This window comes from Gelidibacter mesophilus DSM 14095, from assembly GCF_000423005.1.
In the GTDB taxonomy this organism is placed as follows: Bacteria; Bacteroidota; Bacteroidia; order Flavobacteriales; family Flavobacteriaceae; genus Gelidibacter; species Gelidibacter mesophilus.
The window spans coordinates 57672-115342 of the sequence record NZ_AUHD01000009.1 but is presented as its reverse complement, the minus strand read 5'-3'; the positions used below and the strand labels follow the sequence as shown (position 1 = coordinate 115342).

The window sequence follows — 57671 nt, the reverse complement described above, 5'->3', positions numbered from 1 at the left end:
CTTCCACCAGATTTTCCTTGTATTTCAATTTGCCGCTGTTGTACCAATCTGCCAACTGTTTTTTCGCCTCGTCAAATTCATCTTCAAAATCGAATACCACAAAACCTTCAATTTTTGCCGATTTTTTAATGAGCAGGTGCTGCGGCCTCGGTCCTTCTGGCTGGTCATCATCATTATATTCTGCTATCTGTCCACAAATAACCATCCGCGATTTGCGGTTGCTATTCGCAAACACCGCATCAAAAAGATCGCCTCCCACATTATCAAAAAACACATCCACCCCATCAGGACAAGCCTCTTTGATGGCACTTTCCATATTCACTGTTTTTTTATAGTTGATACCTTTGTCGATGCCCAGTTCATTTTCCAGATAATCAATCTTTGCTTTTGAACCTGCAATGCCGACAACCCTGCACCCTTTGATCTTGGCAATTTGGGCGACGGTACTTCCTACAGAACCGGCAGCTCCCGAGACCACCACCGTTTCCCCTTTTTTGGGCTTTCCGATTTTCAGTAATCCAAAATAAGCGGCCAGGCCTGTCACGCCCAATACACTTACAGAGGTTTGGAGGGGTGCCAGTTCCGGATCCACCTTTTCCAGCCCGTCTGTCGGTACGGCCTGAAATTTTTTCCACGCCAAACGGCCGTGCACGATATCATCTTTTTTAAAAGCGTCAGATTTGCTTTCTAAAACCTGGGCATCCGAACGGCTTGTAATGGCTTCATCCAATTGAAACTTTTTACCCGCAGCATTGTCCTCACCTTTATCCATAAAACCGCGCTTGCCCGGATCAACCGACACATAAATGGTTTTGAGCAGCAATTCCCCATCTTTGGGGCTGGGCAGGTCAATGTCGTTGATTTTAAACGTTTCTTTTGTAGGCACGCCCTTGGGGTGTTCGGCCAATACGATTTCTTTATTTTGTTCCTTGCTCATGGCTTTTTGTTCTAATCGTTCTTACTTTTACTAGTCGGAATTATTTTGGCCAATCCTGTCAGTCCAGCCAAAATACCTTCCATCAGTTTAAATCCTTTTGTACTTTCAAGGGTGGCAAATTCCATGGTCACCGTTCTGTCCATAGCTCCAAATCCAAACACTGCCTTGGCCGCTTGTTTGCCAGACATGGCGGCTTGTTCCATGGTCGGGATTTTCCATTTCCCCGGCACACTTACGACCTCGCCCGCCAGAAATACTCCGTCCATTGCTGTTTTTACCTGGATTTCCTCATCCTCTGCAGAACGCACGTAGATCTGCGCCAAATCAACCCAACGTTTTCCGTTATCCTGCAATATGCCCAAAGAGGTTGTTTCCAGTAAGGCGTAAGGTTCCCAGTCTTCGGTGTATTTTAAATAGACCGGATCAATCGCGGCATGGGCAACCAATCCTTCCCGTTCTGCCTCCGACGTAATTCCCAATTGGTACAAAATTTCGTGTTTTGCTTCTGTAGGCGTACATTCCATAAAACGCTTGCCATAAAGTAATCCTTTATTAAAAGGGGAACTACAGGTAGCCGACAGATTATAGGGATGAGATGTGGGAAACTCGACCTCTTTCCAAAATCCGTCTTGATGCTGGATCTGAAACACGATATTCCACGGCGCATCAAAACTTAAATTATAGGATTTTCCGGCAAAATCGGTTAAGGCTTCGGGCAAATGGTCCATGGCGAACTGTGTGCCAAAAGACCATTCATCGTTGAAAGTCTTCTTGACCTGGGGCATCAACCCCACGTTCCACATCACTTCATGCGGTACGGCCATGATACAGGCATCATAAGATGGTTTATCTAACGTATCAGACGCCATTTTTAATACAATTTTATCTGCACTGTCATCCCTCGTCACATTGGTCAAGCGCGTATCAAAAATAAATTTAACGCCCCGTTGCTTAAGTTTTTCCACCAGCAGCGCCACCACTTCCGAGGTTGGCCGGTTAAAACAATAGGACTTTGAATGTTTTCCTGCTGGCAAATGCGGACTCTCGCTCATGGGCATGAACATGAGCAAAAAACTGTCCATGATGTCCACGGCCTTACTTTCCATACGTGCGCCCGTCAAGATCCCGAACCAGTTGATGATGAATTGTTGGGTATGGGCATCAAAATCATCAATTTCAATAACCTCTCCTGCTTTCTGGAAAGCCATTTTCCCACGCTCCTCATTGGAAGCATTCACATGATGCAGGATTTTTTTGGCTAATCCCATCATGTCCGTTAGCGATAAATCAAAGGTTTTTACAAGAGCCTTGAACGTTTCCAAGGTCAAGTTGTCCGTACGGTCCACCGCTACTTTTTTACCCGATTTGCTTTCATAGAACATATAATTATCCACCGCAGTCAAGGTATCCAAAATGCCTGCCCGATAAAACACATCAAAAAGCGCAAAATAAGTGGAGCTCAATGCCCTAATGGAATGTTCTTCAAAACGTTGTTTGTCGGGATTGAAGTAGCCTTTCATTTTTCCGCCACAAGTGTCACTTGATTCGATAAGGGTAATGTTTAGAGAGGGATCTTCGCTGAGCTCAAAAGCTGAGACTAAACCTGAAATTCCACCTCCTACGATTGCTATGTCCATGATAATTAATTTTTTGCGCGTGTGATTTGCCGGCCTGGTAGGTCTTAAAACCTATTAGGTGTGTTTATATGATGTGATGGTGATTTTAAGGAAAAAATTGCTAGATGAATACGAAGATTCATCTACTTTTCAAAAAGCTGATTCAACGTAACGCTCCGTCTCATTTCCGTTTATAAATAGTCTTTCCTTCTTTTATCGTTTCTAAGACTTGAATATTTTTGATTTCCATGGGTTCTACTTTTAGCGGATTTTTGTCTAAAATCACGAAATCCGAAAGCTTACCTTTAGATAAGGAACCTTTCAAGTCCTCTTCAAAATATTCATAGGCGGCGTTGCTGGTAATGGCTTGAATTGCCAAATAAGGCGTTGTTCTCTCATCTTCGCCAATCACAGCTCCTGAACGTGATACACGATTTACCGCAGACCAAATTGTAAAAAGTGGATTGATTGGCGTAACAGTAGCATCCGAATGGTTGGTGGGTTTTAATCCCAATTGATGTGCAAAAACCATCGGACTTAAAAAATGTGCTCTTTCCTTACCCAAATTTTCTACGTGAACATCGCCCCAAAAGAACGCATGGTTGGTAAAAAATGAAGGTTCCATCTTGTATTTCACAAACATCTCCAATTGGTCAGGCCGTGAGAATTGCGCATGAATGATAATGGTTCTTCTATCTTTATCCAAAGGTTGACCTAATTGTTTACAGGCATTTTCATGTGCTTCAATGATCATATCCACTGTGGCATCACCGTTACAATGAATAAATAATTGATTGTCATTTTTATATGCTGTAAGAAATAATGTATTGATGGTTTCTTGAGATAAACTTGGCAAACCCCTACAATCGTTAGAACAACCAGGCACCTCAGTCAAAAAAGGCTTAGTAAAGAAAGCGGTCTTACCTTGAGGCGAACCATCGGCAACAATTTTTGTGCCTTGTACTTTAAATCCGTTGTTGTAGTTTTTAAATTGAAGAGTACTGTCTTTAATATTGCTATCCAATTCTGCGTACCCTGCCAGGGAAATGAGATCAATATTCAATTTTCCTGCATCGGCTTGCGATTGAAAGAAGCGAATGGTGTTTCTATCAGTCATTCCATCCTGAGCTGTAGTAATGCCATGAGATGCATAATATTCTTGTGTGGTATCAAAATATTTGGATTGATCTTTCGCCAGTATTTCCAACATATTTCCCACAAACGGATACATGGCAGTTTCTTGCACTAAACCTGTTGGTTCTTTAGTGTTTGGAAAACGTTCTATGTTTCCGCCTTCTGGATTCTTACTTTCGGCATTGACATTTAACTTCTCAAGTGCCATTGTATTTGCCACCCCCATATGCCCACTGGTATGTTGCAAATACACCGGATTGCTTGGCAACACCTTATCGATGTCTCTTTTGGTTGGATGGCGCTTTTCAGCCAATTCTCCGTCGTCGTAACCCCAACCAAAAATCCATTCGCCATCAGCTATATTGTGATTTTCTTTAAAGGCTTGTAATTTGTTCAGGATATCGTCAATATTGACCACCGTTCCTACCGGTTCTGGATTAAGGTCAACCTGCGCCATGGTATTGGAAACCATCCCAAAATGGCTATGCGGATCAATAAAACCAGGTAGCAAAGTGTTTCCATTGAGATTTATTTTGCTAGCATTTTCATATTCTGATTCGGCATCTTTCTGACTTCCAACAAAAACAATCCTGCCATTTTCCTCAACAAGTGCCTCCGCATACGCTACCTCATCAGAAGCCATGGTGATGATAGCTCCATTAAAATACAACTGCGCATTGTTGGTGGCCGTCTGCTCAATGCCATTTGTTTTCTCACTGTCCTTACAGCTAAAAAATAAGATCAGTATGATAATAATGACTATACTCTGTTTCATTTGTGCTGCTTTTAAGCATTAAATCTTAAGGTGATCAATTGCTTTTTCATCAACAACCGAGCTTCAAGATCATTATAATAATTATCATAAGTATTCACAGATTTAAAGCCAAGATCTTCATATATTTTTTTTGCTGAAGCATTATCGGGATGGACTGTTAGGCAAATTTCTGTACTCAAGTCGTTCTCCAGCAGTTCAATTAACTTTTCAGTGAGTAATCTTCCCATCTTTTTACCTCGGGCATCAGGATGAACGCCCAAAGACAGCAACCAAGCGCGACCATTGTTTTTATTGATGTTCCCAATGACATAACCCATGATTTTTTTGTCATCATCTTCCGCAACCAGAAAATACTCATGGGAAATATCGAACAACTGTCTTAAAACAAATGGCGGATAACTGTCATCTGCAAAACTTAAGGTTTCAATTTCATGAATAATTGTTAAATCTTCTAAGGTTGCGTTTCTTATGTTCATAATAAGTTTTTAAATGTTGTATGAGCGTTCAAGGTTAAAAATCCATCGTTCACCATGGCGCATTGAATTTAATTGACTAAAAAAGCCATCTCTATTCTTGACGCTCCATATTGAATTACGGCATCATTTCACCATTAAAAACAACTCTGGATACACCAGGTGAATTATTTATTTTCAGTTTAATTAAATATTAAGCGCCCCATTCTCTATCAATATCTCTCGATAATTCTTCATATCGCTTTCTTAATTCTGGCGATATTTTTTTAGATGATTTGTGAAGTTTTCTTAATTGAAACGCAAGAAGAATGCTGTAAAGACCTGCGAAAAAAAAGCTCAACGCAATCAAGACTACGATGCTCATACCTGCAAACAGCGGATTCCAAATCAATATAAAAGAAAAGATAGTTCCTAAAATTCCTAATACCAATAATAAGCCCCAATTCTTTTCACCATATCTTTTCATATCCATAGCAAAACCAATTGAAGATACGGATCGGAATAGGATAATGAAACCTATATAAAACGCCATCACACTAATGGATAATGCTGGATGAATCATAAGTGAAATTCCTACTAGAAATGTGATGGTTCCAAACGCCAAAGACCAACCCCAATTTTCCAATTGGTGTCTATTGACAATCGAAAAAACAGCTTCTGAAAGCCCACCAAATACAAATGAAATTGCAAAAAGAAAAGATAAGGTTAACAATGAAGCTCCTGGGGATGTGAACGACACGATACTTACAATAACAAAAAAGATGCCCACCAATAACGGAATATACCAATATTTTAATGCGCTTTTGATTGATTTTAAAAATGTTGCTTCCATATTTTTATTTATTTAAGTTGGTTCGTATTAAATATAGTAAAATGATTTGACAACTATTTTCTAATTGATAAGTTTTATAGTTAAGAATTCGTCTTTTACCAATGAAAATTTACAATCCTCATAAGTTGGCGCTGAAAACTTCGGTTTGATATTGTTAGAAAATCCGTAGCCTTCCTTAGGGATTCCAAGGAAATTAAGGTTGCACTCATCATCCGAATTTTCGTCGTGATACATTGAAATGGCGTAATCACCCTTTGGCAGATCCGTAATTACAATCTGCTTTGACTTGCCATCTACCTTAAAGGTATAGTTTTTTACTTCAGCTCCATCTTTCAAAAAATTCTTGCCAGAACTATAAACACCAATAACCACTTTGCCCTTAATGGATTCGATATTGGTAATATTGATGGTCAATTTCGGGTTATCATTGGCAAAGAACCCAGTTATTAGAGCTATATATAAAAATAAGGTCTTCATAATGTTATCTTCTGTGTTTAATTAAAGTAATGTGCCATTGCCTTTTGGTCGTTTTCTTTATAGACGTGATATGGTTCTGATTGTTTTAAGAGATACCATTTAATGGGCACCTTAAATATGGAGGCCGCGGCTTTCTTTACAACTGACACTTTCTCTGCTTCCATTTTAAAATAATCCTCCAAAGAATCTTGTCTAAAATGGACGATTTCTTCAAGAGCATCACCATCAGCATAAAACCCACAATGGAAATTTTTATCTGCGAAACTGTGCTCTGGAAAGCTCAATTTTCCTAATCCGAAGATTGCGAACGACCGCTCTAGAAAATGCTCATAACTTATTCTGCAACTTTCACCGCCACCTAAATTAAAAATCCGTTTTGAAAGTTCCAATTGTTTTTCAATCCCGTTCACAAAAGCTCTCGCCGTATCTCTGGGAGTCGCAATTTCTAAAGCCGTATTAAGAGGCTGATGAAACATTAATTTTGATATTTTATGATTGCCCATAATCGCAGCCAACCTAAAAATTGTCCAGTCGAGTTTACTTTCTTTCAAACTTCTTTCTGCTAAAATTTTAGTTTTGGCATAGGCATCTCCTTCACTCGGGATCAAGGCATCGCCAACTTCTATATAGGGATTCTCAATACGGTCGCCATAAACAGAAATGCTGGAACTGTACATGAAAAATGCATTGGGCGAGTGTTTTTCTAATTGGTGGATTAGATTTTGAGTGCCCTCTGTATTGACTTTTTGGGCCAATTCTGGGTGTTCATCCGCAAGCGGTGGAATAATGGCCGCCAAATGGATGACGGCATCGATATTTTTTAGGGACTCCAAATCTTTAGGATTTGAAATATCACCATATAAAAGAACCATTTGATGTGCCAACGGTTCTAACTTTTCTTCGGAAAGTTTCGTTTTTTTATCAAAAACAAAAACATTATAATTTTCCTTTTCAAGAAGTTGCTTTAAAACTTCAAAACCAACAGTACCGGAAGCACCGGTGACTAGAATGTTACTCTTTTGAATATGGTGTTCTGTGTTTTTATCCTTAATCATGTGTGATTTTTACATTTACATTTTAATGATAGGTCAGTTGTCCGTTTTCTAATTTCGCAGGTCTGGTAAACGGATGTTCCTGGTGTTGCTTTTGTCCTAGAATATGGATGACCTGCCAACCATTTGCTTTGAGCCGATCTGCAATCATTGAGCGATGGCAGCGCCACCAAACCGCTTCAGAACACATGATAGCACATCTATCTTCAGATGCTAAAGTTTCCAATATCTTAAAAACGTCATCAAATTCAGAGGTTTCCATATAATCAGCGTAACCTCTAAAGGACGGGTGATTCCAAACCGTATTTTTAGAATTCTCTAAAGCCTTGCGTCTGCCTCCCAATGCCTCTAGGTGTAAATATTCAATTCCGTTTGCCGACAATGTATCCTCTAAATTCTGAGTATTGAATTGGGGAAATTTCCGTGAGCCTGGAAAGCGCCTTACATCAATAAGTTGAGCGATCTGATCATTTTTTAGCAAGTCCAAAAACTCCTCAGAAGTTCTGGTGGAATGTCCAATGGTCCATATGGTTTTGCGTTTTTGCATTATGATAATGACACTGTTTTACACAAAATTGATTACATTTTTGCAATAACCTTGATCACGCCGCCATCTACCAAAATATCAGTTCCTGTAATAAAACTGGCCGCATCTGTTGTTAAAAACTGAACGACGCCAGCCACATCTTCCGGTTGGCCATTTCGTTTTAAAGGTGTTGCCTGTTTGATCATCTCCATTCTCTCAGGGTGTTCGGCGGCAGCTTTTAATGCCATAGGGGTTTCAATAACCCCAGGCGAGACAGTAACAATTCTTGCCCCTTTTTCTCCCCATTTGGTGGCGTTTTTATGACTTAGCAAATGAACACCGCGTTTTGCAAAATCATACATCTTATCCGAAGAACCGTTAACAAACTTGCTTACAATGTCAAACGAATCTCCTGCTTGCGGATTTGCAAGTGCTTTATCATATTCTGGATTTGCAGGAACGGTGTGCGCCATCATAGAAGAGAGCAATACCGCCACAGATCCTTTTTCGGCAAGTTTATAAAAAGCATCAATCAATAGCTCTGTTGCAACCAAATCAATGGTAAAGACTTTTTTCAGGTCTTTAACCGTTCCACTCACCCCTGCAGTGTGAATCATAGCTTTAAGCGCTCCTTTTTCAGAGACAAATTTAATAAGATTTTCAATGTCATTTTTATCCGTGATATCACAAGCAATCCCCGATACATCAAAACCTTCATTAGATAAGCTTTCAACAGTTTTGTTTACTTGATCTTGAGAATAATCTGTTATAATTATGGGTTGATTCCTAAAAGCTTGAGCACATGCTTGCCCTATGCCTCCGGCACCTCCAGTAATTACAATTAAGTTTTTTTTAGCACCCATGATGATAATATTTTTAGTTTGACAATTAGTAGAATTACTAAATAGCTCTTTAAATAATTATAGGCATTAGTTAAATTACTAATTTTTCAACTAATGCCTATTTTTAATTTTCAATTAATTTTAATAGCGTGTTACTGCACCAAAACCATTAAACTTGGCTAACTCTCCTTTAGGAAGGAATACAACGTCACCGCCATAATTCATATTTAACTCAATCATTTCATCATAAATGTCATCTATAACATCCTTATCGGTTCTATGGTCTTCTGAAACATAAACAACCTCATCATTTTCGAGTATTGCAGGCTGAAACAACCCTTGCTCTATGAAAAGAGTTTGAATTTTACCTTCAGAAAGAGCTCTCCAAATCTCATTAGTGTCACTTAAAAATTTATTCTCGGAGACTGCTTTTAACAATTCTGATTTTCTATCAGTATTTCTTTTAGTGTTGTGTGCTTCAATAATCTTGTAAGCTTCAGAAACAATGGCATGATCTTTCTCTTCCATTCGGTTCTTGTTTAAAAACGTATCGAAAATTGTCTGCTGCTCATCTGCCATTTTTAAATATTCCGCGAAATTCTCTTCAACAGTAGTAATTAAAACCGGTAGTGGATTCTGTTTTCTAATGACATTGACTTCTTTATCCACCCGATTAAAAAACTCACCTATCAAATTTGTTTGTCGCGATGCCGTAGCGGCTTCTGCTTTATTTCTAGTAAAAAATTCTTGGTTCTCAATAGGAAAAGGCGATTTAAATTCTTTGACCACTTGATCATTCAATGCCTCAATTAATCGTGCTTTGTCTTGACTTAAAACCAAAATATAATAATGGGATTCTGCGTGCATCGATCTTACCAAGTCCCTTGTGGCAAAGGTATTATCTATGACAACACGATCAACAACCTTTATTGGCAATCTGGTAAACTCCGCAATATCGTGATTTACAAAAAGAAATAAACTGTCTAAATTATGACTATGGTCTATACCTTTTGCCAGTGTCCGTAATTTATCTATTAATAGTGTTGCATCGCGTTTGGTCGTATCTGCAAGGAGTCTTGTCTCAACTTCTTTGATCAGGTTTTTAAGCGTCAATTCATCTTTAAGATAGTCCGGTTTCGTTCTGTGGGAATTCATAATTACTGTAACGCAATTTTCCGAAGTGATATCTTTTAATTGTTTTAAGGTGGTGTTCATTTTTCAAGTTTTAAATTGATTAATAAATACTTTACTCTAAATTATTTTTTTATAAACTCAAGTCTATTAAAAGACGGTAGTTAAAAATAAACGGCTTCAAATACGGCCAATGGCGCTCTTCTGCCCACATTTAAACTCAATACGTCATCCACGATAGTATAATTATCTGCAAGCTCAAAGACTTTTAAAAACTCAGACTCATTGATTGCCACATTAGGACACGCCTTTAAAGTAGTCAGCATACCCTTAAACCGAATGCGGTTGCCTTCTTCAAGAGTATATTCACCATTGATGGTATTACATCCAGCAAATCCTGTAACTCGGTTACCTTGAGATTTTAAAGTGAAAAATATCTCACGTTCTTGGTTGTCCGCCATTTTAACGTCCTTTCCTTGTAAGGTTTTCAACTTCCAATATTTTTCAACAATTGGTTCCTTATCCATAACTCCTTTTTTAAATTCTGCTAGAGGTGCTCTCTTAACTTTGTTTAACGCTAACTTCCCGTTTGAAATCGTAAAATTATCTGCAGTCTCAAAAATGCTTAAAATCTGCGATTCATTGATTTTGGTATCCGGGCAAGCCATACGCGTTGACGCCATTTGAGAAAATGAGATCAGATTGTCTTTTTCCAATTTGTAAGTCCCCATAAAGGAATTGCAACCTGAAAAACCGCTAACCCTATTATCTTTAGAATGCAACGTGAAGTGAATTATTTGACCATTTTTTTCTCTTTCTGACATATCCTGACCTTCCAAGGTGGTAATAATCCATTTGGTGTCTTCAATGGACTTTGACCCAGCCTCACCTACGCTTCCGGAATTCGGGCTCGAGGAAGCTCCAGTGTTTGTTTTTTTTACAGAATTACAACTCATCATCGTAAAAGCGATTAGTGCTAGTGTGGCAATTTTAAATTTCATGTTATTTTTTTTAGTTTTTATTTCTATGTTTTTGAATGAAGGATTCTTTTCAACAACCATACCTTTTTTAGATCATACAAAAATTCAATATTTATCTACACCTAAAACCTCACCGGAAACGCTGTATCTCAACATAATTTCTTCAACCCAATCTCTTTTTTGAAGCATGACCTTATAAGTGGTGATGTTGTTTTTAGTAATAGAATAAACGGATTCCAAAATAAAATCTGAATAATCTTTTTTAATTGCCTCAACAAGGGCTGCAGGCAATTCAGTTTTTACCATCTCTGCCTCAACTCTCACCCTATTGCCGGTCTTATTAAAATGGACTGTGCGATCTAGATCTCCTACTTTAAATTCTACTTTGTAATTATCATTGCTTCTTTCCCATTCTATATCTTCAGCATTGGGATAGACTTTTAAAAGACCTTCAGTAAAATTCTTTGGCACTTGAGTCTCAACGAGACTTTGTGCATTTATTGTTGCTGTTGCAAATATTGCAAGCAACGCTATTTTAAAGTTTTCATAGTGATAAATAATGGTTAACAACGAATATACGATTAGTTCATATCATTACGAACTAAATAAGTATAAACTATTGTTAAAGTTTAGTTTTAGGATAAAATGGAATGAATGGAAACTCTAAATTATTCTTCAGAAATTTGATGCGCTTTAATCTTTTCAACTGTAAGCGCTACTAAATCTTGAGTTTTAAGGAGGTAGTCCTTTGCGATATCCCCCAGTGATTTTTCATTTACAAATTTTTCTGGAAAATGAATCTTATTATAAGAGTTGATCTTTTCAACCAACTTAATCTCATTTTCCAAAGACTCGTGATACGCTTCTAGATTTGTTAATTGAAAATATTTAGAAGCTCTAAAATAGCGCTTTCTATCGCCGGATTTTGTGTAATATTCAATATGTTTCAACTGGGTAAGCACATTCAGGTTTACCGAGGTGGAACTTTTACTGGAACCAATGATTTCGCGAATCTCTTCAAATGTCAACCCTTCAAAAGAGGACAAGGTCAATAATGCATATATACGAGCTGCCAAAGGGGCAATACGTAGTTTTGTCTCCAAACGAAGACCTATCTCTTCAATAAGTTTTAGTTTTACTTTTGCAATGGCCATGACTAACTTTTTACCAAATATACACTTAGTTCATAACATAGCGAACTAATTTGTATTAAAGTTTTGTTACAGTGATTAATACCCAATTATTTCCAGAAGATTAGAACATAGGCATATAACCTTCCATTTGATAGCTTGGTATGGCCACTAAAGCTGAAGTGGTAATTTCAATATAAGGATTTAAATCATCCTCTGCCTCAATCTTGTGTTTTGCCAAAGCTTGACCGCAAACCAAAATCTTTACATCATGGTTCTTCAATTTACTTAACAAGTCCAAATTTGGATTGTCACGATGCGCCCTTAGTTGATGCGCTTTGTCCGTTAGCACAAAGGGCGTCGCAGTTCCGCTTACAATTGCCACAATTTTTAAATTTTCTTGAGGCACTTTATAACTCCCCATGAGATTAATAAGTCGCGCTATTTTCCAAAGACCTTCATTAACAGCTTCCCGTTCCTTACCTTCCTTAATATGAAATATGATTTTATATACTTTACTTGGGTCAGGCTTGTTTTGTGCATTATCGTAATGGACTATTTTTCCGTAGCCTTCAATAATTGGTGTTTCCCAGTTTTGTGCGTTCATAGTACTTTGAGTGAGTAATAGTATCAAAACGAAGTGTAGTGCTAGTGCGGTTTTCATAATTCTTTTATATTATTTTTTTCTTAAACATAATGTGCACAAGTACTATGGACACCGATAAGAGCATACCAAGCCAACTTACGCCCGTCCATCTCCAGTGTTGCCAAGCCATGGCACCTAGAGTGGTACCCAACGCGCCGCCAATAAAAAACCCTACCATATATATGGTGTTAACCCGATTGCGCGCTTCAGGATTTTTAGAAAAAATTATATTTTGGTTGGTGATATGCAAAGCCTGCAATCCTAAATCAACCAAAACAACTCCCACAATCAATCCGGTAATAGAATGCTCGGACAGCAAGAAAACTAACCAAGATAGAACTATCAAAATTGATGAATAAAGAATAATCTTATTTTTGTTGACTTTATCGTTAAGCTTACCCACTACAGTGGCGCCCAGTGCTCCGGCGATTCCGAATATTCCGAAAGCCCCAGTAATAGTACTTCCATACCCAAACGCATCTTCCATAAGAAAGACCAAAGTCGTCCAAAAAGCGCTGAGTCCTGCAAACGCAAGCGCTCCTCTTAATGCTGCTAATCGTAACGACGGCTCTGTCTTAAAATAATGCCAGAGCGACACCATTAAATCTCCATAGCTGCCAGGATAATTTGGGGTTAATTTAGGCAGCTTCCATCTTAAAACCGCAAAAAGGAGCACCATCAACACCGTTGCGGCATAATACATGACGCGCCACCCAAACGCTTCACCAATATAACCACTAATGATACGGCTTCCAAGAATCCCTATCAACAATCCACTCATGACAATCCCTATAGCACGGCCTCTCCCCTTTTCATCAGTCATTTGCGCAGCCATTGGCACAAAGAGCTGCGGAATTGCAGAGGTGAATCCGATAAAAAAACTGCTGACGATAAGCGCAAACAAGGTTTGAGAAATCCCCGCCGCAATAAGTGCAAGAATCATAAGAACAAAATCAATTTGAAGAATTTGATGGTTCGAGAGCTTGTCTCCCAAGGGAATAATAAACAACAAACCAAAAGCATACCCCAATTGGGTAGCAAGTGCCACATTGCTGACTGCAGCTTCAGTAACGCTAAAAGTCTCAGAGATAAGATTTAAAAGAGGTTGATTGTAATACAGGTTGGCCACGACAAGACCTGCAGAGAGGCTCATGAGGTACAAGATCGAGTTTGATAGTTTTTGTGTCATTAAATCCTTTGCTGGAATTTCGAGGTGTGAGTTTTTAATTTGGTATAAAAACTATTAAGGGGCTATAATGGGCTATTAAAGAAATGGTGTCCTTCTATATTTACAATTCCTGTGGTTTACTCCTCATCTGCAAAGATAAAAACCATGATTAACAAATTTGGTGATCTAGATTAAAACTTTGTTAAAGTGCCCTGTATTAGCTCTTGCTTTTGGGATGGTCCTGTTCTTTAAGACGGTCTTCTTCTTTTTTCATAAAAGTCTGATGTTCCACTTCTGCACTAAAGTTTTGTTTACGCTTAAAAACACTTTTTATCACCTCTGACTTGCCATAAACGGTAACCACATCTTTTGGCAAAATTACCGCGCTTCCACCTGGCGATCCTAAATAATCAATCCCATGCCTATCAATGCCCAAAACGGTAAGACCTTCTTCTCTTAAATTGAGATCTTTTAACGATTTATGTGCCATCCAATCCGCGTTACCAATCAACTTTTCGCTTACCTTAAAATCATCTTTTAAATGCAAAACTGCGGCAAAATCCTGTATTTCCATATCGGTATAACGTCTCAGCATTCTCACAATCAAGGCAGACAGCGCTCTGTCCACCCATTTGCTTTTTATAGCCCACCAGATTAAGCTCATCCCCACCACAACAACGGACAATCCGTAGAGTTTTGATACTAAGGTTTCTGGCAATATGAACGTCAATATCAAAGACGACATGACCGTTACAATCCCTGCATTTCCTATAATCATTAAATTAAAAACAATGCGCCTTCTAACGGGATGGCTCATAATTTTCTCAGATTCGGAGGTAGTAAATCCAACGCCAGTATAGGCAGAGCGCGCTTGAAACTTGGCGCTATCTGTAGAAAGCCCAGTATGGATTAAAGAAATAGTAGCAATTTTAGTTATTAATGCCGATAGTGAAACGACTAAAAAAAGTGTTATGGCTGCTATCATCGGTAATGGCGTTTAAATTCTGTAGAGTTAATTACCTGAGTAAGTTTGAAAAGGGTCATTAATATGCTCCAAAAGATAACTATTTTCAATTAAAATAAGTGTGTAAATCTTAGAAAATCACATCATTTTTTAGCGCCAATTTCGAATATTGAATTAAATTATGCAGAAATTGTTTTAAACTATTTCGTTTTAGTATGCAATCCAATTTTGTAGTAGTATATTTGTACTTTAAATCAATTTAAGAGATGAAAGTTCGCGAACAATTTATTTTAATTTCGGTTATCATAGTAGTAGCCATTGTTGGATTTGCATTTTTATGGAGCCCTATTTTATGGGCTTTTGTTTTAGTGCTTCCTTTAATAATGTTGGGTGTTTTTGACATCTTCCAAAAGAGTCATACCATCCGAAGAAACTTCCCGTTAATTGGTCGGGCAAGATACATTCTAGAATCCATCCGTCCAGAAATCATGCAATATTTTGTTGAGACTGATACAGAAGGAAGACCATTAAACCGGATTTTAAGATCGTTAATATATAGAAGGGCTAAAGGTCAAACTGATACTGAGCCTTTCGGAACCCAAATGGACCTCTATCATTCAGGATATGAATGGTTGGAACATTCGATGTATGCCAAACAAAACCCAAAAGAAATTGGAGAATTTCCTAGATTATTAATTGGAGGCAAGGAGTGTAAACAACCTTATTCTTCAAGCCTTTTGAATATTTCAGCCATGAGCTTTGGTTCATTGAGTAAAAATGCAGTATTGGCATTAAACAAAGGCGCCAAAATGGGTAATTTTGCCCATAATACAGGTGAAGGTGGAATAAGTGATTACCATCTTGAAAATGGCGGTGACCTCATCTGGCAAATTGGTACTGGGTATTTTGGATGTCGAAATGATGACGGTACTTTCAATGAAGTAACTTTTAAAGAAAACTCTTCAAGACCTCAGGTAAAGATGATTGAGATCAAATTATCCCAAGGTGCTAAACCTGGTCATGGAGGCATTTTACCAGCAGCAAAAAATACTGAAGAAATAGCCAGGATAAGACACGTAAAACCAGGAATCGCAGTGCACTCTCCCCCATCTCATACAGCCTTTGCAGATCCTATTGAGTTTATGTATTTTATTAAAAGACTTAGAGAATTGTCTGATGGCAAACCAATTGGTTTTAAATTATGCGTAGGAAGAAAACAAGAATTCATGGATTTTTGTGAGGCGATGGTTTATACAGGAATAAAACCTGATTTTATTACTATTGATGGTGGTGAAGGAGGAACAGGTGCATCACCCGTTGAGTTTTCAAATTCCATGGGAATGCCACTTCGCGAAGGCTTAATTTTTGTTCATGACACCTTAGTTGGCTTTAACTTGAGACAAGATATTAAAGTGATTGTGGCAGGTAAAATCATCACAGGATTTCACATGGCAAGAGCGTTGGCATTTGGTGCAGACGGCTGTAATAGTGCGCGTGCTATGATGTTAGCGGTTGGATGTATACAAGCTTTACAATGTAACTTAAACACGTGTCCGACTGGTGTGGCTACACAAAATGCTTCCTTAGTCAAAGGATTGGTAGTGGAAGATAAATGGCCTAGAGCCAAAAGATATCACGAAGCAACAATACACAGTTTCCTAGAACTTGTTGCCGCAGCTGGTTTAAATGACCCTAGCGAATTGACACGCGGCCATATAAGTAAAAGAATGGGGCTCACGGAAGTGAAAACTTTTGATGAAATTTATCCTTCTATGGAACCTGGTTCTTTATTGGATATTAACACAATACCTGAGAGTTATCAGAAGTTTTTCCAATTGACGCGTATTATGAAGTAATATTTTTATAATTATTAAAGGTCAAATAGATTTAGGCCACAGTTTTATAATTTACACTTATCAACAAAAGCGGTTAAATAAACTTATCATTTATTTAATCGCTTTTTTCAATCCAAGACTTTCTATTTTTTCAATTATCCCATCATAATCTTTATGTGATGTTTTTCTCCAGCACATAAAACTTCATAATTCAGATAGAAACCCGACATTTTATTGGTGTGAAAAAATTAAACGTGTTTAATTGCGTTTTGAAAATGAGCCATTTGCGTGGGCCATAATTCATGGCCATGATAAGGTAGAATATCAGTTGGCATCAATTTTGTGATTCCGTTAACATATCCTTAAAAACTTCACATTATGAGACATTCACAAAAATCAGCGCCACAGGTCAATGCGGGCTCCATGGCAGACATTGCTTTTTTATTATTGATCTTCTTTTTGGTGACCACCACGATTTCTACCGATAAGGGCATTCATAGAAAACTCCCACCTGACTGCCCTCCAGGCATAATCTGTTCTGAAGAAATTAATGAACGTAACATATTAAGAATCAATTTAAATTCAAAGAATGAATTGATGGTTGACGATAAAATTATTGAATTAAACGAGTTGAAAGATCTGACAAAATTGTTCATAGATAATAATGGCGAGGAGACTTGTAGCTATTGCAATGGTAAAGAAATGAACCTATTATCTGACCACCCTAAAAAAGCGGTGGTATCCCTAAGTACGAGTGAAACTTCTAATTATGAGACATTTATTGCGGTTCAAGACGAACTTTCAAAAGCATACTATGAACTTAGAGAAGTTTATGGATATGCTTTTTTTTGGAAAAGCTCCAGACAAATTAACCGCTTCTGAACTGAAAGAAATCAAGGAAGCCTATCCATTTCTGCTATCTGAGGCAGATACAAAATAATTATAGATTTGCTTATAAATTGGACTATCAAGAAAGATATTTCAAACTATTTCTCACGAAAATTTACCGAACCTGTTTGATAAGAATCAAACAGGTTGGTTTTTTAATTATTTTTAATCTTCAATAGGCAACCTATAATCAATACACACTTTTCTTCTTCCCCACTCCTTTGCGGCTTCAATATCCTCTCCCATATAAATATCGATATGATTACGCCATTTATAATGCATCTTATCCTTTACCAAATAAATGCCTTCAAACCCTTCAATTACGACAGGAGTATTATGTTTTAGACCCTTCCGCAACAAGTCTCTGGAGACCGCAATATATCTCATGCCCGGTTTTAAGCTATCCCCAAAAGCAGTGATGTGCGGATTTTTGCTAGTTTGTCTGACCGTAGAATTGTAAGCAGAAGCCGTTACAACAATCGAATCCCAATAATAATTGGGTTCCTCATTTTTTTTTTCAGAACAACCAAGGACCACTAACGCCAAAAACAGAAATCGGATTTGCATAAAATAAATATACAACATAAATACATTTTTGTAACTTGTCATTTCAATTTTTAGTAAACCATCCTATGAGAAAAACAATTTTTACCCTAAGTTTAATCACGCTTTTCATGAGCTGTAAAGACGACAAAAAATCAATGACCGAAACCGATTCAAAACAAGATTCCATAGCTCTTTTGGAACGTGCAAAAGCGATACATGAACGGGTTATCACCCTTGATACACATTGTGATTTTAATGTCAAAAACTTCACTGATACCACAAATTATACACAAGATCTCGATTCGCAAGTCACCTTACCAAAAATGGATCAAGGCGGGTTGGACGTCGCTTGGTTTATTGTCTACACAGGGCAGGAGGAATTGGATGATGCCGGTTTTAAAAAGGCACATGAGACGGCGATGGGTAAATTTGATGCCATCCACAAGTTGGTAGAAAACATTGCTCCAGACCAAATTGAACTGGCTTTAACGTCTGATGACGTAAGGCGCATTGTAAAATCTGGCAAAAAAGTGGCCATGATCGGAATTGAAAATGGATACCCGGTAGGTAAGGATATTAAAAACGTGGAACGCTTCTATGATTTAGGCGGACGCTATATGTCCTTGGCACATAACGGCCACAGTCAATTGAGTGATAGTAATACGGGTGAATTAGATTCAATTTGGCTTCACGACGGCTTAAGCAATCTAGGCAAACAAGTCATTAAGGAAATGAACCGCTTGGGTATGATGATAGATGTATCCCATCCAAGCAAGGAAGCCATGAGAGATATGATTGAGCTATCAGAAGTACCAATTATAGCTTCGCATTCTTCAGCAAGAGCTCTGTGTGACCACAGTCGAAATTTAGATGACGAACAATTAGAGTGGTTAAAGAAAAATGGTGGTGTTGTCCAAACCGTTGCTTTTGCTGGCTATTTGGATATTGAAAAAAACGAAAAACATACGGCCTTTAAAAAGGAAGTGGCTTTAAAAATCATGGATTCCATGAACGTGGCATATTTGGATTGGGATGATCTTAAAGAATTATCTGAAGATGAGCGTAATGCTTATTCTGATGTTTTACAAAAAGTTAAGCCTTTGGTTGAAGCGCAAATGAAAACGATGAAAGATGTGCCACCAGCAGTCAATGTAGCTGATTTTATTGACCATCTCGATTATATGGTGAATAAAATTGGTATTGAACATGTGGGCATCAGCAGTGATTTTGACGGCGGCGGCGGTATCGAAGGCTGGAATGACGCCTCCGAAACTTTTAATGTTACCTTAGAACTTGTTAAACGTGGGTATACAGAAGAGCAGATTGGAATGTTATGGAGCGGAAACCTCTTAAGGGTTCTAGACGAAGTTCAGGCCTATGCTGAGAAGATGAAAAGTTAGAAATTAAATACTAAAAGCTATTAAAAAAGTCCGCTTAGAGCGGACTTTTTCTATGTAGATGCAATCGTATTTACAACTTGACATTTCCTACTAACTCTTGGGCTTTATTCGCATCGGCTTCAGAGACGTAAATTTCTATGTCACCATAAATTCCAGGGTAAGTAGAATCCGATTTGTTCAAAACCTGATATTCAATGTGTTCATTTTCCAATAGATTTTTGATTTCCATGACAGTTACTTGAGAGTTGCCTGAATATATTTTTATCTCGCTCATAATATTTCGTTTTAAAAAAGTGAAGTTTTGTTTCTGTAAGTTAAGGAAAAAAAAGTAATATTTGAAAAGTTATGGTGATTGCAATTTAGCTATTTAATTTCCTTAACTTTTAGATTAGTCTTCACGAATATCAATATTCCAAAACGGCCCTCAAAGCCATCTCAAATTTCCCTTTCGCCAAGTATTGATCTTCCAATTGATTGATAAAAGGAATGGGCGTTTCCATACTTGCTACTCGTTTTACTGGAGCGTCCAAATACTCAAAACAATTTTCCATAATCAAAGCTGACAGATCACTTGCAATTCCGCCAAACATGGAATCTTCCTGAAGAATGATGGCGCGTCCTGTTTTTCTGACCGACTTATAAATTGCTCGAGTATCTAAAGGTTGAAGTGTTCTTAAATCAATAAGATCAGCTGAAATGTCTGTGTTTTTCTCTAGGACATCCAACGCCCAATGTACCCCAGCCCCATAAGTGATGATAGTTATGGATTGACCCTCCTTTAAAACGGAGGCTTTTCCAAAAGGAATGGTAAAATATTCCGTTGGCACTTCCTGGCGTATGCTTCTGTACAAAGCTTTATGTTCAAAATACAAAACGGGATTAGGGTCATTTATGGCCGTGGCTAACAAACCTTTCGCATCATATGGAAATGCCGGATACACCACTTTCAATCCAGGCGTTTTAGTAAACCATGCTTCATTGGTCTGAGAATGGAAAGGTCCGGCCGCAACACCTGCACCGCAAGGCATTCTTACCACCACATCTGCATTCTGGTTCCAGCGGTAATAAGATTTTGCTAAATAATTCACAATCGGATTAAAGCCAGAACTCACAAAGTCTGCAAACTGCATTTCAACAACTGCTTTCATCCCCGCAATAGACAAGCCCATCCCCGCTTCAACAATGGCCGATTCACAAATGGGCGTATTGCGCACACGTTCGTTTCCAAACTCTTCCACAAATCCCTCTGTAATTTTAAAGACTCCGCCATATTCGGCAATGTCCTGTCCCATAATGACCAAATCGCGATGACGCTGCATGCTTTGTCTTAAACCCTGCGAAATAGCATCAATGAACCGAATGTTCTCTGAAGGCAAATCCGCATCAATATGCTTGTATTCATAAGGTTTATAAACATCTCCAAGTTCTACGCTTTCATCAGCAACTATGGCTTCTTCTTCACCTGCAGTTTGAAGCGCTTCGTCAATTTCTGCTTTAATAGTAGTATGTAGTTCTTTATCTATGGCGCTAGTCAAAATGCCTAAGTTTAATAGATAATTTCTATAATTAGTGATCGGATCTTTGGTTTCCCATTCTGTCATCAATTCTTGAGGAACGTATTTGGTGCCGCTTGCCTCCTCATGACCGCGCATTCTAAAGGTCTTAAACTCGAGCAATATCGGACGGGGACGTTTACGCACGCTTTCCGCTAATTTCAAAACTTTCCCGTAGACTTCTAGAATGTTGTTTCCATCCAAAATAAAGGAATCAATACCGTAGCCTTTACCTCTATCTGCCAAATCCTTGCAGTAATACTGCTCAGACGTTGGAGTGGACAAGCCATAACCATTATTTTCAATACAAAAGATCACAGGCAATTGCCAGACCGAGGCAACGTTCAGCGCTTCATGAAAATCACCTTCACTAGTCCCTCCTTCTCCAGTAAAGACGGCCGTTACCTGACCTTTATTTTTTAGTTTACTTGCCAGAGCAATTCCATCTGCCACACCCAATTGCGGACCTAAATGTGAAATCATCCCCACAATATGATACTCTTGCGTACCAAAATGAAACGAACGATCACGTCCTTTCGTAAAACCATTCGCCTTTCCCTGCCACTGACTGAACAGTCTGTGCAGCGGAATATCACGAGTGGTAAACACACCGAGATTTCGGTGCATTGGCAAAATGTATTCGTTTGCTTGCAACGCCATTGTTACGCCAACAGATATAGCTTCTTGGCCAATACCTGAAAACCATTTGGAAACTTTGCCCTGGCGCAAGAGAATCAACATCTTCTCTTCAATCAATCGTGGCTTCAACATATTTTTATAAAGTTGAAGAAGTATTCGGTCGTCAAGATTTTTCTTATCGTAATTGATATGACTCTTGGTAGATGTCAACATAAGGTTCTAGATTTAAAACTCAAATGTAAATAAAAATCGAGAGATTGGCCTCAAATCAGTCCATAATTAGCGTAATAAAGCGAGTACTTTTAACAGTATTTCGTTACTTTTGTAATACAGGCAGTTAAATCTAAAACATATAGAAAAATGAATGTGATACCAAGTGTTAATCTTCAGGATTTTGTTTCTGGAGATCCGGTTAGAAAGCAAAAGTTTATTGATGAAATAGGCAAAGCTTATGAAGAAATAGGTTTTGTAGCGCTTAAAGGCCATTTTTTAGACGATAAATTAGTAGAAGATTTATATGAAGAGATTAAAAATTTCTTTTCATTGCCTTTGGACCAAAAAGAAAAATACGAAATCCCAGGAATTGGCGGACAGCGTGGCTATGTATCTTTCGGAAAAGAAAGTGCTAAAGGTCAAAAACAAGGCGATTTAAAAGAATTTTGGCATTTCGGTCAGTATGTGGAGGACGATCCGGTTCGAATGAAAGAATATCCCAAAAATGTCACGGTTACCGAATTGCCAAAATTTAATGAAGTTGGTAAAGAAGCATATGCAATGCTTGAAAAAACAGCCAAATACGTCTTAAGAGCTTTGGCGTTGCATTTAGATTTAGAGGAAACCTATTTTGATAATTATATATATAACGGAAACTCCATTTTAAGACCTATCCATTATCCTCCAATTACAGAAGAGCCTAAGAATGCAGTTCGTGCGGCAGCTCATGGCGACATTAATCTAATTACTCTTTTAATGGGTGCGCAAGGTCGCGGTCTACAAGTTCAAAATCATAAAGGAGAATGGCTTGATGCCATTGCGGCACCAGATGAATTGATGATCAATGTTGGTGATATGCTGTCTCGTCATACTAATAACAAACTAAAATCAACCATCCATCGCGTGGTGAATCCGCCAAAAGAATTATGGGGAACTTCACGGTATTCCATTCCTTTTTTCATGCATCCTATCAGCGAAATGAAATTGGACGTCCTAGAGAGCTGTATTGATAAAGACCATCCCAAACAGTTTGAAGATATTACAGCCGGCGAATTTTTACATGAACGTTTATTGGAATTAGGATTGATTAAAAAATAGTTGGCAGTCTTCAGTTGACAAATGGCAGTCAGCAGTTGGCGAGGTAAACTGGAACTTATTACCGATTACTGATTACAGATAACCCACAACCGATAATCCATAACCAATACTGAGACTACAAAAAATGGATATACAAGATCAACTCAAAAAGTTGTTTCCAGAACACACCCCGGAAGAAACCCCAGAAGCTGAACCTTCCAATATTTGGTTACAGGATGATCCAATTCTATGCAAATATGAGAAGCGAAAGGGAAAACCCATTACTATTTTAGAAGGATATAATGGCGCTTCGGAAGATTTTAAAATTTTAGCCAAAGAACTTAAAACAACTTTAAGTGTTGGCGGAAGTTTTAAGGATGATAAAATCATCATTCAAGGCGATTATAGAGATAAAATCATGAAGCTTTTAAAAGAAAAGGGATTTAATGTAAAACGTGTTGGTGGCTGATGGCATCTAAGATTCTACATATTACCAACGGCAATAATCTGACGGATTATTTGAAAGATCTGAAGATTAAAGGTCATTTTCTAACTTGGCAGGAAATGCTTTGTGAAGGACCAACTACAGAACAGGTTGTTTCTGAGGAGTTTTTCAACCTTCGAAAGGAATTTCTATTAAATTTTTATGATATTGAAATCAATGAAGACGAGCTAAAAGACGAGTTGGATATTTTAAACCATACTGATCAGTTCGATGAAATTATATTATGGTTTGAATATGATTTGTTCTGTCATATCAATCTTATGGCTGTCATAAACATCTTAAAGAATAAAAAAATAGATTTACCACTATTTTTAGTGTGTAGTGGACGGATAAAAGGAGAAAAGGATCTTAAGGCACTTGCCGACTTAAAACCCGATCAGCTCCGGAAACTATATCAAGATAAAATCGCAATTACAGAAGCGGACACTAGTTTAATGGGTTCTTTATGGCGTATTTATTGCGGCAAAGATCACAATCTCTTGAAGCCATTTATTGTTCAAAAGTCGTCTTTTCCGTATTTGAGCAACTGTTTAAAAGCACATTTAGAACGTTTTCCAGATTATAGAACAGGCTTTTCAACTTTAGAAATGCATACTCTTCATATGATTTTAGATCATAATATAAAATCAAAACGCCATTTAATGGGGTACATCCTCAATTTTCAAGGCTATTATGGCTTTGGAGACCTTCAAATCAACAGAATGATTGATTCGCTAGAAATGTTTTATGTACAAGAAGCGGAGCAACTTGTTTTAAATAGGAAAGGTCATGAAGCTATTTTAGGGCAGCGCGATTTTTCATCAGAATTAACGGCTCCAATGATTTTTGGAGGCGTTAAAAAGCTGGATTTTAAATTCAGTAAGATTCAAAACAAACTCATAAAAACTACGTAATGTCTATAAAAGCATCAGAACTTATACTCAATCCGGATGGCAGTGTGTACCACCTTAATTTAAGACCCGAGCATCTTGCCAAAACTATCATCACCGTTGGAGATCCTGATCGTGTGGGAAAAATTACTGAGCACTTTGACGCCATAGAATTTCAAACCCAAAAAAGAGAGTTTCACACCCAGACCGGAACTTATAAAGGAAAGCGTATTTCAGTCATTTCAACCGGAATTGGAACTGATAATATTGATATTGTATTAAATGAATTGGATGCTTTGGTCAATATCGATTTGGAAAAGCGTGAAATTAAAGATCAGCTGACCACATTAGAAATCATCAGAGTTGGAACCTCAGGCTCTATTCAGAAAGAAATCCCCATAGATTCATTTCTGATAAGTGGTTATGCCGCAGGTTTTGACAGCTTGTTGCATTTTTACAAAAATGAGAACATTCAAAACCATAAAATTTCAGAAGCACTCATAAAACATACCCATTGGAGCCCATTAAAATCAAAACCATATATTGTAAAATGTAATGATGAATTGTTGCAAAAATTTAGTTCAGACAGAACTATCAAAGGTTTTACAGCAACAAATGTTGGATTTTACGGACCTCAGGGGAGGGTTTTAAGGCTTCCTGTGCAAGACGATGATCTGAATGAAAAATTGGCGAGTTTTAATTATGATAATATGCCCATTACCAATCTGGAAATGGAAACCGCAGGAATTTATTGCTTATCAGCGCTCTTGGGCCATAAAGCTTTATCGCTGAACGCCATAATTGCCAATAGGGCGACTGGCGAATTTAGTAAGGATCCAACAAGTCTTGTAAATAATTTAATTACTTATACCTTAGACAAACTGGTAGAATAATTTTAAATGTGCTAGGATTTTAAAAACAAAACTAGAAAATAACAAATTCTTCCCAACTTCCATTGGGCTTTCAGAATTTAAAAATGAGATCTTCAATGACGACAGTGAAAATTGGTGGTGTACCGGAACATTTTAATCTTGCGTGGTATTTAACGCTCAAAAATGGAGAATATAAAGAGGAGAATATCAACCTGCGTTGGGAAGACTATCCTGGTGGTACTGGTGCCATGAGCGAAGCCCTGAGAGCTGGAGACATAGACATGGCCGTGATTCTTACCGAAGGCATTGTTAAGGATATTGCAGAAGGAAATCCAAGTAAAATTGTTCAGATTTTTGTAGAAACACCCCTTATTTGGGGAATTCATGTAGCGGCAGATTCTGATTTAAAATCTGTTGAAGACTTAAGAGGTAAACGTTGTGCCATTAGCAGATATGGTTCAGGCTCACACCTCATGGCGTATATCAACGCCGAAAATAATGGCTGGAATTTAGATACAGATCTAAAATTTGAAGTCATACAAGATTTGGAAGGTGCCGTTAAAGCACTGAGCAATGGCGATGCTGATTATTTTATGTGGGAAAAGTTTATGACCAAACCCATAGTAGATTCTGGCGTTTTCAGACGAATTGCAAATTGCCCTACGCCATGGCCGTGTTTTGTTATTGCCGTACGAAATGAGCTTTTGAAAGCAAATGAGTCCATCGTTAAAATTATCCTAGAGATTATCAATAATACCACCATTGATTTTAAGGAAATACCGAGTATTGATAGAATGATTTCGAACCGCTATGAATTAAAACTCGAAGATGTTCAAGAATGGCTTACTTTAACGGAATGGTCACAATCTAATTTAGACGAAGCTACCGTGAAAAGAGTCCAGCAAAAATTAATTAAGCTAGACATTCTTTCAGAACAAAGACCATATCGTGATATTGTAAAAAATATTTGAAATATTTCTATCGATTTTACCTTTTAACTAAGTTTTTTACCTTTTAAGGTTAACTTTATCGAAAAAATTGTTACTTTCGCAAATCCAAATCGTCACAGTTTTCTGACATAAATTAACAATTATGATCACGATAATTACTTTAGTTATTACTTCGTTAGTGGTTTTAAATTTTCTCCTACTTGCATTTAGCTGCAATAAAACAAAGCAAAAATCGGCGGTTAAGGCACAACCAATTAAAAGAATTCCTACTATAATTACCAATCAATTGGAGGCACACCAGCTTGCTCAAACAGGAAGTTAGTCTTACTAAAACATTTGTTTCCAAACCAATATCCTCTATTTGCACTTAAAGGCGACGGATGCCCTGATTCAATAATCGAATGTTTTGAAGCGTCTATAAGCTTTGACTTTTGTTTGGCAAAACTTCCCCAAAGCAAGAAAACAACATTCGTTTTTTGATTACTTACTGTTTGTATGACGCAATTCGTAAAAGTTTCCCATCCTTTTTTTTGATGGCTCCCGGCCATTCCTTGACGAACTGTTAACGTGGCATTTAACATCAAAACACCTTGCTTAGCCCAAGATTCTAAGTTTCCTGAATTTGGATAGGGTTTGGCTACATTATCGCCCAACTCTTTAAAAATATTTCTTAGGGATGGCGGATGCGCAATCCCATCATTTACTGAAAAACACAAACCATTGGCTTGACCTGCACCGTGATAGGGATCTTGACCTATAATAACGACCTTTACTTGATCAAATGGACACCAATTAAAAGCATTGAAAATGTCCTCTTTCTTTGGATAACAGGTATGTTTTTCATACTCCTGGTCCACAAAAGCCATTAAATCCTTAAAATATGCCTTTTCAAATTCTGGTTGCAGTTGCTTTTTCCAACTTGGGTGTATATGAACCTCCATGATTGCGTTTCGTTTATATAAAAATAAGTTGATTTTTGTATCTGTTAAAATATAACTCTCAAAACTTTAAATTTCCTTAAATTTGATGTCAATAAAAATATCTAAAACACGGAATGCACATTAACGAAAAAACGCTTAAGGACATTGAATTTCATACGGTTTTAAGTCAAATGGCAACCTACTGCATCACGCATTTAGGTACCGAAAAGGCATTGTTGACCGCTCCCTATTCAAAAAAGGAAGACCTACAAAACGCCTTGCAGCTTACCAATGACTTTTTGGCCTCTTTTGAAAATGACAACCGCATTCCAAATCATGGGTTTGAACCCATTACCAAAGAGCTTCAACTGCTCAAAATAGAAAACTCATACTTGGAAACAGGAAGCTTTAAAAAAATTAAAGCCATTTCTATTTCAAGTAATGAAATTATTGGTTTCTTAAAGAAATTTAAGGAATACTACCCTAACCTCTTTGAATTTTCTTCTGCCATTCCCATCAACACTGAAGTGATCAATGAAATAGATGCTGTTATTGACCGTTTTGGGGATGTTAAAGACAATGCTTCACAGGAATTATTTAGGCTTAGACAGGATATCAATATAATAAGAGGAAAGATCAACCAGAGTTTTGTATCGGCCTTAAACTCTTACAGCACTTTGGATTATTTGGATGATATTAGGGAGTCTGTAGTAGAAAACAAGCGTGTGCTAGCAGTCAAAGCCATGTACAGACGCAAGGTAAAAGGTGCTATTTTGGGTGGAAGCAAAACAGGAAGTATTGTTTATATTGAACCAGAAGCAACTTTTAGATACACTCGAGAGCTTAGCAATTTGGTATTTGAGGAAACAGAAGAAGTTACAAAAATACTTAAGCAGCTCACCAATTTTACAAGGCCATTTCGCGGTTTATTAAAGAATTATCAAGAATTTTTAACTTCGCTTGACGTTACTTATGCGAAAGCTAAATACGCACAATCCATTAACGCCATTTTACCTGAAATCACTGAAAATAGAGATTATATTTTAAGAGATGCCATTCATCCGCTACTTTATATTGCCAATCAAAAGAAAAATGTAAAAACTTTTCCACAATCCATTGAATTACGTCCTGACAATAGAGTTATTGTTATTTCCGGTCCAAACGCCGGTGGAAAAAGCATCACTTTAAAAACAGTCGGTTTGTTGCAGGTGATGTTGCAAAGCGGACTTTTAATTCCGGTCCATGAACGCAGTAAAGTTTGTCTTTTTGATCGGATTTTAACAGACATAGGCGACAACCAATCCATTGAAAACCATTTGAGCACCTATAGTTACCGCTTAAAACAAATGAATTATTTCTTAAAGAAATGCAACAAGAACACCCTTTTTTTAATTGATGAATTTGGAACAGGAAGTGATCCTGAATTGGGAGGTGCTTTGGCTGAAACCTTCTTGGAGGAATTTTACCATAGAGAGGCTTACGGCATTATAACTACCCACTACTCCAATCTCAAGCTTTTGGCCAATGAATTGCCTTATATGCAAAATGCCAATATGATGTTTGATGAGAAAAGTCTGGAACCCATGTTTAAACTAGCACTGGGCCAAGCCGGTAGTTCTTTTACGTTTGAAGTCGCCCAAAAGAATGGCATTCCATTTAGCTTGGTCAATCGGGCAAAAAAGAAGATAGAACGCGGCAAGGTAAGATTTGATGCTACCATAGCAAAACTTCAAAAAGAACGCTCTAAACTTGAAAAAACCGAGCGATCGCTTAAAGTCAATGAACAAAAGAAATTAAGTGAAGCAGAGAAACTTGAAGAAACCAATCAGAAAATTCAAAAAAAGCTTGAAAATTATCAAGAGCTTTATGACAGCAACCAACGTTTGATTTATTTGGGTCAGAAAATGAATGACCTTTCTGAACGGTATTTTAATAACAATCAAAAACGTGAACTTATGGCGGAATTGTTCAAAGTGGTTCAAATTGAAAATTCCAAACGAAAAAAAGTATCGGCTAAAGTTAAAAAAGTTCAGAAAGCGAAGGAGCAACATGTCATAGAGGAAGCTGAAAAGACAGTTGAAGTCATTCGGCAGAAAAAGAAAGCAGCCAAGAAAAAAGTGGAGGCTGCACCAAAACCAACGCGCATTTTCAAAATTGGTGATCGAGTAAGATTACAAGATGGACGCGCCGTTGGAAGCATTGATAAACTTGAAAAAAACAAGGCTGTAGTGAACTACGGTATGTTTACGACAAATGTAAGCGTGGAACAGCTGGAACTGGTAGAAGCGGTTAAATGAGTTGGCAGCCATCGGTTATCGGTTTCAGTATAATAGTTTAAAAGATAAAATAGCATGTCCATAAATTTAGAAAAAAACAAGAAACTAATTCTATTTGATGGGGTGTGCAACCTTTGTGATGCGTCAGTCCAATATGTCATTAAACATGATAAGAATGATGTATTTCGTTATACCGCATTACAAAGTGAGATTGGTCAGGCTGTCCTTGAAAAGTTCACCATTGACACCACAAAAACTGATTCAATCTTGCTCTATTCGCCTCAAAATGGGATTTCCTATAAATCAACAGCGGCCTTAAAAATTGCCTCAAAATTAGGTTTTCCTAGAAATGTCCTGGCCATTTTTCTAATTGTCCCAGCATTTATCAGGAATTGGGTGTATGATTATATTGCCAAGAACAGATACCAATGGTACGGCAAGAAAGAAGAATGCATGATCCCCACAAAGGAATTAAAGTCAAAGTTTTTATAAAAAAAAAGTCCTCGATCGAGGACTTTTTTTAATCTTCAGCAGCTGCTTTAAACAACGGTAATTTTAAATTTTCAACTATTATTGAGGGAATAATAGTTTGATTAATAGCACATTAATTTGATACTGTAAATCTAAAACTTTAACTCATGATCAAATAAAATAATCGTTATAAGTCATTAAATATTTGATTAAACAATCAAACGTGTCAAATTCATCTGCTAATGGTAACTCTCAACAAAAGGAATTCATTACACATTGAAACTTGAATTTAGGAAAATAAAAAACGCATAGGTTCAACCCTTCAAATTTCAAATTTCGAAACTAATTTACCTCAAGATAATTCTGTATGCCCTCTGAATTCTACAAGGTTGCCAATCGGCTATTATACAGATAATCGTTATACATGCTCTTATAATAGACTTTTCGTTCAATCGCTTCAATTACAGGTGTCGCAAAATCAGCTTCGTACATTTGGCCCATCACATTCAATCCACCTGGACTGAAAACATTAATCTCCATCAACTTGGAGCCTACAATGTCGATTCCCACCAAAAACATGCCGTCTTGGACAAGTTTGGGTCTAACAATATCTGCAAGTTCCATAATCTGATCGGTCATTTTCACTTTTTCAGGTTTACCCCCAGCATGAATATTGCTTCTAATATCACCGGATGCATTGACACGTTGCATGAGCGCATATTGACCATTTACCTGTAAAGGCACACCATTCATTAAAAACAAACGCGTATCACCTCCAGTGGCCTCTGTGAGGTACTCTTGGGCAATCACGAATCCATCTCGACAAATAGCATCAATAGTTTGAGAGAGATTGTGTTCATTTTTCTTATCCATCATAAACACATTGGTACCGCCAGATCCTTGTAAAGGCTTGAGAATCATTTTTTGTTTTTGTTCCTTGAAAAATTCCTTTATCTCATTGTGATCTCTGGTAATAATTGTTTTTGGACGTAGAATTTCTGGAAAATGCTGAAAGTACATTTTATTGACAGCACCAGCCAAACTACTGGGGTGGTTGAGTACAATAACACCGTTACGCATGGCTATTTCTCCAAATATAAAAGCCGCATTATAAGCCCAATCACGCTCGTTAATTTCATCAGCAGGATTGTTCCGCAAGAACAACACATCTAAATCATTAGAAGATAAATTAACAAATTCTTCTTTTTGAACCGCCTTAAAGTAGGTTTCCTCTCCTTTAAAGACTCTATCTTTTATAGTTTTACATCTTACGTTAAGATGTCCTTTTGAGGCATAAGAGAGCTCTCCCACACCAATAAAAAAAACTTCATGCCCTCTCTTATAGGCCGAAAAACCTAACGCTGGGGTTGTATAATTCCATTTTTCCGTGGCGTGGTCATTTATTATAAATCCTATTTTCATTTTTATTGATTTTATTTTACAAGATCAACAATATTCATCCCGTTCCTTAACTTTTTCAAGCGTTCCTTTACCTCATTTCGTTCTAAAAAATTTGGTAAGATAGGTTGCTTCAGAACATTTCTGTAAAGTAATTCTTCAATCAATTTAATATGGGTAGTGTTGAATTTGCCCGTATAAAGTGGCTCTAGCCTCCCTCCCTGTTCCAAATAGGACATCAAATCCATAAGTCCGGCCAAGTATACGGCATCTTTTGTGAGCCCTCCACCTCTGTAAACACGCATGCTGATATAATAGGCAACACGATTAGGAAAAGCATAGGAACTTCTCAGCAGTTCAAAGGTTTCTGTAAAGCTGGCATTTTCTACCAAAGATTGTACAGCAATAATCCGCCCCGCCAGCAGTCGCAACCGATTAACGGTCAACCCACCAACCAAGTATTCAGCAATTACCGCCAATCCTTCCTGTAACTGATCATACCCTTCAAAACCTTCATACATCTGCTTTAGAGGTTGACTTTTTCCATTGCAATAGGTCAATATATGGGTTCCGATTTCGTGTTGAATCAAGGCATCACACCTACTTGCGTCTAGATCCATTTCATTATTGATCAGCAATTTTGACTTTGATACCATAATGCCGGCAACATCATCCCTAACCTCTATTCCGAGCTCTAAATCTGGGAATTTTTGGGCATAAAAATCAATTTCCCGTTGGGCACGCTCTGCAAATTCCGCACTGTTAAAACGTTTGGAGCTTTGAATGACTTCTCCCTTGGGATAAGTTTTCAAAATTAATTCCGCTGCTTCCAAAACATCTTCCCTGATCACACCGTAGAGACTTTGTCCGATAAACTTAAAATTATCAGTACCCCGCTCCTCCAGCATTGTCAATTGTTTCTCAATTTCAAGACGTTTACCCCTTAGGATAAAGGCTATTGTAGGATCTTCAACGAGATCTATCGGAATATTATAAAGTTTGCGCTTTTCCAATTCAGGATCTATCGCAATCAACCGATATTTAAATTTTGGGGGAGTCTTAAAGTCATTTTGCTCGAACTTATCCCATTCCTCGTTGCTATTCACTGGAGTGACACTTAATAGAAATGACATTTTTTCACTGATTTCCGCAATTTGGGTATCAGAAGTGATAGTTGCAGCATCTATATGAGTTTTGCCTAACATTAAATAATTTTCAAACGCATCGGTGGTTTGCACTCGTATAAATTCATATACTGCTCTTTTTATCGTTTCAGAAAATATGGTGTAGAATTTCCTAAAAAACAAAGAGTACAGCGCATCGGTTTCTGTGTTCTGATAGACCGCTGGCACTGAGATTCCAATAATTAGGGCACCCAACTTTTTAGAGGTATTTACATCCAATAAGGGAGACAATTGCTTTGGATGTCTAAACTCTGTATGAATGACTTTGGTACTCACCTTTGACAATGTTTTCTTTATTTCGTTAAAACCATCGCTGAGCGCATTGATGGTTTCCATTGACTTCTCTTTTGGTCCATAAATCTGGAATTGACTTTTTAAGGATTGCTTATTGGGCCATAATTCCAAGATCAAAAAAGCATCAAACTTTTCTGAAGTAATCAATCGTATGGCTTCCAAAAGATGTGAAATTTCAATAGTTTCTTCTGCAATTAAATACGACGCTTGTGTCTTCAAAAGTCTTGAAAAGTATACGTCTTGTTCTTTGTATCTGTAAACACATATAAATGGCAACAATTTGTCTATATGCAACAGGCCATTTTTTGGCAAAGCGGCATTTACAGGAACATTATCCTGAATGTCTTTACAAATAGTTTCAACTAATTCAGCATCTATGTCGTGTTCTTTAATCATTTAATTAGAATAAATATTATAGAAATTGGAAGCATGTTCCGGCAATTGCTTTTTTAAGCCCTTTCTAATTGCGGAAACTACTTCAGGATAAATTACCTGACCTAGCTCATCACAGTAAATCTTAGCAACCTCAGTAGCCAAAACCAGCGTATTATTGAAATTAGAGGTAATGAATTTTAAAAAATAGCCGTTACCCTGAAACGTATCATTAACTTTGGCTGTGGTTGGAATAGCGTTTGGCAACTTAATTTGTGATAGCTGCTTTCTCCATGCCTCCACAGCATTTTCATACCGTTTGTTATCAATGTTTGAAGTTCCCAAATTCCAAGTTGGCACCTCTCTGTCCCAACGCTTCCAATTATAACTGTGCAAATCATAAACAACACAGCATCCAAACTTCAATTCTAAGGTCTTTATAAGTGCGTAAACCACTTTGTAAAAATTCTGATGCTTATTGAGACTGGTCGATTTCTCATCGGCCGTCAAAGGATTTTCCCATAGTTGTTTTCCCCAGGCATCCTCGTAAATGGCGTTGTCGGGATCTCTGTTCAAATCATATTCAAACCTAGAATCCATACCTGAAATGACAATAGGATGGGGTTTTAGCATGGTCTTTGTCTTGGGGTCTTCCTCATACCACCGTTCATACTCTGTATGCAGGCATTTTTCCCATAATTCCTTTCGGAATTGATGTCCGTTGTGCACTGCAGCACAGACATAGGGCACATAGTCATCAATTTTTATGGTAAACGAATAATCTTCGGATACCGCATGGAACAATTCTTCTGCTTCTATTTTTGATATGATATCTTCAATGGATAATTTTTGCATACGTTGAAATTTAAAAGAATTTTAGGCCTTATAATTGCCATAAAATTCTCACATCTTAACAAATTTATCGAATAATGTTCTGTTAAGCGGTAATCAAAATGGTAAAAATTAGTTAATTAATGAGAATTTAGGCATAAAACATATCCTAATAGGACCGTCGTTTATTAAAGTAATTTTACACGATTGCGGTCATTTTTTAGAATACCTTTGTACGCTTACTGAAAAATAGCGCAATGAATTCAAAATATTATATTGCAGTCATAACGGCCTTTACTATTTGGGGATTTTTTAGTCTTGTGCTAAAATCTTTGGATGATTTTTCAGCTTTTGACATCCTGAGCTATCGCACCCTTGGGTCAGTGGTGATCATGCTTTTCGTATCTTTAGTATTACGTCCCAAAGTATTAAAAACAAACCTCAACCTGTTTAAAGGCTTAGGAGGAACAGATAAACGACGTATCGTCATCGTCAACATTCTGAGCGGACTGTTTTTGGCCTTAAACTGGTATATTTATATTTATGTGATGAACAACGTGAGCGTCAGCGCAACGTCGTTGGCCTATCTCATATGCCCAATTTTAACCATGGTCCTGGCCTATTTAATTCTGAAGGAAAGACTGTTCAAATTACAATGGGCCTCTGTGATTTTGAGTTTAACAGGCTGTTTACTCCTTTCTTTAGGCAATATTACGGATTTGTTTTACAGTATGATCATTGCGCTTACTTACGCGCTATATTTGGTATTGCAGCGTAAAAACCAGGAATTGGATCGGTTTTTAGTATTAACCATTCAAGTGTTTTTTGCAGTGATTTTTCTGCTGCCCTTCATAGCTACCTATGAATCTCCAAATGAGAAAACACCTTTCTTTTACGGAATGTTAGCTTTGATTGCCATAGTATTTACAATCATTCCCATGTTTCTTAATATTTATGCGCTAAGAGGTTTGAATTCCTCTGTAGTGGGCGTTTTTATCTATTTGAATCCTCTTATAAATTTTATGTTCGCCATTTTCTATTTTGATGAAAAAATTAGCGTATTGGAAGGCATGTGCTATCTCTTAATTCTTTTATCCATTATTCTATTCAACTTTTCAGTGATAAAAAATAGAATTAATAGACGGCGTGCTGCACATATTTGATTTTAGGATTCCACTTCAAATGTTTCCGAAGGATCTTTACTTTCTTGATAATGCAACATATTTTCGCCATCGGCGACGATAGTACAAACTGTGGCGTCTCCTGTAACATTAACAACAGTTCTCAACATATCCAGAATACGATCTACTGGGAAAATAATGGCAATCCACGCAGGATTAAGACCTACTGAATTCATAACGACTATAAGCATCACTAAACCAGCACTAGGCACTGCCGCTGTTCCAATAGACGCCAAAGTAGTTGTGATTACAATGGTAAACTGTTGACCGGCCGTAAGATCTATCATGTGTAGTTGCGCTAAAAAAACCACGGCTATTGCTTGATAAAGACTGGTGCCATCCATATTGACCGTGGCACCGATAGGCAGCACGAAACTGCTTATTTTTTTGTCAACACCAAGATTTTGCTCCACACACTCCATGGTAGCAGGAAGCGTTGCTGCACTACTGGACGTAGAAAAAGCTAATGTTTGCGCCGGACTCATAGCTTTAAAAAAACCTTTATAAGATATTTTCTTTACAAATAATTTTAGGATCAGCGGATAAATGACAAAAATCATCAGGACCAACCCTATAACTACAATTAGTGAATACCAGCTTAGCCCTTTAAAAATTTCGACAACCTTCCCAATATCATCACCTGCCATTTTACTGACGACTCCAGCCAATAAGGCAAACACAAAAAACGGTGCGGCCTGCATCACCAAATCCACCATTTTTAAAAATACACTATTTATCCCTTCCACCAAGGTTAAGACGGGTTGCGATTTTTCATTAGGAATAAACAGGAGGCAAACCCCAAAAAACAATGCGAAAAATATAATTTGAAGCATTAATCCATTGTTAGACAAAGAGAAGAAAAAGTTCTCGGGAACAACATCAATCAAAGGCTGCAAAGGGGAACTCTCTTTTTGTTTTTCAACGGTTTCCATTTTATCAGCTAAGGACACTTCTTTCAATTCACTTTTGGTGAGCTCTGAAATCTCTTGTGCACGCTCAAAAAACTCTGGATCTTTTAAATAATTGATGCCATCCTTAATTTCGTGGCCTTGAGAATCTGCCCAGATTTCGTAATTAATTCGGTTGTCTATTCGGCTTTGTTCGTCAATAAGCTTTCCCGGCTTAACGGTATTTACAAGAAAAAGCCCTAGAGAAATTGCCAAAACGGTGGTCAACATATAAATGAGCAAGGTTTTCCCTCCCATTCTCCCTAAACTCGAGGGATCCCCAATATTGGCTACACCGCTAATGATGGAAAACAAAACTAAAGGGACGGCAATTAGTTTCAATAAATTGATAAAAATAATACCAAACGGGTCAATCCAATCGATAGTAAATGAGCTCCAACCCATATAACTGGACAACAATGCCCAGATTACCCCAAGGACCATTCCAATGATGATTTTCCAATGTAGTGCTAGTTTTTTCATATGCTTTATTCCTGCGAAGACAGGAATCTATTTAATAATTATAATTTAATCCTTCAGCAATGAGCGTCCATATTTTTATTGAGGCTATCTACCAACTTTAGGCGCGTGGTCGGATCTGTTTTCGGTTTGAATAGTGGACGATTGTTGTCTCCCGCATTCAAGTTAAAGCAATTTATTCATGAGACTCCTGCCTGCGCAGGAGTTGGTAATCGGCCAAAACCAACGCCGCCATAGCCTCTACTATGGGTATGGCTCGTGGCACCACACAAGGATCATGTCTTCCTTTTCCCTGCATTTCTACAATAGCGCCTTTATTGTCGAGGGTGTTTTGTTTTTGAATGATAGTGGCCACAGGTTTGAATGCGACTCTGAAATAAATATCCATACCATTGCTGATGCCTCCCTGGATGCCTCCTGACAGATTGGTTTTAGTACTTCCGTCTGGATTAAATTGATCGTTGTGCTCACTGCCTTTCATTTTAGCACCACAGAAACCGCTGCCATACTCAAATCCTTTTACAGCATTGATTGATAACATGGCTTTGCCAAGTTCTGCATGCAATTTATCAAAGACAGGTTCTCCAAGTCCTACGGGCAGATTTTGAATCACACAAGTGACTGTTCCACCAATAGTATCACCTTGCTTTCTAATCTCCCTGATTCTTTCAATCATCTGATTTGCAATGGCTTCATCAGGACAACGCACAGTGTTACTTTCAATTTTCGAGAAGTCAAGATCTTGATATGGTTTATCTAAAAACAGATCTCCAACTGAAGAGGTGTAAGCATGAATTTTAACCTCCTTCAACATTTGTTTTGCAATCGCACCTGCCACAACTCTACACGCCGTTTCTCTTGCTGAACTTCGTCCGCCCCCTCTATAATCGCGAACACCATATTTTTTATCATAGGTATAGTCTGCGTGGCTTGGACGATAAACGTCTTTTATATGTGAATAATCATTTGATTTTTGATCGGTATTTTTGATAATGAAACCAATTGGAGTACCCGTTGTTTGACCTTCAAAGATGCCAGATAGAAATTCAACAACATCGGACTCTTTTCGTTGGGTCACAATATCAGACTGTCCTGGTTTGCGGCGGTCCATTTCTAACTGAATGGCTTCAAAATCTAACTGTATTCCTGATGGACATCCATCAATAACGCCACCAATTGCAACGCCGTGAGACTCACCAAAAGTTGTGAGTTTGAACAATTTTCCGAAGGAATTTCCTGCCATAAATATTTTTTTATACTAATGTAAATGTATTCTGAGAGAAACAAAAATAGAATTTTAAAACGTTTTTAGGGTTTTTAATTGCAGAAAGGTAACAATTCCTTAAGAAATCTTCATGATTATTATATGGATCGCTCATTTTCAATCTGTAATGACTTAGATAGAAAATAAAAACAGGAGTCCAATTCAAAAAATGATATGATTTTTATTAATCTATGCATAAATGTTATAATGAACGGTGTCAAATAACATCAAGCAGTTCGCGATAATAGATATAAGTATTTTCGGCCTTACAATTCTATTTGATATGAAAACTAATTTCGTTTTCTCTATAAAACCTGCCATTTGCGCTATATGGCGCTGGCTATAGCTATTTTTCCACTTCACATATGCAACGGAAAAACACATATTTTTCTTCTGTTTGATTCGCTTGGTCCGACGTGATTAACTCTTCTCTAAAATTTTGATCTCTTGAAGTGAATTCTGAATTATTGAATAGTATGAATTTATCTTGATTTCTGAGTTCTTTCAGATCTATTTTTAAAGGTAATCTTTCGTCTATTTCTAGAAGTTTATAATTTTTTTCGAAATAATCCTTTGCCAACATGTATTCTTTAAGCGTTGGAAGACGATATTTAATCTTCTTATAATTTTGACTGTCTTTTAATTCTTTACTCCATCTTAAATTCACCAGGTCAGTTCGCCATTCACAAAACAGTTCGGCTAAATCTTTCGATATTCCGATTACTGGATGATATCTATATTTTGGGTGGTTGAAGTACGTAGAAATATCAACTTCTTTTGATAATTCCAAGTTTTGAGCTATAGTAACTCTATCATAAATCTCCTTATTTTGATTCTCATTCAATGAATGTGTGCCAAGCGATCTGTCTATATTTCCAAGTTCTAAAGATTTTAAAGAGTCATGAAGAGCGTAACTCCATAGTTCTTGCACACTATTAGTAAACTCTAAATACATCAAATTATCTACAGGTCCTTTGTCCATAAACACACTGTCATTTATTCTTAGTGTCCCTGGAGGAGTTTCCAATAATTTTTGCGCATGAATCGAAAATGAAATAAAAAGGATCAAGATTGTAGGAAAAATTCTCATAAAAATAACTCTAACTAACATTTTTATAATAAACTGAAAATCAATTGCTAGTATCTTTGAGTTTCAGTTTTTATTTTAAACCTCTTTTCTTCAAGCCAAACCTAGCTAGAGTTTAGTTTTTTGAAGCAATGGTAGGAATTAGTGCCAATTACTATAAAAGTGCACGCCTCAAAATGGTAATAGGATGCAACGCTTCTCTTTGGGTACCATCCAATATTTGGTGCCTGCAACTTGTTCCATTTGCGGAGATCAATGTCGTCTCAGGAGCTCTCCTAACCGCAGGAAATAAGGTTTGCTCTCCCACTTGCATACTTACTTCATAATGTTCTTCTTCATATCCAAAACTTCCTGCCATTCCACAACAGCCACTTGGGATTATGGTGACTTTGTAATTCTCCGGTAAATTCAGAACCGCAAAACTAGACAATTGACTGCGTAAAGCCTTTTGATGACAGTGACCATGAAACTTGATCGTTTTAGCTTCTTTTGTAAACTGTGAGGCTTTGATGTTTCCTAAATTGATTTCCTGTTGAATAAATTCCTCGATCAAAAACGTGTGTTTGGCAATATGTTTTGCTGCGACTTTATCATCTGCCAATTTTGGAACTTCGTCCGTAAGCGTCAAAATCGCAGAAGGCTCAATTCCAATTAAAGGGGTTTCTACAGAAACCAAATCTTTAAAAATGGCAACGTTTTCATTGGCTACTTTTTTAGCTTGTTCAAGGAGTCCTTTAGATATAAATGCGCGCCCAGATTCTGAATGTGAAACAAATTTCACTTGATAATTAAGACCTTTCAAAAGTGCAATAGCGTCCTGACCAATCGGTGTGTCCAGATGGTTTGTAAACTCATCATTGAAGAAATGAATAGTCCCTATATAGACATGCTCATTTAATTGTATATCAATGTTTTGTATGTATTTATTTAAACTCTTTTTTGAAATCAAAGGTAGCGATCTTTGCTTCGCTATCTTAAATGTCTTTTTTAAGATCGAGGCGGTAAAATTGTTATTAAAAACATAATTTGTGAGTCCAGGGAACATACTTCCCAGAGCATTCAGATCATTATTATAGGCGAACAGTTTTGTTCTTAAAGACACGCCATTTGCCTTTTGATATTGGTACAGAAACTCGGCTTTTAAACTGGCCACATCTACACTGCTCGGACATTCACTCGCACACGCTTTACAACTTAAACAAAGATCAAAAACATCCTTTAATTCTTTATGATCGAATTTATTCGCTTTCTCTGAATTTGTCAAAAACTCACGCAATGCATTTGCCCTTGCCCGCGTTGTATCTTTTTCATTTCGGGTTGCTCTATAACTTGGGCACATACTACCGCCAAATTCTGGGAGTTTTCTACAATCTCCTGATCCATTACACTTTTCAGCTTCTCTCAAAATACCCAAGGAAGCAGAAAAGTCCATAAGGGTATCAATTTCTGGCTCCGTTCTATCGGCTTGATATCGGAGGTTCTCATCCATGGCATAGGCATCCACAATTTTTCCCGGATTAAAGATATCCAGTGGATCAAAAGCTTTTTTCACACGCTTTAATAATTGATAATTTTCTTCACCAATCATCAACGGAATAAATTCAGCCCGAACAATTCCATCACCATGCTCACCACTCATAGAGCCTCGGTATTTTTTCACTAAATGAGCCACATCTGTGGTGATTTGCCTGAACATGGCCACATCTTCACTTTTTTTAAGATTGAGGATGGGCCTGAGATGCAATTCTCCTGCTCCCGCGTGGGCGTAATAAATAGCCTCTTGGTTATGGCCCTTCATCAAAACTGTAAACTCATTGATATAATTGGCCAAATCAGGTAATGCGACGGCAGTGTCCTCAATGCAGGCGGCTGATTTTTTATCACCAATCATATTTCCTAGAAGTCCTAACCCTGCCTTTCTCAACTCCACAGCTTTTTCTATCTCCGGTCCAATAAGAACGGGGTATGCATAACTCAATCCAGACTCTTGAATATCCTTAACAAGTAGCTCCGTTTGTTTTTGAACGGATTCAAACGAGTCTGCCCGTACCTCGCACATTAAAATAGCCTTGGGGTCATCAATTATAAAAGTTCTGTTTTCAGCTTGGGTTTTATTCTGTTTGGTGCAATCTAAAATCGTTTTATCCATCATTTCACAAGTAAAAAGATGATGCTCCATGGTCAGTGCTACACTCTGCAAACATTTCTCTATACTCTCAAAATGAGCCGCAACCATCATGCTTTCTGTTGGTGGCAACGCATCCAATTGCAGGGTTATCTCTGTTGTAAATGCCAAAGTTCCTTCACTGCCGGATAACAACTTGCACATATTAAAGTCTTCAGCACTTTCAGAAAAGATCGCATTCTTTAATAGCTCATCAATAGCATAACCGGTATTTCTGCGATGGATCTCAGGTTTTGGAAAATTATCGACAATACGCTTTTGAACCTCTTCCGGATGAAGCTCCTTATATAACGTTTTATAAATTCCTCCTTCTAAAGTATTGAGTTTGGTCTTTTCAAAAAACTCTGCTTTGTTGAGATTTTTAAAAATGACTTCACTCCCATCACTCAACAAAGTTTTCATTTGTAACACTTTATCCCTAGTAACCCCATATTGAATTGAGGTAGTGCCTGAAGAATTATTCCCCACCATGCCGCCAATCATACACCGATTGGAGGTAGACGTGTTTGGACCAAAAAAAAGACCAAACGATTTTAAGAAATTATTGAGCTCATCTCTAACGACTCCTGGCTGTACAGTAACCGTTTTGACCGCCTCATCAACCTTAATAATTTTAGTGAAATGCTTTGAAACATCCACTACAATACCCTCGCCCACACATTGGCCTGCCAGAGAGGTACCTGCAGTCCGGGGGATTAAAGATGTTTTATGGGAGTGCGCAAAAAGTATCAAAAGCTTTAGATCGGCCTCGTCAATTGGGTAGGCAACAGCTAACGGCAATTTTCGATACACAGAAGCATCTGTTGCATATAAGGCTTTCATTAAATCATCTGTAAACAATTGTCCTTGCAACTGTTTTTTGAGATTTTGTAATGGGGTACTCAGGTCTTTAATCATCTGTTTTACAAAAATTCAGAGGGCTATTAAAATTTTGATCTAAAATTAGGAGTATTTTGCCAATATTAACATAAAATTGGCGTTATATTTTCTTACAGATATCAATTCAAAATGTAATTTTGGTAAAATTTTAAAATAACTATTATGAAGAAAATATTTTTAATCGCTATTGCTTTTATTGGAGGTACAGTATTTATGAATGCACAAGACATTGCTGACAATGCCATTGGTTTACGTATTGGTGATAGTGATGGTTTTGGTGCTGAAGTCTCCTACCAACGCGCCCTAGGCTCTAACAACCGATTAGAATTAGATTTAGGGATTCGAACCGGTGATGACTACGATGGTTTTAAACTTGCAGGGATTTACCAGTGGGTTTGGAATATTGATGGGGGCTTCAATTGGTATGCGGGTCCTGGTGCTGGTCTTGGGAGTTATGGATACAAATATTATGACAATAACGATAGAAAGGTAAAAGACAATCAAACTTTCGGTTTTATCGCTGGTAACATAGGAATTGAATATGTTTTTGACATTCCTTTAATGCTATCTCTTGATTTTAGACCAGAGCTTGCTTTTGGAAATGACTATAATGACGATTTAGACTTTGATATTGCATTAGGGATCAGATACCGATTTTAATTAAAACAATCTTCTCTAACTGAAGATTACAATAATAGCAAAACCATCACAATGCAATGTGATGGTTTTTTTATGGTGTTTTAATATGCTTTTGACGGTATTCCGTTGGAGTCATCTGGTATTCTTCCTTAAAGATTTTTGAGAAATAACTTCTACTCGTCAAACCCACCTTGTACACAATCTCAGAGATATTAAAGTTGGTACTTCTTAATAATTGTGAAGCAAGATTCATGCGCACATCATTAATATAATTGTTGATTGTGGAATTATACAGAACTTTAAAACCTTCCTGTAGTTTGGCTTCGGTAAGGCCAACCTCCTTACAAATATCACTGATAGTATTTGTACGTTCAATATTTTCATGGATGAATTGAACGGCTTCCTTTACTCTCGACACTTCATACTGTCTTAAAACATGCCTATTTTCCTCATTATTTTGATCATCTTGGTATTGGGCAATCTGGTTTCCCAACAATTGATACCCACTACTGATCATAAAAATAGTTCTTAAAAAATAATTATCATTAAAGTTTTTAATCTGCTCAAACACTTCGGCAAGCGCCAAACTATAATAGCCTTCATGATAAAAGCTTTTTTTGGCTAGCACATCTCCAAAAATCTCTTTTAAATCAGATTTAAAAACTTCTGGCGGGCACTGATCGTAGAGCATAAAAGACTCCCTATCCATTTCCAAACTATAAAGATTGACCTCTTCGTCCTTTTTAAAACTTATGATATGGCCATTAAAACCTTGACTTGCCACAATTGCCTGTTGGTATTGGTGAAGGTCATGAAGCGTATCTTCATTGGAAAAACGATGATTGAAACTCCCTTTGGTACAGTATAAAAACTTCAGGGGATGAGTAAAATCCTTAACAAAATGAATTTCGACATCCATTTTAAATTTACAATGGTACTCGATGATACCAAGCCCTGACTCTAACATCATTGCCATAATATACCCTTCACCTATATTTTCTGAAAGCTTAACAAGATATTCTCTACAGTTAAGCTGGAAGGGTAATTGAAAGGCTGTAGCCAAATCTTTTATGACCAAATCTACTGGTAAAGAGTTGACTTTTATATTAATCATACATAGGGGAAGTTTTAGACTCCCAACAAACAGATTGCAGGCAGAATTTTTAAAGATAAAACTTATTTTACTAGTTCACAATTTTTTAAGGTCCTCACATAAATATCTTCATATTGAGGCACAACATTTTCTATGGCAAATTTAGCAGATTCTTTAGTGGCATTAAGTTTAAAAGTTTTGAGACGTTCTTCATCACTTAAAATATAAATGGCGTTGTTTGACATGTGCTCAACATCATTGACATCGCTCAAAAATCCGGAAACGCCATCAATATTTACTTCTGGAATTCCTCCTGTATTACTAGAAATAACAGGCACTCCAGAAGCCATTGCCTCTAAAGCCGCCAAACCAAAACTTTCAGTTTGGGATGGCAGTAAAAACAAATCGCTAAAACATAAAATTCTGTCAATTTCATGACTGTTTCCAAAAAACACCACTTTATCCATAATCCCCAACTTCTCGCATAACTTCTCAGCTTCTGCTTTTTCTGGACCTTCACCAACCATCATCAATTTTGCGGGTATTTTCTTTTGAATATTGTAAAATATCTTTACCACATCAGGTATGTTTTTTACCTTTCTGAAATTGCTGATATGGGTAATAATCATTTCATCCTCCTTTGCCATGACATCCCTTTGACAGTCTGTAAATTCGGATTTATGACGGCTAAAATCAATAAAATTAGGAATCACTTCGATCTCCTTTTTAATTGCGAACAAGCGCAGCGTATCGTCCTTTAAGCTTTGAGAAACGGAAGTTACGGCGTCAGAATTGTTAATGCTAAAACTAACTGCAGGTTTATAAAACGGGTGACTTCCAACTAGCGTAATATCCGTACCATGAAGGGTGGTTACAATAGGAATATAAATCCCTTCTTCCTGAAGCATCATTTTTGCCATATAGGCCGCATAAGCATGTGGAATAGCATAATGGACATGTAAAATTTCAATCTCATGAAGCTTCACCATATCTACGAGTTTACTCGATAAAGCTAGTTCATAGGGTTGGTATAAAAACAAAGGATATTCCGGAACGGTTACTTCGTGATAATGCACATTGCTGCCCAACAAATCCAATCTTACAGGTTGGCTATAGGTGATAAAGTGAATTTCATGACCTCGCTTGGACAAGGCCAAACCGAGCTCGGTTGCCACCACGCCGCTACCTCCAAAGGTTGGATAACATACGATTCCTATTTTCATTATTTTAGTTTTATGTTAGATGCTTGAAGCCTATAAAGTTATTATTTTCTATTCTATTAAAATTACTTAACTACTAAATTAATGTACTTAACACAATTTCAACCTATAACTTTTTACTCCAATTAGTCAATAATTGCCTCGTAAATGAGGCGTTGTATCTCAGTCCTGATGCCTTCTTTCAGTAAAATATTATTAGTGGCATTTGGATAGGTCCGGTTGGACAAAAACACATAAATGATCTGTTCATCAGGATCTGCCCAAGCATACGTTCCCGTAAATCCTGAATGGCCAAAACTTGACAACGAAACACAGCCGCAAGTTGGACCTTTGCTTCCTAATTGCGGTTTATCAAAACCAATGCCTCTTCTAACACCATTTCCACAATAATAACAGTAATTAAACTTATCAATAGTTTCTGCCTTTAAATACCGTTTTCCGCCATAATAACCTTTTTGAAGATACATTTGCATAATTTTTGCCACATCGTTACTATTGCTAAAAACACCTGCATGGCCACCTACACCATTTTGCATCGCCGCACCCATGTCATGTACATAGCCCTGAATGGTCTGATGGCGATAATAGTTATCAATTTCAGTTGGTACCAATTGGGAATTGCTAAAGAGAGCCGATGGATTATATGTGGTATGATTAGCTCCTAAAGATTGGTAAAAATGCTCTTGAACCAATTCATCCAGGCCTTTCCCATAATATTCTTCAATATATTTCTTTAAGATAAAGTAGGGAAAATCACTGTATCGGTAACTTAAACTTGATAACAAGTCACTGTCCTTTATTAATTTCTGAATGGTATCCGGATAATCATGTCTCAAATACATTTCATCAGCCACCTTAACGCTGTACATAGGGCTTGATACTCTTCTGTAATACTTTGGATCCGGTTTTTTGGAAGCATCCAAAGTTGCCGTATAAAAAGGAATCCAAGGCTTTAGCCTGGCATAATGTGATAACATTTGCTTTAAGGTGACATTTTTCTTGTTGGAATCCTTATATTCAGGAAGAATTTGAGAAAGTTTTGTATCGGTATTGACAATGCCCTTTTCTTCCAATTCCATTAAAAGTGGTAACGTTGCCAATATTTTTGTGAGTGAGGCCACATCGTACATATCATCCAAATCTACCTTTTCTTTACCTTCGTAAGTGTGTTTGCCAAAGGCTTTATTATACACCACTTTACCCTTTCGTGCCACTAGAATTTGTAATCCTGGTGCTGCCTTATGGTTAATTGTAATGTTCGCCATCGAATCGATCTTCTTTAATTTCTCAGAACTCATTCCAACAGATTCCGGAAGACCATAACTCAGAGATTGGATGCCATTATAAATAAAACCGTCACCAACTTTAAAATGTTCTCCAGTAGAGACCGGTAAGGTTCCCTTTGCGGGAATTGCTCCAAATAAGAGTTGTGCAGATTTACGCATGGAAATTTCACTATTTTGATAGCTGACCACAATGCCCTCAATATTTTCTACTGAATGCAGATCAATTAGCGCATACGGTCTTGCAAAAACGTCTAAGATTACCGTATTGGTTCGTGCCATCTCGTAAAGCCAAACCATTTCTTTATCTGAAAATTGATAAGGTTTCCACGGATTGACATTCGATTTATGAAACCCAACAATCACCGTATTATAGTTTTGAAGTTTAGTGATCAGTTCATCGAGCCTTGCGGCTTTAACTTGATGAACCTTTGCGTATTTCCTCAATTCTTCGAGATATGCCGAATTATCAAGCGCATCGCCCATTTCCACATAAGCTATCTTTTTGGTTTCCAAATGTCTTAAAGGCAGAATTTCCTTTTGATTACGTACTACGGTTATAGCGTTCTCCATAACCTTTTCGTAAAGTAAATCATCCTTTAACCGGTTAAGATCTTCCACAAGATGCGTCGTTCCTATCGGGCTGAATGTATGAAGACCAACTTTATATTTAGCCATTAAAATCTTTTTGACAGAATGTGCCAATCGCTCTTCAGTAATCTGTTTGGTTTCATAGGCCGCCACTATTTTATCAATGGCAACTGGTACATTTTCAGAAATCAAAAGCACATCATTTCCAGCCAAAAAGGCAGCAAGATCTATATCTCCAGGCTTGCTGAAATTGGAAACGCCCTTCATTTCTAAAGCATCTGTAAAAATCAAACCTTCAAACTGCAAACGCTCCTTTAAAAGATCTGTAATAATATGCTTCGATAAAGATGATGGCGTCCCTGCTTTAGGTTCTAGACTTGGCACGTTTAAATGCGCCACCATCACGCTCGACAACCCTTCTTGAATGAGTTTTTTATAAGGATATAATTCGATGGAATCAATCCGTTTTTCATTAAAATTTATAGTGGGTAGTGTTTTATGGCTATCGGTATCCGTATCTCCATGACCAGGAAAATGTTTTGCATTGGCCAACACCCCAGCATCTTGCATGCCTTTCATAAATGCCAAACCTTTAGCCGTCACATTATCTCTATCTTCTCCAAAGGAACGATTTCCTATAATTGGGTTCTTAGGATTGGTATTGATATCAACGGCGGGTGCAAAATTAAAATGGACACCAATGCGCTTGCTATGTTCACCAATTTGCCGGCCTACTTGCTCCACAATTTTTGAGTCGGTAATGGCGCCAAGCGTCATGTTATAAGGGAAAGCGTAAGTAGAATCCAAGCGCATGCTCAGTCCCCATTCCGCATCCATTCCAATAAGCAAAGGCACCTTTGAAATGGCCTGGTATCGGTTATTTAATTGGGCTTGTTTTACAGGACCTCCCGTAGAATAGATAAGACCACCTATTTGTTGCTCATTTATTAATCTGGCAACCTGAGCTTCATTGGATTTGTTGTTATTGGAGACCGCTCTTGCCATGAACAATTGTCCTACACGTTGACGTAAATCCATCCCGTCATATATACTGTCCACCCATTTTTGCTGAGCTATAGTATCTTTTGCGAATAACGGGTTTACTGATTTTTGTGCGAAAATGGGTAACGAAATAAAGAAAAATATAATGAGGGAAACTATAAAGCGCATATAAATAGAAGTCTTTTTTAGGGTCTTAATAACAATCATAAATGGAGCCGCAAAATACCACTTTTACATTGAAGCTAACAATACTTTAAGATAGTTTTATAATGAAGCAATCAATTGTTTAAGAAAAGGAATAGCGCCACATCCATAAAAGAACAAAGAGTGAGGTTTACTTTACAAAATATGGCATATAAAGTAATGATCCATTCAGAATCAGTCTTCTAAATATATTTTTATATCACAGATAAAATAGAGACAAATGCTAACAATTAGCATAACAATAGCACGTTTTGGAGACCTAAACTTCAACAAATGCCACTCTTCAAAACCGTGCAGATTTTAGTTTAAAAACCGACCGTGCCAACTTTCACTGGCTGGAACTTCCCAGTTTTCATTAAACTCCATAATATTATTGACCAAATTATTGAAGACGATTGTGTTTTTTGAAACCGCTTTGTCTTTGGCCATTTTTTTAAATTCCAATAAGGTCTTGTAAGCAATAAAATCACCTTGTTTATAGGACACATTCATTTTATCTAAAAGATCCACATGATAATCTTTCTCCAATTGTTGGATGAAATGAACAGAAGCATCAATACTACATCCTGTTGCATTATTTACATTTTGATTTAAAGCAATGACGATAAATCTTTTATATTTCACGAGATATCCCGCCTGCAAATCACTACCGTGAGCGGCCCAATTTGACAGAAAGGTATCGAGTTTAGATTCTATTTCTACAATCTCATCATCCGTAAAGGAGCGATTGGCTTGGTAAATCCACACTTTAGATTCTTCGGGCAAAGTATTAAAATCAACTAACATAGTTTTATTTTTTCTGACTACAAAAGTACGCAATTACTTCCAATCTCTACCTGCGGATTCAATCTTAAACAGGAGATAATCATGGATTGATTTCGCTGTATCTTCAGTGATATAAGGTATCTTAACCTGATTGGAGGCCGTAGCAATATAGAGGGAGGCAATCTTCTTTCGTTTTTGAAAAATGCTCTGTTTTAATTCAACCGATTGGATTTTATGAAGTTCACTGATATTGTGCACCCGATCAATAAACCCGCCATTGACCGTAAGATATTCTTCGGTAATTTGATAACTGGCCTTTTTATAGGTGAAATGGACAAACAAAACAATCCAAGTAATGATGACACTATTAATTAGCCAAAATGAATTCCCCAAAATTAAAAAAGCTGGAATATTGGCTAATGCTCCAAAAAAAGAAGACCGCCAAATCAGCAAACGTTTGTAATAAATATTGGGTTTCTTATACGTTCCTTCACCATTATACCGCGTAAAAATCTTTTGGATTAAAAGCAGCACTTGAGGCTTCTCTAAAGCTACGACCTTAAAATTTCTTTGCTGTTTCTTGTTTACCATAGCCTGTTTTATAGAGACCGTATGCAATCCTAAATACTGTTTTAGCCGGTTTGTTTTAACAATGATATTTTGAATTTTAACTGGTGTCAAAATCAGTGAGAACTTATTGAACAGTCCTTTGTTAATTTCAAGCGTCTCGTTGTTTTCAACAACTTCTAGGTTAAAATTAGAGACAAAGGTGTTGAGCACGGAAAACACCATTGAGACCAAAATTGCAAGAATTACAATGAAGATATTGGCTAAAATAAGGTTGAGAAAACTGCCCGTCTCAAAATTTACCGACGAAATTAAACGATCAGAGATTCCGAAATCTTGAAGGTATTTCTCGAATTCATGATACAACCCAAACAAGAAAGGAACGATGACCAACAGACTTTTTATATGGTTTTGAGAGATGCCTTCCAAAAATAACCGCATAACCGAAGCCTTGAAAAACACATTGTTTTGAGAGGATTGGCCAACTAAATTGGGGTCAACACCCTGAGTCCTGCTAAATAATTGTTTTTTAAGATCAAGAGCTGTAGTTCTATCTAAAGCGTTAATTTCAATTTCAGCTTTATCATCACCTGCAGTTTCGATGGTTAAGGACACCACATTAATAAGCTGCTGGATAAAATTTTGTTTAATATAAACATTCTGAATTTTAGACTTTGGAATAATGGTCGCGTCTTTATTGATAATGCCCGCTGACAAATGAAATTCATCCTCAACAAGATGGAATTTAAAATTGAGGTATTTGAGAATGGCAAATACAAAAATCACTAGAAAGATTCCGAGAATGATGAGCGTGAGATTGGTTGTTGATAAGAATGAAAACGATTCCTTTTTTGATAATGACAAGCCAAATGCCACAAACAGAACGAAGAAACGTCTTATAAACTTGACCGTATTGAGGGCAAAGATGACGAGAATTCCTTTGGGGGATTGCCGTGAAGGTTGATAAAAATCAATCGGGTCCATTCACTTTTTTACTTAAAAAATCATTGATTTTTTGCGCTTCGCTATAGTCTAAGCCATCTATCTTTAAATCAATACCCGACTCGCCTGCTGTAAAAATTTTTAAGGTGGCCAAATTTAATTTGCGGGCCAACCAACTTCGGGAAATTTCTATATGCTGAACGCGCGAAATAGGAACCGTAGCCATTGAACTCACCAAAAGTCCTTGCGAATAAATAACGTCCTGCTCCCTTATGGCATATTTTCGTTTTTTGAAAGCCATGAGTGCTGTAATCAAATTAAGAATGAAAAATATCACGGCTAACGCGAAAGCATACCAAAATAACGAATGGAAATTATCTTCCTTAACCATAAATTTGGCAAAAAACAGTCCTGCCATTATAAGAAGATAAAGAAAGACTCTATTTATAACAATAATTTTAAGGTACTGTTTTGAAATAGGCTTGAAGTCTACGTCATCAATAGAAGGCAAAGTCTCTAAGTTGATTTGCTGATTGGTGAACATAGGAACAGGTATTGAATTATTTAGAATCTTTTCAAACTATTGTGACTTAAGTCATTAATTGTAAAAAGCCACCATTGGACATTTTCACGATATAATTGCGTTCGGTTTGTATAATAACACTATGAAAACGGTAAGGATTCTACCGTGGGATATTCAATTAAATCAATATGTCTGTCATGATAGCCCAATAAGTACAGCACACCGTCTAGGCCTATACTCGATATCGAACTCGGCACATTGTTCTTTACTGTTGGCTTTGCATGAAATGCAATTCCCAATCCAGCGAGATTAAGCATTGGCAAATCATTTGCGCCATCGCCAACGGCAATGGTTTGAGCGATATCTATACCCTCCCTTTTCGCAATTTCCTTGAGGTATTCTGCTTTTTTATTCCCATCAACAATCTCTCCAAGATAATTACCTGTGAGTTTGCCATCTATAATCTCCAATTGGTTGGCATATACATAATCAATACCCAATTCCTTTTGCAAATAATGTCCAAAATAAGTAAATCCGCCAGATAAGATAGCCGTTTTAAAACCATATTTTTTCAAGGTATCAATCAGTCTTCTAGCACCTTTGGTAATCGGTAAATTAACAGCAACATCATGAAGCACATCTTCGCTTAAACCTTTTAAAAGTTTCATTCTGCTTTTGAAGCTTTCATTAAAATCAATGTGGCCATTCATCGCAGATTCTGTAATTGCTTTTACTTCATCTCCAACACCTGCCAATTCAGCTAATTTGTCAATGACTTCCGCTTGAATCAATGTGGAATCCATATCAAAACACACTAAACGCCTGTTACGTCGGTATATATTATCTTCCTGAAAAGCAATATCTACACTGAGATCATGAGAAATTTGCATGAATTTTTTAGTAAATTCTGCTTTATTCTCAATTTTACCTCTAATGGAAAGCTGTATGGAAGCTCTGGGGTAATCATCCTGTTCAATCAAGGAGATACGACCCGTTAACCTTTTGATAGCATCAATATTGAGGTTTTTTTCGGAAATAACTTGGGTTACCGTAGAAATCTGTTCTGCAGTCAATTTTTCACCCAAAATGGTAATGATATAACGATCTTTACCTTGGTTGCTCACCCACTTTTCATAATCTTCAGATGAGATGGGTTTGAATTTAGCTTTTACACCAAGCTCATAGGCTTTAAACAATAAATCTTTTAAAACGGCAGCCGATTTATCACCAGACTCCACCTCAAAAAGAAAGCCCAAGGATAACGTATCGTGGATATTGGCCTGACCAATATCCAATACTTTAGCACCATATTGCGCTAAAACATTAGTTAGACCTGAAGTCAATCCAGGCTTATCCTGTCCTGAAATGTTCAATAAAAATATCTCAGTAGGCATTATAGATCCTGTGCATTTGCAATTAATTCCGCAATATCCATCACCGCAATTTCAGACTCCTTATTAGTAGCTTTCACACCGTCAGTCAACATGGTATTACAGAAAGGGCATCCCGCAGCCACAATTTCTGGTTTCACGTCAATGGCTTCTTCTGTACGTTTTACGTTGATTTCTTTATTTCCTGGTTCAGCATCCTTAAACATTTGTGCACCTCCAGCGCCACAACAAAGTCCGCGTGATTTACAACTCTTCATCTCCACCAATTCCACATCCAACTTTCTTAATAAATCTCTTGGTGCTTCATAAACATCATTACCACGCCCCAAGTAACACGGATCGTGAAAGGTAATCCGTTTGCCTTTAAATTGACCGCCTTCAACGGTAAGACGTCCTTCATCTAAAAGCGATTTCAGAAACTGGGTATGGTGCATGATCTGATAGTTGCCACCAAGTCCTGGATATTCATTTTTTATGGTATTGAAGCAATGCGGACAAGCGGTCACTATTTTCTTAATTTCATAACCATTCAGCACTTCAATATTGGTAGCTGCCTGCATCTGAAAAAGAAATTCATTTCCTGCACGTTTTGCAGGGTCGCCAGTACAGCTTTCTTCAGTTCCTAAAACGGCAAATTCTACGTTCGATTTATTTAGAATACGGACAAATGCCTTGGTTATTTTTTTTGCTCTATCATCAAAACTTCCAGCACAACCTACCCAAAATAAAACTTCGGGATGTTTGCCCTGAGCCATGAATTCTGCCATTGTTGGCACAATAAGTTGTTCGCTCATTATTATATGTTTATGAGTTTATATGATGATGGGTCTAAATGCTTATAGCGTCTGAACCTAAAACCTACAAACTCTTATAAAATTACTCGTTTTTCCAATTCAATCTGTCCATTTGATTATAAGGCCATGGGGCGCCATTATTTTCAATATTGGTCATCATATTATTAAGCTCCATTGGTGCGGCAGATTGCTCCATCACCAAATAATTCCGCATCTCCATAATAATTGACATAGGGTCGATGCTCACAGGGCAAGCTTCTACACAAGCATTACACGTGGTACAGGCCCACAGCTCTTCGCGCGTAATATAATCATCCAGCAATTGTTTGCCATCATCCTTAAATACACCGTTGTTGGCATCAATGTTTTTGCCAACTTCCTCTAATCGGTCACGCGTATCCATCATGATTTTACGTGGAGAGAGTTTTTTGCCTGTTATATTAGCTGGGCATTCACTTGTACAACGTCCGCATTCCGTACAGGTATAAGCGTTGAGTAATTGTACCCAATTTAAATCTTGAACGTCACTCGCACCAAATTTTGCTGGAATTGCATCGCCCTCCACTTCTGGTTGTGCTGCAAATGGATCAACATTTGGATCCATCATCATTTTTACTTCTTTTGTAACGGTTGCGTTATTCGGAAATTGACCTTTAGGCTTCGTTTTGCCATAGTAGGTATTTGGAAATGCTAAAAGAATATGTAAATGCTTTGAAAAATAAAGATAGTTCAAGAATGCTAGAATTCCCAAGATATGTAACCACCATGCGCTGCGTTCTATAATATGAATGGTGCCTTCCGACAATCCACTAAACATTGGCGCTAAATATTGACTGATTATATTGCCATTTTCCATGGCTTGAAATTTCAAGTCGGTAGCATTCATTATTAAAAACAATGCCATCAAAACCATTTCTATATACAAAATGTAATTGGCATCATTTTTTGGCCAACTTGTCATTTCACTTGCCCAAAAACGTTTAATCTTAATGATGTTTCTTCTGATCCAAAAGATAATCACGGATACAAAGACCAACACAGCTAAAACTTCAAATGCACCAATAAGCACCCCATACAAAGGGCCAATAGAAGAAAAGATGCGATGTGTACCTGCCAGACCATCAATAATGATCGCTAAAACTTCAATATTAATTATGATAAACCCTACATATACAATGACATGTAAAAAGCCAGCAATTGGTCTTTTGACCATTTTACTTTGGCCAAGTGCAATCATTGCCATGTTTTTCCAACGTTGCGAAGTGTTGTCACTGACATCAACATCTTGACCCAATTTAATATTGCGGATGAGTTTTTTTACATTTTTTGCAAAGAAACCAATGCCTACAATAAGTGCTATGGCAAAAAGGATATTTGGAATGTAGTTCATTATCGGTTGGTTGGTTGGATGGTTAGTTGTTCTCTAATTCTACATGGACTTCTTCTGGTTGTGTTTTTTCATCTTCTATGATATTTCCTTCGGCATCAAAACGGTTTGGTTTTTTACCGAAAACTGAAAAATGCACATAACGTTTCGGGTTCAATTTAAAATCCTGAAGCAACTGCTCTAGTTGGAGCGAAGCGCCTTCAAGATTTGTATATAACTTATCGTCATTGAGCAGTTTGCCCATTGTTCCCTTACCATCTTTTACACTTGCCAACAAATTATTTACCTCCTGAAGGGTGTGATCAAGTTCTGCAAATGTTTTGGATATCTCAACTTTTTTGAATTCTGTAGTAATATCCGCAAGATTTCCTGATAAGGTATCAAAATTTTTGATTGCAGAAGCTAACGAAGCATCATTTTTTACCACCAGGGTGTTCATAGCCTCAGCCATTGCGCGAAAAGATAAAATGGTTTTATTAAGTTCAGCAATTGCAGCTTTTATTCCATCGTCATTATCATTAATGATCAATCGATTGAAATTATTCATTAAAGAATCGGCAGCTTTTAAGGTGACACCCAAATTGCTACTAATTCCTGAAAAGTTTTTGGTTAAGCTGGTTATCAGTCCTTCCTCAATTTCAGATTCTATAAAATCACCACTCTTTGCAAGTTCAGGACCAGGCATAGGTACGATAGCCAAGGCATTGCCTCCCATCAGACCTGTTTCATACATCCGGATTTTACTGTTTGTAGAAAATTTCACATCTTCTGTTACAATAATGGTGACAAGCGTTTTTCCTGTTTTATCGTCATAAGTGATTTCCTCAATTTTACCGATATTATTACCTTTAATGGTTACTAATGACGAGGTGCTCAACGCATTATAATCAAATTGGGTGACGTAGCGATTGTGCTTTTGTAAAATATTAAGACCTTTCAAATAATTAAAGGTAAATACCATTAGGAGAATCCCCGATATTACCAATATGGCAGTTTTAACTTCTCTTGATATTTTCAACGTTTTTTAGATTTAGATGCAGACAAAATTATGAATAAAAATATTAAGAATCTTTTTAATTAGAGGGAGAATTTATCACTTCTGATAGGTTCACGCGTTTTCCTCTTTGATAGGCCACTATAAAACAAGAGGGATAACCTTTGGCTTTTGCTATTTCTGCCATTCTCTGTGCTTCGGTATAATCGGAAGTCTCACCATAGAAGTACTTAAACAATTTGTCCTCCTTTTCTCTGGAAATGTCTTTCAATCCTTTAAAATTAAATGGTTTTGGATCTATTTTATTAGAACTTGCGGCTATCTGCACTTTAAATACAGTATTTGGATAGACTTTTTTTGATGCTGCTTCAGTGCCGACCTCATTATCTACCGCATCTTTAACGGCTTCAGCTGTTGCGGCATTGTTATAAACGTTCTGGCCTACGTTCCGGTCAAGAATCATTTTGTAATCAATAAGACCTTTGTAAATTGATAGTGCCACTTCATTCTGTCCTTTTGTAGAATTCAAATAAGCACCTTCAGGTTTATAGGTTAAAAATCCTGTTTCCACCAACACACTTGGCATATAGGTGTTGTGCAATACCCAAAACCCTGCTTGTTTTACGCCTCTATCATTTCGGTTTAAGGTTTTAGTGAAGTTATCTTGTACAAATCTTGCCAATTGGGTACTTTGATCAAGATATTCTTCTTGCATTAGGGTAAGTCCGATAAAAGATTCTGGAGAGTTAGGATCAAATCCATCATAGTGGGATTCATAGTTTTCCTCTAAGAAAATAACCTCATTCTCCTTTTTTGCAATTTCAAAGTTGCGTTGATTGGCGTGCAGACCTAAAACAAATGTTTCTGTTCCATGGGCACTGGAATGATGTGAATTGCAATGTACGGAAACGAATAGATCTGCATCAGCATCGTTGGCCACCTTTGCACGATCTCTTAACGGCACAAAAACATCAGTCTTACGTGTGTAGATCACCTTTATATTAGGATGTTTTTCTAAAGACTTGCCAATGGTCAATACAATATTGAGGGCAATTTCTTTCTCTTTATAGCCATTTCCGACGTTGCCGGGATCATCGCCACCATGGCCGGCATCTAGGACCACCACAAATTTGTCATTGTTTTTTTGAAAGGCATATGCCGATGTTAAAAAACACGTAAATAAAAATAATAGTAATACGAATTTATACTGAAATAGCGTTCTCATAAAGGTCATAACGAATAAAAAACTCGGTTTATTTTAAATTTTAAATTTTGAATGAATAATAATTAATCCAAAAATAATATATGTAATTTTGGCTTTTCAAAAACCGAGCCATACTTTTACAAAAATACACTTAAAAGCGTTGCGTACAAAAAGCTTTCACATACTTTTTTCCTTGAGTTTTACAGTGTTTATTAACACTTTGGGGTTCGGCCAGGACCTCCCTAAAACGCAAACGCCGATATTGCCAAAAACGCAGAATGATAGCATGAGGGTTTCCATCAATGTTGATTCTTTGTTGGCCCCTACAGCAAACATAAAACAAACGGATAGCATCGTTCAGGACACCGTGCCTCAAAAGAAAGAATTTTTGACGGCAAAGGTCAATTATAAGGCCAAAGATTATGTGACGCTTAACCAACGTTTAAAACAAACGACCTTATACAATGAAGCGGAAGTCTATTATCAAGATATGGAAATTAAGGCGGGTATTATTCTTATCGACCATAATAAGAACTTGGTGTATGCGGGACGAATAAAAGATTCTGCCGGCGTTTATACACAGGCACCAACATTTAAGCAAGGCGCAAATCTTGTAGAGCCAGATTCCATCATCTTCAATACAGAAACCAAAAAAGCACTCATCTTCAATTCCCGGACGGAACAAAGTGGCGGCTACATTATTGCTGATGTGACCAAAAAGGAAAATGATTCAGTGTATTTCATCAATCGTGGAAAATTTACCACTTCAGAGGATAAAGATGATCCAGAGTTTTACTTTTTAATGCGAAAGGCTAAGATTGTTCCAAACAAAAAGGTAGTTACAGGCCTTACCAACATGTATATTTATAATGTACCCACACCAATTGGGATGCCATTCGCCTATTTTCCATTAACAAAAAAGCAAACCTCAGGAATCCTCTTCCCTACTTTTGGACAGGACAACCAGCGGGGATATAATCTACAAAATGCGGGGTACTATTTTGCCATAAGTGATTATTTTGATTTGGCTTTGTATGCCGATTATTATACCAACGGAAGCTACGGGTTTAGATCGGAATCCAACTATGCAGCGCGCTATAAATTCAGGGGAAATCTTGGTATTAGGTATGAAAGTTTGATCAATAGTGAACGTGGGTTCCCAGATTATTCAAAATCGTCTATTTATAACATTAGATGGTCACATTCTCAGGATGCGAAAGCAAATCCAAGTTCTCGATTTTCAGCCGCGGTCAACTTAGGTAGTAGTAAATAT

General features: G+C 37.3%; 51 protein-coding genes (2 of these 51 cut by a window edge). 13 read left to right on the top strand and 38 right to left on the bottom strand.

From position 1 onward, the window contains the following. The 16 genes from G525_RS0111995 to G525_RS0111920 all read right to left on the bottom strand — a co-directional run. Positions 1-937, bottom strand: partial view of an NADP-dependent oxidoreductase gene (locus G525_RS0111995; protein ID WP_027126395.1) — the 5' portion only. It extends 89 nt beyond the left edge of the window; 937 of the gene's 1026 nt are visible here — the first part of the coding sequence; its start codon is at positions 935-937; the stop codon falls past the left edge of the window. Positions 938-948: 11 nt separating this feature from the next. Further along, positions 949-2577: an FAD-dependent oxidoreductase gene (locus G525_RS0111990; RefSeq protein WP_281170397.1), complete on the bottom strand. Its 1629-nt coding sequence runs from the start codon at positions 2575-2577 to the stop codon at positions 949-951. Between the two features lie 157 nt (positions 2578-2734). Continuing rightward, entirely contained in the window at positions 2735-4462 is a 1728-nt protein-coding gene (locus tag G525_RS0111985; RefSeq protein ID WP_027126393.1) for an amidohydrolase, read from the bottom strand. 11 nt (positions 4463-4473) lie between these two features. Next, entirely contained in the window at positions 4474-4938 is a 465-nt protein-coding gene (locus G525_RS0111980) for a GNAT family N-acetyltransferase (protein ID WP_027126392.1), read from the bottom strand. Positions 4939-5128: 190 nt separating this feature from the next. Beyond that, positions 5129-5767 carry an HdeD family acid-resistance protein gene (locus G525_RS0111975; RefSeq protein ID WP_027126391.1) on the bottom strand — a complete coding sequence of 213 codons (639 nt, stop codon included), beginning with the start codon at positions 5765-5767 and terminating at the stop codon, positions 5129-5131. A 60-nt stretch (positions 5768-5827) separates the two neighbouring features. After that, the gene (locus G525_RS0111970) at positions 5828-6244 is read right to left on the bottom strand and encodes a DUF2141 domain-containing protein (RefSeq protein ID WP_051209908.1); all 417 of its coding nucleotides are present in this window, start codon (positions 6242-6244) and stop codon (positions 5828-5830) included. Between the two features lie 17 nt (positions 6245-6261). Beyond that, positions 6262-7299 (bottom strand): NAD-dependent epimerase/dehydratase family protein, encoded by a 1038-nt coding sequence (locus G525_RS0111965; protein ID WP_051209907.1) that lies wholly within the window; start codon positions 7297-7299, stop codon positions 6262-6264. Between the two features lie 22 nt (positions 7300-7321). Beyond that, entirely contained in the window at positions 7322-7843 is a 522-nt protein-coding gene (locus G525_RS0111960) for a DUF488 domain-containing protein (protein WP_027126388.1), read from the bottom strand. A 32-nt stretch (positions 7844-7875) separates the two neighbouring features. Then, positions 7876-8685 carry an SDR family oxidoreductase gene (locus G525_RS0111955; protein ID WP_027126387.1) on the bottom strand — a complete coding sequence of 270 codons (810 nt, stop codon included), beginning with the start codon at positions 8683-8685 and terminating at the stop codon, positions 7876-7878. A gap of 120 nt (positions 8686-8805) precedes the next feature. After that, on the bottom strand, positions 8806-9879 hold the full coding sequence (locus tag G525_RS0111950) for an AOC03_06830 family ribosome hibernation factor (RefSeq protein WP_245577789.1): 1074 nt from the start codon (positions 9877-9879) through the stop codon (positions 8806-8808). A gap of 80 nt (positions 9880-9959) precedes the next feature. After that, complete coding sequence (locus tag G525_RS0111945; protein WP_027126385.1) at positions 9960-10796, bottom strand: META domain-containing protein; 837 nt, start codon at positions 10794-10796, stop codon at positions 9960-9962. Positions 10797-10880: 84 nt separating this feature from the next. Further along, the gene (locus G525_RS0111940; RefSeq protein ID WP_027126384.1) at positions 10881-11345 is read right to left on the bottom strand and encodes a PepSY-like domain-containing protein; all 465 of its coding nucleotides are present in this window, start codon (positions 11343-11345) and stop codon (positions 10881-10883) included. A 98-nt stretch (positions 11346-11443) separates the two neighbouring features. Continuing rightward, on the bottom strand, positions 11444-11929 hold the full coding sequence (locus G525_RS0111935; protein WP_027126383.1) for a GbsR/MarR family transcriptional regulator: 486 nt from the start codon (positions 11927-11929) through the stop codon (positions 11444-11446). A gap of 100 nt (positions 11930-12029) precedes the next feature. Further along, positions 12030-12569, bottom strand: coding sequence for a DsrE family protein (locus G525_RS0111930; RefSeq protein WP_027126382.1), 540 nt, complete (start codon positions 12567-12569; stop codon positions 12030-12032). 7 nt (positions 12570-12576) lie between these two features. Beyond that, positions 12577-13740 carry an MFS transporter gene (locus G525_RS0111925; protein ID WP_084647752.1) on the bottom strand — a complete coding sequence of 388 codons (1164 nt, stop codon included), beginning with the start codon at positions 13738-13740 and terminating at the stop codon, positions 12577-12579. A gap of 196 nt (positions 13741-13936) precedes the next feature. Then, positions 13937-14704 (bottom strand): TrkA C-terminal domain-containing protein, encoded by a 768-nt coding sequence (locus tag G525_RS0111920; protein ID WP_027126380.1) that lies wholly within the window; start codon positions 14702-14704, stop codon positions 13937-13939. A gap of 245 nt (positions 14705-14949) precedes the next feature. Between G525_RS0111920 and G525_RS0111915 the strand changes: the two genes are divergently transcribed. Together G525_RS0111915 and G525_RS20835 are read left to right on the top strand one after the other, a co-directional pair. Continuing rightward, positions 14950-16539, top strand: coding sequence for an FMN-binding glutamate synthase family protein (locus tag G525_RS0111915; protein ID WP_027126379.1), 1590 nt, complete (start codon positions 14950-14952; stop codon positions 16537-16539). Between the two features lie 357 nt (positions 16540-16896). Continuing rightward, entirely contained in the window at positions 16897-17400 is a 504-nt protein-coding gene (locus G525_RS20835; RefSeq protein WP_245577788.1) for an ExbD/TolR family protein, read from the top strand. 171 nt (positions 17401-17571) lie between these two features. Here the strand turns inward: G525_RS20835 and G525_RS0111905 are convergent, their stop codons facing one another. Further along, the gene (locus tag G525_RS0111905) at positions 17572-18015 is read right to left on the bottom strand and encodes a 3D domain-containing protein (RefSeq protein WP_245577787.1); all 444 of its coding nucleotides are present in this window, start codon (positions 18013-18015) and stop codon (positions 17572-17574) included. Between the two features lie 23 nt (positions 18016-18038). Between G525_RS0111905 and G525_RS0111900 the strand changes: the two genes are divergently transcribed. Then, entirely contained in the window at positions 18039-19352 is a 1314-nt protein-coding gene (locus G525_RS0111900) for a dipeptidase (RefSeq protein ID WP_027126377.1), read from the top strand. A 70-nt stretch (positions 19353-19422) separates the two neighbouring features. Here G525_RS0111900 and G525_RS0111895 read toward each other — a convergent pair whose 3' ends face one another. Both G525_RS0111895 and G525_RS0111890 read right to left on the bottom strand, forming a co-directional pair. Next, entirely contained in the window at positions 19423-19626 is a 204-nt protein-coding gene (locus tag G525_RS0111895; protein WP_035479559.1) for a putative signal transducing protein, read from the bottom strand. A gap of 130 nt (positions 19627-19756) precedes the next feature. Further along, a complete protein-coding gene (locus tag G525_RS0111890) occupies positions 19757-21757 on the bottom strand; it encodes an alpha-ketoacid dehydrogenase subunit alpha/beta (protein ID WP_035479558.1) in 2001 nt (666 codons plus the stop codon). A 147-nt stretch (positions 21758-21904) separates the two neighbouring features. Between G525_RS0111890 and G525_RS0111885 the strand changes: the two genes are divergently transcribed. From G525_RS0111885 to G525_RS0111865, 5 genes are all read left to right on the top strand, one after another. After that, entirely contained in the window at positions 21905-22855 is a 951-nt protein-coding gene (locus G525_RS0111885; protein ID WP_027126374.1) for an isopenicillin N synthase family dioxygenase, read from the top strand. A gap of 124 nt (positions 22856-22979) precedes the next feature. After that, positions 22980-23303, top strand: a complete 324-nt coding sequence (locus G525_RS0111880) for a translation initiation factor (RefSeq protein WP_027126373.1) — start codon at positions 22980-22982, stop codon at positions 23301-23303. Beyond that, the gene (locus G525_RS0111875; RefSeq protein ID WP_027126372.1) at positions 23303-24232 is read left to right on the top strand and encodes a DUF1835 domain-containing protein; all 930 of its coding nucleotides are present in this window, start codon (positions 23303-23305) and stop codon (positions 24230-24232) included. The genes G525_RS0111880 and G525_RS0111875 overlap by 1 nt, the downstream gene beginning before the upstream one ends. Next, entirely contained in the window at positions 24232-25101 is an 870-nt protein-coding gene (locus G525_RS0111870) for a nucleoside phosphorylase (RefSeq protein ID WP_027126371.1), read from the top strand. Before G525_RS0111875 ends, G525_RS0111870 begins: the two co-directional genes overlap by 1 nt. A 95-nt stretch (positions 25102-25196) precedes the next feature. Then, positions 25197-26051 carry a substrate-binding domain-containing protein gene (locus G525_RS0111865; protein ID WP_027126370.1) on the top strand — a complete coding sequence of 285 codons (855 nt, stop codon included), beginning with the start codon at positions 25197-25199 and terminating at the stop codon, positions 26049-26051. A 254-nt stretch (positions 26052-26305) separates the two neighbouring features. Here the strand turns inward: G525_RS0111865 and G525_RS0111855 are convergent, their stop codons facing one another. Then, the gene (locus G525_RS0111855; protein WP_027126368.1) at positions 26306-26971 is read right to left on the bottom strand and encodes a uracil-DNA glycosylase; all 666 of its coding nucleotides are present in this window, start codon (positions 26969-26971) and stop codon (positions 26306-26308) included. 113 nt (positions 26972-27084) lie between these two features. Here G525_RS0111855 and G525_RS0111850 point away from each other — a divergent pair, with 113 nt between their 5' ends. Both G525_RS0111850 and G525_RS0111845 read left to right on the top strand, forming a co-directional pair. Beyond that, positions 27085-29247, top strand: coding sequence for an endonuclease MutS2 (locus G525_RS0111850; protein ID WP_027126367.1), 2163 nt, complete (start codon positions 27085-27087; stop codon positions 29245-29247). Positions 29248-29301: 54 nt separating this feature from the next. Continuing rightward, positions 29302-29718, top strand: a complete 417-nt coding sequence (locus G525_RS0111845) for a thiol-disulfide oxidoreductase DCC family protein (RefSeq protein WP_027126366.1) — start codon at positions 29302-29304, stop codon at positions 29716-29718. A 360-nt stretch (positions 29719-30078) separates the two neighbouring features. Here G525_RS0111845 and G525_RS0111840 read toward each other — a convergent pair whose 3' ends face one another. The 3 genes from G525_RS0111840 to G525_RS0111830 are packed head-to-tail and all read right to left on the bottom strand — an operon-like array spanning position 30079 to position 33800. Continuing rightward, complete coding sequence (locus tag G525_RS0111840) at positions 30079-31119, bottom strand: glutathione synthetase (RefSeq protein ID WP_027126365.1); 1041 nt, start codon at positions 31117-31119, stop codon at positions 30079-30081. A gap of 11 nt (positions 31120-31130) precedes the next feature. Next, on the bottom strand, positions 31131-32969 hold the full coding sequence (locus G525_RS0111835) for a peptidase MATCAP family protein (protein WP_027126364.1): 1839 nt from the start codon (positions 32967-32969) through the stop codon (positions 31131-31133). Continuing rightward, a complete protein-coding gene (locus G525_RS0111830) occupies positions 32970-33800 on the bottom strand; it encodes an N-formylglutamate amidohydrolase (RefSeq protein ID WP_027126363.1) in 831 nt (276 codons plus the stop codon). It lies immediately after the preceding gene. Between the two features lie 233 nt (positions 33801-34033). Here G525_RS0111830 and G525_RS0111825 point away from each other — a divergent pair, with 233 nt between their 5' ends. Next, positions 34034-34939: an EamA family transporter gene (locus G525_RS0111825; protein ID WP_027126362.1), complete on the top strand. Its 906-nt coding sequence runs from the start codon at positions 34034-34036 to the stop codon at positions 34937-34939. 2 nt (positions 34940-34941) lie between these two features. Here the strand turns inward: G525_RS0111825 and G525_RS0111820 are convergent, their stop codons facing one another. The 4 genes from G525_RS0111820 to G525_RS0111805 form a co-directional block, all read right to left on the bottom strand. After that, on the bottom strand, positions 34942-36387 hold the full coding sequence (locus G525_RS0111820) for a dicarboxylate/amino acid:cation symporter (protein WP_027126361.1): 1446 nt from the start codon (positions 36385-36387) through the stop codon (positions 34942-34944). 172 nt (positions 36388-36559) lie between these two features. Next, positions 36560-37627, bottom strand: coding sequence for a chorismate synthase (aroC, locus tag G525_RS0111815; RefSeq protein ID WP_027126360.1), 1068 nt, complete (start codon positions 37625-37627; stop codon positions 36560-36562). Between the two features lie 367 nt (positions 37628-37994). After that, entirely contained in the window at positions 37995-38759 is a 765-nt protein-coding gene (locus G525_RS0111810) for an SUMF1/EgtB/PvdO family nonheme iron enzyme (RefSeq protein WP_027126359.1), read from the bottom strand. Between the two features lie 130 nt (positions 38760-38889). After that, positions 38890-41817 (bottom strand): FAD-binding and (Fe-S)-binding domain-containing protein, encoded by a 2928-nt coding sequence (locus G525_RS0111805; protein ID WP_027126358.1) that lies wholly within the window; start codon positions 41815-41817, stop codon positions 38890-38892. A gap of 144 nt (positions 41818-41961) precedes the next feature. Here G525_RS0111805 and G525_RS0111800 point away from each other — a divergent pair, with 144 nt between their 5' ends. Continuing rightward, positions 41962-42459, top strand: coding sequence for a hypothetical protein (locus G525_RS0111800; protein ID WP_027126357.1), 498 nt, complete (start codon positions 41962-41964; stop codon positions 42457-42459). A gap of 70 nt (positions 42460-42529) precedes the next feature. Here the strand turns inward: G525_RS0111800 and G525_RS0111795 are convergent, their stop codons facing one another. From G525_RS0111795 to G525_RS0111745, 11 genes are all read right to left on the bottom strand, one after another. After that, complete coding sequence (locus tag G525_RS0111795; RefSeq protein WP_027126356.1) at positions 42530-43552, bottom strand: helix-turn-helix transcriptional regulator; 1023 nt, start codon at positions 43550-43552, stop codon at positions 42530-42532. A gap of 62 nt (positions 43553-43614) precedes the next feature. Next, a complete protein-coding gene (bshA, locus tag G525_RS0111790) occupies positions 43615-44754 on the bottom strand; it encodes an N-acetyl-alpha-D-glucosaminyl L-malate synthase BshA (RefSeq protein ID WP_027126355.1) in 1140 nt (379 codons plus the stop codon). A 122-nt stretch (positions 44755-44876) separates the two neighbouring features. Beyond that, positions 44877-47795, bottom strand: coding sequence for a serine hydrolase domain-containing protein (locus tag G525_RS0111785; RefSeq protein WP_027126354.1), 2919 nt, complete (start codon positions 47793-47795; stop codon positions 44877-44879). A gap of 336 nt (positions 47796-48131) precedes the next feature. Beyond that, positions 48132-48617 carry a hypothetical protein gene (locus G525_RS0111780; protein WP_027126353.1) on the bottom strand — a complete coding sequence of 162 codons (486 nt, stop codon included), beginning with the start codon at positions 48615-48617 and terminating at the stop codon, positions 48132-48134. A 33-nt stretch (positions 48618-48650) separates the two neighbouring features. Further along, on the bottom strand, positions 48651-50147 hold the full coding sequence (locus tag G525_RS0111775) for a PH domain-containing protein (RefSeq protein ID WP_027126352.1): 1497 nt from the start codon (positions 50145-50147) through the stop codon (positions 48651-48653). Beyond that, positions 50134-50649, bottom strand: a complete 516-nt coding sequence (locus tag G525_RS20830; RefSeq protein ID WP_035479553.1) for a PH domain-containing protein — start codon at positions 50647-50649, stop codon at positions 50134-50136. Before G525_RS20830 ends, G525_RS0111775 begins: the two co-directional genes overlap by 14 nt. A 119-nt stretch (positions 50650-50768) precedes the next feature. Then, entirely contained in the window at positions 50769-52022 is a 1254-nt protein-coding gene (gene serB / locus G525_RS0111765; RefSeq protein WP_027126351.1) for a phosphoserine phosphatase SerB, read from the bottom strand. Then, positions 52022-52813 (bottom strand): (Fe-S)-binding protein, encoded by a 792-nt coding sequence (locus tag G525_RS0111760; protein WP_027126350.1) that lies wholly within the window; start codon positions 52811-52813, stop codon positions 52022-52024. The genes serB and G525_RS0111760 overlap by 1 nt, the downstream gene beginning before the upstream one ends. An 82-nt stretch (positions 52814-52895) precedes the next feature. Further along, positions 52896-54203, bottom strand: coding sequence for a 4Fe-4S dicluster domain-containing protein (locus G525_RS0111755; RefSeq protein WP_027126349.1), 1308 nt, complete (start codon positions 54201-54203; stop codon positions 52896-52898). Between the two features lie 22 nt (positions 54204-54225). After that, complete coding sequence (locus G525_RS20825; RefSeq protein ID WP_245577786.1) at positions 54226-55218, bottom strand: MlaD family protein; 993 nt, start codon at positions 55216-55218, stop codon at positions 54226-54228. Between the two features lie 55 nt (positions 55219-55273). Then, the gene (locus tag G525_RS0111745) at positions 55274-56419 is read right to left on the bottom strand and encodes an N-acetylmuramoyl-L-alanine amidase (protein ID WP_027126348.1); all 1146 of its coding nucleotides are present in this window, start codon (positions 56417-56419) and stop codon (positions 55274-55276) included. Between the two features lie 88 nt (positions 56420-56507). On the opposite strand from G525_RS0111745, the gene G525_RS0111740 reads away from it, so the two are divergent. Next, a protein-coding gene (locus G525_RS0111740; protein ID WP_027126347.1) for a putative LPS assembly protein LptD crosses the window boundary here: on the top strand, positions 56508-57671 show its start. Its footprint extends 1599 nt past the window's final position; 1164 of the gene's 2763 nt are visible here — the first part of the coding sequence; its start codon is at positions 56508-56510; its stop codon lies beyond the right edge, outside the window.

Bases quoted from the DNA above. Each gene is read 5' to 3' on its own strand.
- G525_RS0111985 (WP_027126393.1), bottom strand. From the start codon at position 4,462: ATGAAACAGAGTATAGTCATTATTATCATACTGATCTTATTTTTTAGC.
- G525_RS0111980 (WP_027126392.1), bottom strand. From the start codon at position 4,938: ATGAACATAAGAAACGCAACCTTAGAAGATTTAACAATTATTCATGAA.
- G525_RS0111975 (WP_027126391.1), bottom strand. From the start codon at position 5,767: ATGGAAGCAACATTTTTAAAATCAATCAAAAGCGCATTAAAATATTGG.
- G525_RS0111970 (WP_051209908.1), bottom strand. From the start codon at position 6,244: ATGAAGACCTTATTTTTATATATAGCTCTAATAACTGGGTTCTTTGCC.
- G525_RS0111965 (WP_051209907.1), bottom strand. From the start codon at position 7,299: ATGATTAAGGATAAAAACACAGAACACCATATTCAAAAGAGTAACATT.
- G525_RS0111960 (WP_027126388.1), bottom strand. From the start codon at position 7,843: ATGCAAAAACGCAAAACCATATGGACCATTGGACATTCCACCAGAACT.
- G525_RS0111955 (WP_027126387.1), bottom strand. From the start codon at position 8,685: ATGGGTGCTAAAAAAAACTTAATTGTAATTACTGGAGGTGCCGGAGGC.
- G525_RS0111950 (WP_245577789.1), bottom strand. From the start codon at position 9,879: ATGAACACCACCTTAAAACAATTAAAAGATATCACTTCGGAAAATTGC.
- G525_RS0111945 (WP_027126385.1), bottom strand. From the start codon at position 10,796: ATGAAATTTAAAATTGCCACACTAGCACTAATCGCTTTTACGATGATG.
- G525_RS0111935 (WP_027126383.1), bottom strand. From the start codon at position 11,929: ATGGCCATTGCAAAAGTAAAACTAAAACTTATTGAAGAGATAGGTCTT.
- G525_RS0111930 (WP_027126382.1), bottom strand. From the start codon at position 12,569: ATGAAAACCGCACTAGCACTACACTTCGTTTTGATACTATTACTCACT.
- G525_RS0111925 (WP_084647752.1), bottom strand. From the start codon at position 13,740: ATGACACAAAAACTATCAAACTCGATCTTGTACCTCATGAGCCTCTCT.
- G525_RS0111920 (WP_027126380.1), bottom strand. From the start codon at position 14,704: ATGATAGCAGCCATAACACTTTTTTTAGTCGTTTCACTATCGGCATTA.
- G525_RS0111915 (WP_027126379.1), top strand. From the start codon at position 14,950: ATGAAAGTTCGCGAACAATTTATTTTAATTTCGGTTATCATAGTAGTA.
- G525_RS20835 (WP_245577788.1), top strand. From the start codon at position 16,897: ATGAGACATTCACAAAAATCAGCGCCACAGGTCAATGCGGGCTCCATG.
- G525_RS0111905 (WP_245577787.1), bottom strand. From the start codon at position 18,015: ATGACAAGTTACAAAAATGTATTTATGTTGTATATTTATTTTATGCAA.
- G525_RS0111900 (WP_027126377.1), top strand. From the start codon at position 18,039: ATGAGAAAAACAATTTTTACCCTAAGTTTAATCACGCTTTTCATGAGC.
- G525_RS0111895 (WP_035479559.1), bottom strand. From the start codon at position 19,626: ATGAGCGAGATAAAAATATATTCAGGCAACTCTCAAGTAACTGTCATG.
- G525_RS0111890 (WP_035479558.1), bottom strand. From the start codon at position 21,757: ATGTTGACATCTACCAAGAGTCATATCAATTACGATAAGAAAAATCTT.
- G525_RS0111885 (WP_027126374.1), top strand. From the start codon at position 21,905: ATGAATGTGATACCAAGTGTTAATCTTCAGGATTTTGTTTCTGGAGAT.
- G525_RS0111880 (WP_027126373.1), top strand. From the start codon at position 22,980: ATGGATATACAAGATCAACTCAAAAAGTTGTTTCCAGAACACACCCCG.
- G525_RS0111875 (WP_027126372.1), top strand. From the start codon at position 23,303: ATGGCATCTAAGATTCTACATATTACCAACGGCAATAATCTGACGGAT.
- G525_RS0111870 (WP_027126371.1), top strand. From the start codon at position 24,232: ATGTCTATAAAAGCATCAGAACTTATACTCAATCCGGATGGCAGTGTG.
- G525_RS0111865 (WP_027126370.1), top strand. From the start codon at position 25,197: ATGACGACAGTGAAAATTGGTGGTGTACCGGAACATTTTAATCTTGCG.
- G525_RS0111855 (WP_027126368.1), bottom strand. From the start codon at position 26,971: ATGGAGGTTCATATACACCCAAGTTGGAAAAAGCAACTGCAACCAGAA.
- G525_RS0111850 (WP_027126367.1), top strand. From the start codon at position 27,085: ATGCACATTAACGAAAAAACGCTTAAGGACATTGAATTTCATACGGTT.
- G525_RS0111845 (WP_027126366.1), top strand. From the start codon at position 29,302: ATGTCCATAAATTTAGAAAAAAACAAGAAACTAATTCTATTTGATGGG.
- G525_RS0111840 (WP_027126365.1), bottom strand. From the start codon at position 31,119: ATGAAAATAGGATTTATAATAAATGACCACGCCACGGAAAAATGGAAT.
- G525_RS0111835 (WP_027126364.1), bottom strand. From the start codon at position 32,969: ATGATTAAAGAACACGACATAGATGCTGAATTAGTTGAAACTATTTGT.
- G525_RS0111830 (WP_027126363.1), bottom strand. From the start codon at position 33,800: ATGCAAAAATTATCCATTGAAGATATCATATCAAAAATAGAAGCAGAA.
- G525_RS0111825 (WP_027126362.1), top strand. From the start codon at position 34,034: ATGAATTCAAAATATTATATTGCAGTCATAACGGCCTTTACTATTTGG.
- G525_RS0111820 (WP_027126361.1), bottom strand. From the start codon at position 36,387: ATGAAAAAACTAGCACTACATTGGAAAATCATCATTGGAATGGTCCTT.
- aroC (WP_027126360.1), bottom strand. From the start codon at position 37,627: ATGGCAGGAAATTCCTTCGGAAAATTGTTCAAACTCACAACTTTTGGT.
- G525_RS0111810 (WP_027126359.1), bottom strand. From the start codon at position 38,759: ATGTTAGTTAGAGTTATTTTTATGAGAATTTTTCCTACAATCTTGATC.
- G525_RS0111805 (WP_027126358.1), bottom strand. From the start codon at position 41,817: ATGATTAAAGACCTGAGTACCCCATTACAAAATCTCAAAAAACAGTTG.
- G525_RS0111800 (WP_027126357.1), top strand. From the start codon at position 41,962: ATGAAGAAAATATTTTTAATCGCTATTGCTTTTATTGGAGGTACAGTA.
- G525_RS0111795 (WP_027126356.1), bottom strand. From the start codon at position 43,552: ATGATTAATATAAAAGTCAACTCTTTACCAGTAGATTTGGTCATAAAA.
- bshA (WP_027126355.1), bottom strand. From the start codon at position 44,754: ATGAAAATAGGAATCGTATGTTATCCAACCTTTGGAGGTAGCGGCGTG.
- G525_RS0111785 (WP_027126354.1), bottom strand. From the start codon at position 47,795: ATGCGCTTTATAGTTTCCCTCATTATATTTTTCTTTATTTCGTTACCC.
- G525_RS0111780 (WP_027126353.1), bottom strand. From the start codon at position 48,617: ATGTTAGTTGATTTTAATACTTTGCCCGAAGAATCTAAAGTGTGGATT.
- G525_RS0111775 (WP_027126352.1), bottom strand. From the start codon at position 50,147: ATGGACCCGATTGATTTTTATCAACCTTCACGGCAATCCCCCAAAGGA.
- G525_RS20830 (WP_035479553.1), bottom strand. From the start codon at position 50,649: ATGTTCACCAATCAGCAAATCAACTTAGAGACTTTGCCTTCTATTGAT.
- serB (WP_027126351.1), bottom strand. From the start codon at position 52,022: ATGCCTACTGAGATATTTTTATTGAACATTTCAGGACAGGATAAGCCT.
- G525_RS0111760 (WP_027126350.1), bottom strand. From the start codon at position 52,813: ATGAGCGAACAACTTATTGTGCCAACAATGGCAGAATTCATGGCTCAG.
- G525_RS0111755 (WP_027126349.1), bottom strand. From the start codon at position 54,203: ATGAACTACATTCCAAATATCCTTTTTGCCATAGCACTTATTGTAGGC.
- G525_RS0111745 (WP_027126348.1), bottom strand. From the start codon at position 56,419: ATGAGAACGCTATTTCAGTATAAATTCGTATTACTATTATTTTTATTT.